The 56,717-nt window shown below is 68.1% G+C and carries 52 protein-coding genes and 2 tRNA genes (1 of these 54 running past the window's edge); 28 read left to right on the forward strand and 26 right to left on the reverse strand.

The features are described from left to right. Nucleotides 1-20: 20 nt before the first annotated feature. From LZ199_RS26510 to LZ199_RS26580, 15 genes are all read right to left on the reverse strand, one after another. Nucleotides 21-1,949 (reverse strand): hypothetical protein, encoded by a 1,929-nt coding sequence (locus LZ199_RS26510; protein ID WP_253996562.1) that lies wholly within the window; start codon nt 1,947-1,949, stop codon nt 21-23. 1,572 nt (nt 1,950-3,521) lie between these two features. Continuing rightward, a tRNA-Pro gene (locus LZ199_RS26515) sits at nt 3,522-3,598 on the reverse strand. Nucleotides 3,599-3,695: 97 nt separating this feature from the next. Then, nucleotides 3,696-4,085, reverse strand: coding sequence for an integration host factor subunit alpha (locus tag LZ199_RS26520; protein ID WP_141640623.1), 390 nt, complete (start codon nt 4,083-4,085; stop codon nt 3,696-3,698). A 99-nt stretch (nt 4,086-4,184) separates the two neighbouring features. Then, a complete protein-coding gene (pheT, locus tag LZ199_RS26525; protein WP_253996563.1) occupies nt 4,185-6,599 on the reverse strand; it encodes a phenylalanine--tRNA ligase subunit beta in 2,415 nt (804 codons plus the stop codon). A gap of 101 nt (nt 6,600-6,700) precedes the next feature. Further along, nucleotides 6,701-7,750, reverse strand: coding sequence for a phenylalanine--tRNA ligase subunit alpha (gene pheS, locus LZ199_RS26530; RefSeq protein ID WP_163867063.1), 1,050 nt, complete (start codon nt 7,748-7,750; stop codon nt 6,701-6,703). A gap of 160 nt (nt 7,751-7,910) precedes the next feature. Further along, nucleotides 7,911-8,258 (reverse strand): 50S ribosomal protein L20, encoded by a 348-nt coding sequence (rplT, locus tag LZ199_RS26535; RefSeq protein ID WP_253996564.1) that lies wholly within the window; start codon nt 8,256-8,258, stop codon nt 7,911-7,913. 95 nt (nt 8,259-8,353) lie between these two features. Next, on the reverse strand, nt 8,354-8,560 hold the full coding sequence (gene rpmI, locus LZ199_RS26540; protein ID WP_141640619.1) for a 50S ribosomal protein L35: 207 nt from the start codon (nt 8,558-8,560) through the stop codon (nt 8,354-8,356). 275 nt (nt 8,561-8,835) lie between these two features. Further along, nucleotides 8,836-10,764 carry a threonine--tRNA ligase gene (thrS, locus tag LZ199_RS26545; RefSeq protein WP_253996565.1) on the reverse strand — a complete coding sequence of 643 codons (1,929 nt, stop codon included), beginning with the start codon at nt 10,762-10,764 and terminating at the stop codon, nt 8,836-8,838. Between the two features lie 76 nt (nt 10,765-10,840). After that, nucleotides 10,841-10,912 (reverse strand) — tRNA-Val (locus tag LZ199_RS26550). A gap of 97 nt (nt 10,913-11,009) precedes the next feature. Then, the gene (locus tag LZ199_RS26555; RefSeq protein ID WP_253996566.1) at nt 11,010-11,696 is read right to left on the reverse strand and encodes a uracil-DNA glycosylase; all 687 of its coding nucleotides are present in this window, start codon (nt 11,694-11,696) and stop codon (nt 11,010-11,012) included. Further along, entirely contained in the window at nt 11,693-12,487 is a 795-nt protein-coding gene (locus tag LZ199_RS26560) for a hypothetical protein (protein ID WP_253996567.1), read from the reverse strand. The genes LZ199_RS26555 and LZ199_RS26560 overlap by 4 nt, the downstream gene beginning before the upstream one ends. Beyond that, nucleotides 12,484-13,662 carry an AI-2E family transporter gene (locus LZ199_RS26565; RefSeq protein WP_407667249.1) on the reverse strand — a complete coding sequence of 393 codons (1,179 nt, stop codon included), beginning with the start codon at nt 13,660-13,662 and terminating at the stop codon, nt 12,484-12,486. The genes LZ199_RS26560 and LZ199_RS26565 overlap by 4 nt, the downstream gene beginning before the upstream one ends. Nucleotides 13,663-13,929: 267 nt before the next feature. Beyond that, nucleotides 13,930-14,226 carry a PEGA domain-containing protein gene (locus LZ199_RS26570; RefSeq protein WP_253996568.1) on the reverse strand — a complete coding sequence of 99 codons (297 nt, stop codon included), beginning with the start codon at nt 14,224-14,226 and terminating at the stop codon, nt 13,930-13,932. 113 nt (nt 14,227-14,339) lie between these two features. Then, the gene (locus LZ199_RS26575; RefSeq protein ID WP_253996569.1) at nt 14,340-15,146 is read right to left on the reverse strand and encodes a hypothetical protein; all 807 of its coding nucleotides are present in this window, start codon (nt 15,144-15,146) and stop codon (nt 14,340-14,342) included. A 115-nt stretch (nt 15,147-15,261) separates the two neighbouring features. Beyond that, the gene (locus LZ199_RS26580; RefSeq protein ID WP_163867057.1) at nt 15,262-15,612 is read right to left on the reverse strand and encodes a PilZ domain-containing protein; all 351 of its coding nucleotides are present in this window, start codon (nt 15,610-15,612) and stop codon (nt 15,262-15,264) included. A gap of 164 nt (nt 15,613-15,776) precedes the next feature. Here LZ199_RS26580 and LZ199_RS26585 point away from each other — a divergent pair, with 164 nt between their 5' ends. Then, nucleotides 15,777-16,505 carry an FKBP-type peptidyl-prolyl cis-trans isomerase gene (locus LZ199_RS26585; protein WP_253996570.1) on the forward strand — a complete coding sequence of 243 codons (729 nt, stop codon included), beginning with the start codon at nt 15,777-15,779 and terminating at the stop codon, nt 16,503-16,505. 10 nt (nt 16,506-16,515) lie between these two features. Here the strand turns inward: LZ199_RS26585 and LZ199_RS26590 are convergent, their stop codons facing one another. From LZ199_RS26590 to LZ199_RS26605, 4 genes are all read right to left on the reverse strand, one after another. After that, nucleotides 16,516-17,466: a class I SAM-dependent methyltransferase gene (locus LZ199_RS26590; RefSeq protein ID WP_253996571.1), complete on the reverse strand. Its 951-nt coding sequence runs from the start codon at nt 17,464-17,466 to the stop codon at nt 16,516-16,518. Between the two features lie 29 nt (nt 17,467-17,495). Further along, entirely contained in the window at nt 17,496-19,655 is a 2,160-nt protein-coding gene (locus LZ199_RS26595) for a hypothetical protein (protein WP_253996572.1), read from the reverse strand. A gap of 37 nt (nt 19,656-19,692) precedes the next feature. Next, nucleotides 19,693-19,896: a cold-shock protein gene (locus LZ199_RS26600; protein WP_141640610.1), complete on the reverse strand. Its 204-nt coding sequence runs from the start codon at nt 19,894-19,896 to the stop codon at nt 19,693-19,695. Between the two features lie 117 nt (nt 19,897-20,013). Next, the gene (locus LZ199_RS26605; protein ID WP_253996573.1) at nt 20,014-21,846 is read right to left on the reverse strand and encodes a M2 family metallopeptidase; all 1,833 of its coding nucleotides are present in this window, start codon (nt 21,844-21,846) and stop codon (nt 20,014-20,016) included. A 135-nt stretch (nt 21,847-21,981) separates the two neighbouring features. Between LZ199_RS26605 and LZ199_RS26610 the strand changes: the two genes are divergently transcribed. The 9 genes from LZ199_RS26610 to LZ199_RS26650 all read left to right on the forward strand — a co-directional run bounded on the left by LZ199_RS26610 (nt 21,982) and on the right by LZ199_RS26650 (nt 32,879). After that, nucleotides 21,982-23,220: a hypothetical protein gene (locus LZ199_RS26610; RefSeq protein ID WP_253996574.1), complete on the forward strand. Its 1,239-nt coding sequence runs from the start codon at nt 21,982-21,984 to the stop codon at nt 23,218-23,220. A 6-nt stretch (nt 23,221-23,226) separates the two neighbouring features. After that, nucleotides 23,227-23,787 carry a DUF3105 domain-containing protein gene (locus LZ199_RS26615; RefSeq protein ID WP_407667250.1) on the forward strand — a complete coding sequence of 187 codons (561 nt, stop codon included), beginning with the start codon at nt 23,227-23,229 and terminating at the stop codon, nt 23,785-23,787. Nucleotides 23,788-23,955: 168 nt separating this feature from the next. After that, on the forward strand, nt 23,956-25,842 hold the full coding sequence (locus tag LZ199_RS26620; protein WP_253996576.1) for a carbohydrate binding domain-containing protein: 1,887 nt from the start codon (nt 23,956-23,958) through the stop codon (nt 25,840-25,842). 211 nt (nt 25,843-26,053) lie between these two features. After that, nucleotides 26,054-27,724, forward strand: a complete 1,671-nt coding sequence (locus LZ199_RS26625; RefSeq protein ID WP_253996577.1) for a DUF1800 domain-containing protein — start codon at nt 26,054-26,056, stop codon at nt 27,722-27,724. Between the two features lie 3 nt (nt 27,725-27,727). Continuing rightward, nucleotides 27,728-29,269, forward strand: coding sequence for a DUF1501 domain-containing protein (locus LZ199_RS26630; RefSeq protein WP_253996578.1), 1,542 nt, complete (start codon nt 27,728-27,730; stop codon nt 29,267-29,269). 236 nt (nt 29,270-29,505) lie between these two features. Further along, the gene (locus tag LZ199_RS26635) at nt 29,506-30,012 is read left to right on the forward strand and encodes a hypothetical protein (protein ID WP_253996579.1); all 507 of its coding nucleotides are present in this window, start codon (nt 29,506-29,508) and stop codon (nt 30,010-30,012) included. 329 nt (nt 30,013-30,341) lie between these two features. Beyond that, nucleotides 30,342-31,610, forward strand: coding sequence for a phage tail sheath C-terminal domain-containing protein (locus tag LZ199_RS26640; protein WP_253996580.1), 1,269 nt, complete (start codon nt 30,342-30,344; stop codon nt 31,608-31,610). A 15-nt stretch (nt 31,611-31,625) separates the two neighbouring features. Further along, nucleotides 31,626-32,015 (forward strand): hypothetical protein, encoded by a 390-nt coding sequence (locus LZ199_RS26645; protein WP_141640601.1) that lies wholly within the window; start codon nt 31,626-31,628, stop codon nt 32,013-32,015. A 3-nt stretch (nt 32,016-32,018) separates the two neighbouring features. Further along, nucleotides 32,019-32,879 carry a hypothetical protein gene (locus LZ199_RS26650; protein ID WP_253996581.1) on the forward strand — a complete coding sequence of 287 codons (861 nt, stop codon included), beginning with the start codon at nt 32,019-32,021 and terminating at the stop codon, nt 32,877-32,879. Between the two features lie 148 nt (nt 32,880-33,027). Here LZ199_RS26650 and LZ199_RS26655 read toward each other — a convergent pair whose 3' ends face one another. Beyond that, nucleotides 33,028-33,534, reverse strand: a complete 507-nt coding sequence (locus LZ199_RS26655) for a hypothetical protein (RefSeq protein WP_253996582.1) — start codon at nt 33,532-33,534, stop codon at nt 33,028-33,030. 373 nt (nt 33,535-33,907) lie between these two features. On the opposite strand from LZ199_RS26655, the gene LZ199_RS26660 reads away from it, so the two are divergent. Genes LZ199_RS26660 through LZ199_RS26725 form a run of 14 tightly spaced genes read left to right on the forward strand, consistent with a single transcriptional unit; the run spans nt 33,908 to nt 46,693 of the window. Next, nucleotides 33,908-34,570 carry a hypothetical protein gene (locus LZ199_RS26660; RefSeq protein ID WP_253996583.1) on the forward strand — a complete coding sequence of 221 codons (663 nt, stop codon included), beginning with the start codon at nt 33,908-33,910 and terminating at the stop codon, nt 34,568-34,570. A gap of 4 nt (nt 34,571-34,574) precedes the next feature. After that, complete coding sequence (locus LZ199_RS26665; protein WP_253996584.1) at nt 34,575-35,603, forward strand: hypothetical protein; 1,029 nt, start codon at nt 34,575-34,577, stop codon at nt 35,601-35,603. A gap of 1 nt (nt 35,604) precedes the next feature. After that, nucleotides 35,605-36,489, forward strand: coding sequence for a hypothetical protein (locus LZ199_RS26670; RefSeq protein ID WP_253996585.1), 885 nt, complete (start codon nt 35,605-35,607; stop codon nt 36,487-36,489). After that, nucleotides 36,486-37,040, forward strand: a complete 555-nt coding sequence (locus LZ199_RS26675; protein ID WP_253996586.1) for a hypothetical protein — start codon at nt 36,486-36,488, stop codon at nt 37,038-37,040. The genes LZ199_RS26670 and LZ199_RS26675 overlap by 4 nt, the downstream gene beginning before the upstream one ends. After that, nucleotides 37,037-37,669 carry a phage baseplate assembly protein V gene (locus tag LZ199_RS26680; RefSeq protein ID WP_163867038.1) on the forward strand — a complete coding sequence of 211 codons (633 nt, stop codon included), beginning with the start codon at nt 37,037-37,039 and terminating at the stop codon, nt 37,667-37,669. Before LZ199_RS26675 ends, LZ199_RS26680 begins: the two co-directional genes overlap by 4 nt. Before the next feature lie 2 nt (nt 37,670-37,671). Beyond that, complete coding sequence (locus tag LZ199_RS26685) at nt 37,672-38,322, forward strand: hypothetical protein (RefSeq protein ID WP_253996587.1); 651 nt, start codon at nt 37,672-37,674, stop codon at nt 38,320-38,322. Further along, nucleotides 38,322-38,732: a GPW/gp25 family protein gene (locus LZ199_RS26690; RefSeq protein WP_253996588.1), complete on the forward strand. Its 411-nt coding sequence runs from the start codon at nt 38,322-38,324 to the stop codon at nt 38,730-38,732. The genes LZ199_RS26685 and LZ199_RS26690 overlap by 1 nt, the downstream gene beginning before the upstream one ends. 48 nt (nt 38,733-38,780) lie before the next feature. Next, nucleotides 38,781-39,266, forward strand: coding sequence for a hypothetical protein (locus LZ199_RS26695; protein WP_253996589.1), 486 nt, complete (start codon nt 38,781-38,783; stop codon nt 39,264-39,266). Then, on the forward strand, nt 39,248-40,828 hold the full coding sequence (locus tag LZ199_RS26700; RefSeq protein WP_253996590.1) for a baseplate J/gp47 family protein: 1,581 nt from the start codon (nt 39,248-39,250) through the stop codon (nt 40,826-40,828). Before LZ199_RS26695 ends, LZ199_RS26700 begins: the two co-directional genes overlap by 19 nt. Further along, nucleotides 40,825-42,219 carry a hypothetical protein gene (locus LZ199_RS26705; protein WP_253996591.1) on the forward strand — a complete coding sequence of 465 codons (1,395 nt, stop codon included), beginning with the start codon at nt 40,825-40,827 and terminating at the stop codon, nt 42,217-42,219. The genes LZ199_RS26700 and LZ199_RS26705 overlap by 4 nt, the downstream gene beginning before the upstream one ends. Then, on the forward strand, nt 42,216-43,967 hold the full coding sequence (locus tag LZ199_RS26710) for a tail fiber domain-containing protein (protein WP_253996592.1): 1,752 nt from the start codon (nt 42,216-42,218) through the stop codon (nt 43,965-43,967). Before LZ199_RS26705 ends, LZ199_RS26710 begins: the two co-directional genes overlap by 4 nt. Beyond that, nucleotides 43,964-44,176, forward strand: a complete 213-nt coding sequence (locus LZ199_RS26715) for a hypothetical protein (protein ID WP_253996593.1) — start codon at nt 43,964-43,966, stop codon at nt 44,174-44,176. The genes LZ199_RS26710 and LZ199_RS26715 overlap by 4 nt, the downstream gene beginning before the upstream one ends. 27 nt (nt 44,177-44,203) lie before the next feature. After that, nucleotides 44,204-45,910, forward strand: a complete 1,707-nt coding sequence (locus LZ199_RS26720; RefSeq protein ID WP_253996594.1) for a hypothetical protein — start codon at nt 44,204-44,206, stop codon at nt 45,908-45,910. A 15-nt stretch (nt 45,911-45,925) separates the two neighbouring features. Beyond that, entirely contained in the window at nt 45,926-46,693 is a 768-nt protein-coding gene (locus LZ199_RS26725; protein WP_253996595.1) for a hypothetical protein, read from the forward strand. A gap of 58 nt (nt 46,694-46,751) precedes the next feature. Here the strand turns inward: LZ199_RS26725 and LZ199_RS26730 are convergent, their stop codons facing one another. Then, entirely contained in the window at nt 46,752-47,237 is a 486-nt protein-coding gene (locus LZ199_RS26730) for an outer membrane protein assembly factor BamB family protein (RefSeq protein ID WP_253996596.1), read from the reverse strand. Between the two features lie 84 nt (nt 47,238-47,321). Then, a complete protein-coding gene (locus LZ199_RS26735; protein WP_253996597.1) occupies nt 47,322-47,729 on the reverse strand; it encodes a DUF1801 domain-containing protein in 408 nt (135 codons plus the stop codon). Nucleotides 47,730-47,978: 249 nt separating this feature from the next. On the opposite strand from LZ199_RS26735, the gene LZ199_RS26740 reads away from it, so the two are divergent. Continuing rightward, nucleotides 47,979-48,434: a hypothetical protein gene (locus tag LZ199_RS26740; protein WP_253996598.1), complete on the forward strand. Its 456-nt coding sequence runs from the start codon at nt 47,979-47,981 to the stop codon at nt 48,432-48,434. A 135-nt stretch (nt 48,435-48,569) separates the two neighbouring features. Here the strand turns inward: LZ199_RS26740 and LZ199_RS26745 are convergent, their stop codons facing one another. Beyond that, on the reverse strand, nt 48,570-48,905 hold the full coding sequence (locus tag LZ199_RS26745; protein ID WP_253996599.1) for a hypothetical protein: 336 nt from the start codon (nt 48,903-48,905) through the stop codon (nt 48,570-48,572). Between the two features lie 362 nt (nt 48,906-49,267). On the opposite strand from LZ199_RS26745, the gene LZ199_RS26750 reads away from it, so the two are divergent. Then, nucleotides 49,268-50,458: a hypothetical protein gene (locus LZ199_RS26750; RefSeq protein ID WP_253996600.1), complete on the forward strand. Its 1,191-nt coding sequence runs from the start codon at nt 49,268-49,270 to the stop codon at nt 50,456-50,458. 49 nt (nt 50,459-50,507) lie between these two features. On the opposite strand, the gene LZ199_RS26755 is transcribed toward LZ199_RS26750, so the two are convergent. Next, the gene (locus tag LZ199_RS26755) at nt 50,508-51,863 is read right to left on the reverse strand and encodes an MFS transporter (protein ID WP_323389875.1); all 1,356 of its coding nucleotides are present in this window, start codon (nt 51,861-51,863) and stop codon (nt 50,508-50,510) included. Nucleotides 51,864-52,085: 222 nt separating this feature from the next. Further along, nucleotides 52,086-53,126, reverse strand: a complete 1,041-nt coding sequence (locus LZ199_RS26760; protein ID WP_253996601.1) for a pirin family protein — start codon at nt 53,124-53,126, stop codon at nt 52,086-52,088. A gap of 290 nt (nt 53,127-53,416) precedes the next feature. On the opposite strand from LZ199_RS26760, the gene LZ199_RS26765 reads away from it, so the two are divergent. Further along, the gene (locus tag LZ199_RS26765; protein WP_253996602.1) at nt 53,417-54,478 is read left to right on the forward strand and encodes a heparan-alpha-glucosaminide N-acetyltransferase domain-containing protein; all 1,062 of its coding nucleotides are present in this window, start codon (nt 53,417-53,419) and stop codon (nt 54,476-54,478) included. Here LZ199_RS26765 and LZ199_RS26770 read toward each other — a convergent pair. Beyond that, entirely contained in the window at nt 54,472-54,960 is a 489-nt protein-coding gene (locus tag LZ199_RS26770) for a VOC family protein (RefSeq protein ID WP_176437423.1), read from the reverse strand. The two genes, LZ199_RS26765 and LZ199_RS26770, sit on opposite strands and share 7 nt — an antisense overlap. Before the next feature lie 98 nt (nt 54,961-55,058). Between LZ199_RS26770 and LZ199_RS26775 the strand changes: the two genes are divergently transcribed. Further along, nucleotides 55,059-56,717: the 5' portion of a vWA domain-containing protein gene (locus tag LZ199_RS26775; protein ID WP_253996603.1), read on the forward strand. The gene runs 198 nt beyond the window's last position; 1,659 of the gene's 1,857 nt are visible here — the first part of the coding sequence; its start codon is at nt 55,059-55,061; the stop codon falls past the right edge of the window.

Consider the following 56,717-nt stretch of genomic DNA (forward strand, 5'->3'; position numbering starts at 1 on the left):
ACAGCCGGTCGAACGCCCCCTCATCCGCAGAGGGCAAATACCCGAATGGACCTCTTCCCACGCGACCGCCTCCTTGAATGCGGTCGCGGCAGTATGATCCTTCTCGCCCTTAACTGATCGGCATTGGCCTTAGCCGTCGGCTTAATGGCTATGCGTGCCCGTCCACCAGAAAAATCAGAGGCGCTCGCGCGCGTCACTAAACCCTCTGGGTCGCCTCCTACTGAGAGTTTGGCATGGATGTGACTGGTGATGTACCCGTCCGGAGCGTCACTCTCCAGGCGGATGAGTGCATGCCGGTCAAGGCGGACTGGGACGGGCCTCTGGGTGTTCGCTATCCGGATAAAAGAGGGGTGTTCCTGTGTTGGCAGTGGAGTCAGTGGATCGCGGCTGCCCGGCTTGGTGGGTCGGCGCCCTGGCTCGGTACCGCCCTTGACCTTAGCAGAAGTATCCGCGCCCACTTTGAATCGGTCCATCAGCTTTGCGAAGCGCTGCCGCATCTTCTCGCGTTCGGCATCCGAGTGTTTCGACAGGAGGCGTTCCTTTCGCTCCTCGTCAAGGCGCGTTAGCGTTTCATCCATAGCAAGTGCGGCTAGGATGCGCTCGCGCATCTCGTCATAAAAGGCTGACTGTTTCAGTCGATCGCGCGTCGAGGACAGCAACTCGCGTCGAGCCTGCGACGTCAGGTGATCAAGCTCGACCTGGACGATAAGAAATTTGGCAAGATACGGCAACCCAAGCCGATCAGTGGTAAATCGCCGCTCTTCGGTGCCATGGGTCTGCCCGTTGAAAGTAAAGATAATAGGTCGCCATTGGTCTACATATGCCGCAATGGGCACCTCCGAGGGCTTGTCTGGATTGGGTTTGATTACCCAGTAGTTCACTCGGACTGATGTTTCTTTTTCTTGGTGCTCAATTGCAACAGTAACGCTGTTGGTCCATTCGACCTTGTCGTTCTTGTCGTCCATCAGGCGGGTGTAGTTTCCCGCGATGGTTCGCCCATCGCGCTGTTTTTCCTGCTTCTGAAGCAGGGAAAGGCGGCGATCCTCAGCCCACACAGGGAGAACTGGGTCGAAGAGCGTGCTTTGAAGCAGCCACCACATGCTGCCCGTCGGCGCGGTCATCAACGCACTGTACTGATCAATATTTAGGCTATGGTGAACAACAGACGTGCCGGGTGCAAAGTCGAAGCCCTCGTCCGGAGGAAGACCGACAACTCGGTTATTTGGACCGACAAGGTATTCGAACCGTCCATTCTTGTTTTTTTCGGGGCTGAGTTCGTTGTAGCGAACGAAGGTGACCGCGACCTCGTCCTTATCACCTTCGTCCAGGAGTTTTGGATCCCTGCGACTTACGATCGTGGTGCCTTGGGGAGAGAACGCGAGGGCAGTGGAGCCGCCTTGCCCATAAGCCCCGGCCAAGTAGGGCTTCGAGACCTTATTAGTTTCGTTCAGGCTCAGAATCGTCAGCGGAATGAGCCGAGGGGTAAGCCCAATTCCGTGGTCGCGGATTTCGACCGTCGGACGCTTCTTCTGGTCAGAGTCAAAAAGGATGATCTCTACATTGTGGGCTAGCGATTGCCTAGTCACCGTACCCTTGGGATGATCCTTGCGCGGCTCCTTGGGGAGATTGACCACCCGACCGCCCTTCACTCCAAACCAAGCCTCGACTGCTTCACGTGGCGAGGCAGGCATGGCCTTGGATTTCGCTTTGGGCTGCCGTCGGAGTGCCTCGCGCTCGATAATAGCGTCGACGGCATTTGTCACTCGCTCTACGAAGGCATGACCGGGGTCAGAACCCATCGCGATCAGGCCATAGTTACCCTCGCGGTCGCCCACTGGCCGCCATTGGAAACCATGGTCTCTCGCCAAGTCCGCTACGAAGTCGTGCGCCTCGGACAGGTTTCGTGTCTGGGCCAAACGGCTGACAAGACTTCTAGCGTTCTTGTTCATTGCTTTGAAAACCCATGAAAACCAGCTTTCCTGGTTCGAACCCTTAAAGAGGCCGGTTGTGCGATGCTAGCCCATCTCTCCGATGCCTGCACCGCTGGAATGATCCGCACATCGTGAGCGGGAGCTGCAGGCTGCCGCATGGGCTAGGACAAGGGCAGGTTGAGGGACTCGGGACCTACCACGTTGCGGTCGGGGAGTTTGCCCGGATTTCGTGGCTCTGCGCTCGTACTTCGTATGGGTCCCCCTGCGGTAGCAGGCAGACGCAGCACTCTGCCAGCCGTGCGAATACACCCTGGGAATGGAAACATTACACCCACTGCATGGGGGTCGGGTGAACCGGGTAGCGCTCAACGGATTGGACTCGACCCAGGAAGCACGTTCAAGTCCCGAATCTTGTATAGTGTGCCGGAGGGGGTTCGAGGGAGGAAGGCTCTTTGGCGGCATCAACCAGCGGCAGTGTCTGGGGTTGATTGCGCAGGGACCTATTGAGTTAGTGGTGGTCGTTTCAGACTCCGGTAGTTTTCAGGGCAACAGCCGAGATGAGGCGCAGCGCGATGGCACGGCCAGGGAATACTCCCACGGAGCGGATGCGGCGCGTCACCTCGCCAGGGAGGCACTCCAGCCGTTGGTGCTACGCAGGCGCCTCCAGAGAGCCTTAGGAAGGCTTTTGATGGTCACCAGGAATCAGCGCTCCCCGGTGAGCATCACAAATAGGGCGATGCCTAGGAAACCCGGGAGCATTACTCTCCAGCAACCGCGCCTTCTCGGTCAGTAGCTCATCGTTTATCATCAGCTCGCCTATCATGGTGTTGAACCGAAGCACCTCGTCGCCCGCAGACGCCGGCTTATAGCTCTTGAGGGTCGCCTCGACCCCAGCCAGGAACGTCTCTCATCACTCGCTCAGCACCGCTGCGGTGACGCCGATCTCCCGCGAGGATGCGTCGAGTTCTTCGTCCTTGAGCAATCGGAGCACAGCCTCCTTCTTCCGCATGGCTGTGAACCGACCGGACTCTGACATCCTGTCCTGACGCCACTGATTCTCCACATCTTCGTCACGAGGGAGGGCGTATCCTCAGAGAGACGTCTCATGAAACCTCGGGAGGAAAACTTGTCCAAAATACTGCGCCGAAGACAGAGGATGGTAGGGCTGGTGGTGAAGGCCTAAAACGATGCCTGTCACGCAAGGCTGAGAGGGCTACACGTGAACTATGCGTCGCACCTCGCCCAACCCTGCCTCATGTAGGTTGAAACGCTAGTCCCGGCCATTGCCCCGCCTGATGTGCTTCCACGATCTGCGGCGCATTACGCCCCTCTGACTACTCAGGTGGGCATCCTACTAGCAACCTGCAGTGTAACCTTTGCAACCACCACTCGACCCAGGCAGCACTTGGTGGTCTCGGGTCAACTTAAAGTGGGGATCCGCGAAGGTCTCGGATAATTCGTGTTCGGGTCGCGGCGCTAAGTCCCGCAAGCCACAGGCTCCGAGATCTCCCAGATTGCCCCCAGTCCGGTACCCCAAAAGGTGAAGGCCCTGGACTCCTCAGCTTTCGCCAAGGACTCCAGGGCCTTCGATGGTCGGGGCGACAGGATTTGAACCTGCGACCACTTGCACCCCAAGCAAGTGCGCTACCAGGCTGCGCTACGCCCCGAAAACCGCGGTTGCTGCCGCCGTCGTGAAACGGTGCGCCCTTATGCCCCTACACAACGCCCAGGTCAAGCAGGAGCAGCAGGCCGCGGTGGGAAAACTCACCCTTCTGAATCTTCCATTCCCTCTTCGTCGAAGTCCTCGCCCCGGGCCTCGGCCGCGTCCGCCGCGGCCTCCTCACGGGCGTCGATCTCCGCGTGATCTTCCGGCGGGGCCTCCCCGTTGAGGGCGCTCTTCAACACCTGGCTCGGCCGGAAGGTCAGCACCCGACGGGCCGAGATTTCAATCTCCTTGCCCGTCTGCGGGTTGCGACCCACTCGCGCCTTCTTCTGGCGCACCTGGAAGTTGCCGAACCCGGAGACCTTGATCTTGTCCCCACGCTCCAGCGTCTCCTTGAGCGTGTCGAACACGAGCTCCACGATTTCGGCCGACTCCTTCTTCGAGAAGCCGACCTTCTCGTAGACGCCCTCGATGATGTCCGCCTTCGTCATGCGAATCCTCGGGATGCCCCCACCCTCAGCACGGTGAACGCCCAAATACTGTGGCAGCCTTCCCGAAGCCAAGTCAACCCTCTGACTTCATTCAGGAATTCAGGCACGCAGCGAAGCACCCAGGCGCTGGTTCACCTCGCTGATGATGCGCTGGTGCGCCTCCGTGACCTCCACGTCGGTCAACGTCCGCTCCGCCGAGCGGTACCGCAGCGCGTACGCCAGGTTCTTCTTCCCCTCGGGAATCGGCTTGCCCGTGTACACGTCGAACACCAGCGCGTCCTCCACCAGCGGACGCCCCACCTCCAGGATCACCTTCCGCACCGAGTCGTTCGCCAGCTCCACCGGCACCACCACCGCGAGGTCTCGAAGCACCGCGGGGAACTTCGGCAGCGAGTGGTACTCGGGCACCAGCCGAGCCGCCGAGTACAGCGGCTCCGTGTCCAGTTCGAACACGAACACGCCCTCGGGCAGCCCCAGCGCCTTCACCACGCGCGGGTGCAGCTCACCCACATGGCCAAGCACCGTGCCGTCCGCCAACTTCACCTCCGCGCTGGCACGCGGGTGGTACGCCGACGGCCCACCGGGCGACCAGGTGACTCCCTCCACCCGCAGCGCCCCCAGCACCGCCTCCACCGCGCCCTTCGCATCGTAGAAGTCCGCCCGGGCATCCTTCTGCGTCCAGCTCCGGCCCCCACCCCGCAGGCCCCACACCAGGCCCGCCACGCGGTTCACCTCGCGCGCCGCCGGACGAGTCCCCTGCCCTCCCTCCGCGTCGCGGAAGTAGGCCCGGCCCGTCTCGTAGAGGCACACCGACTCCACCTGGTGCCGGACACTGCGCGACAGGTTCTCCAGCAACCCGGGAATCAGGCTGGTGCGCATCACCGACTGCTCGACACTCAGCGGGTTGAGCAGCGCCACCGGCTGCTCCTTCAGGCCCAGCACCTCCAGGCTCTTCGGCGCGACGAACGAGTAGTTCACCACCTCGTCCAGCCCCGCCCCCGACATCGCCTGCCGCAGCCGCCGCTCCGCTTCGGAATGCGCCGGCTCCGGCGCCAGTGACGCCAGTCCGCGCGGCAGCTTCGCCGGGATGTTGTCGTAGCCGAAGACGCGAGCGACCTCCTCCAGCAGGTCCTCCTCGCGCTCCACGTCCACCCGCGCCCTGGGCACCGAGTACGTCGCCTGCCCCGCGCTCTCCGCCAGCTTCTGGAAGCCCAGCGCCTCCAGGATGCGCCGCACCTCCGCCTCGGGCACCGCCACGCCCAGCACCTTCTCCACCCGCGCGAAGCGCAGCGTCACCTGACGCGGCGGCTTCTCGGCCGGATAGAGGTCGATGAGCCCCGGCGCCACCGTGCCGCCCGCCAGCTCGATGAGCAGCTGCGCCGCGCGCTCGATGGCGGGGACCACCGCGTCCAGGTCCGCCCCACGCTCGAAGCGGTGAGAGGCCTCCGTGTGCAGCGCATGACGCTTCGCCGCCCGACGCACGCCCGAGCCCAGGAAGTTCGCCGACTCCAGCAACAGGCGCGTCGTCTTCTCCGTCACCTCGCTGTCCCCGCCACCCATGACGCCCGCGAGCGCCTGCGGCCGGTCCCGGTCACAGATGACCAGCTCCTCCTGGTCCAGCGTCCGCTCCTTGCCGTCCAGGGTGGTGAGCTTCTCGCCCTTCTTCGCCGCGCGGACGACGATCTCCTGCCCGCCGAGCTTGTCCAGGTCGAACGCGTGCAGCGGCTGCCCGAACTCCAGGTTCACGTAGTTGGTGATGTCCACCACGTTGTTGATGGCCCGGACACCACACGCCTTCAGCCGGTCCTGCATCCACTGCGGTGACGGCTTGATGGTGACGTTCTCCACCACGCGAGCCGCATAACGCGGGCAGCGCACCGAGTCCTCCACGCGGACCTTGGCGCTCTGGGACGCCGGCGTCCCCGACTCCGTCAGCTTCGGCTGGGGCACCTTCAGCGCCGCCCCCGTCACCACGCTCACCTCGCGCGCCACGCCCAGGTGACTGAGCGCGTCCGGACGGTTCGGCGTGACGTTGACCTCCAGGACCACGTCATCCAGCCCCAGCGCCTCGGCGATGGGCGTGCCCGGCTTCAGGTCGGGCGACAGGATGAGCAGACCGCTGGACTCCTCGCTCAGCCCCAGCTCCTTCGAGGAGCAGAGCATGCCGGAGCTGTCCACGCCTCGCAGCGCGGCCTGTTTGATCTCCATCCCGTTGGGCAGCTTCGTGCCCACCGTGGCCAGCGGCACCTTGTCGCCGACCTTGTAGTTCTTCGCGCCGCACACCACCTGCACCAGCGCGTCGCCCCCGGCGTCAATCTTCGTGACGGAGAGCTTGTCCGCGTTGGGGTGCTGCACGGACTCCTTGATCTGCGCCACCACCACGCCTCGGAGCCCCTCGCCCGGACGCTCCAGGCCTTCGATCTCCAGGCCCGCGGCGGTCAACTTGCGCGCCAGCTCGTCCACCGACGGCGGCAGCGCCACGTAGTCGCCAAGCCACTTCACCGAAATCTTCACAGGTCCACCCTCTTGCTCTCGGGACGAAGACAGGAGCGCGGCCGCGCCACCCCGCCAGGCGGGAGGCTCGAGCAGCCGCGCTCGAAGGACTCAGACTGGACTCAGAACTGCTCCAGGAACCGAGCGTCGTTCTCGAACATCATCCGCAGGTCGTCGATGCGGTAGCGCAGCATCGCGATGCGCTCCACGCCCATGCCGAACGCGTAGCCCGTCACCTCGCCCGGGTCATACCCCGCGGAGGTGAACACGTTGGGGTGCACCATCCCGCTGCCCAGCACCTCCAGCCAGCCCGTCTGCTTGCACACGCGGCAGCCCTTGCCGCCACACGAGGTGCAGGAGATGTCCACCTCGGCCGACGGCTCGGTGAACGGGAAGAACGACGGGCGGAAGCGCGTGCGCGTGTCCGAGCCGAAGAACGCCTTCACGAACGCGTCCAGCGAGCCCTTCAGCTCGGCGAAGGTCACGTCCTTGTCCACCAGCAGGCCCTCCACCTGGTGGAACATCGGCGTGTGGGTGATGTCCGAGTCGCGGCGGTACACCCGCCCCGGCATCACCGCGCGGATGGGCGGCTTGCGCTGCAGCATGTACCGCACCTGCACCGGCGACGTGTGCGTGCGCAGCAGCACGGAGCTGTCCGCCTTCTTCGCGTGCCCCAGGGACGGCTCGTCCACGTAGAACGTGTCCTGCATGTCCCGCGCGGGGTGGTCCTTCGGGAGGTTCAGCGCCTCGAAGTTGAAGTAGTCCAGCTCGATTTCCGGGCCCGCGGCCACGTCGAAGCCGAGCCGGGAGAACGTCCGGACGATGTCCTCCATCGTCCTCGACACCGGGTGCCGGCTGCCGGGCGCCACCGCGCGTCCAGGCAACGTCACGTCCAGCCCGGGCCCCTGGAGCTGGGCCTCCATCGCGGCGTCCTCGGCGCGCTGCGTGGCCTCGGCGAGCAGCTTCTCCAGCTCCGCCTTGACGGTGTTGGCCACCTCACCCAGCGCCCGTCGCTCCTCGGGGGGCAGCTTGCCCATGCCACCGAGGACTCCGGACAGCTCGCCCTTCTTGCCCAGGTAACGGACCCGAAGCGCTTCCACCGCGGGCAACTCGGACGCCCCCGCGATCTCCCGCCGAGCGGCCTCCGCCAACGCCTGCAACCTGTCCCGCATGGCCTTGTCGCCTCCGTTGCACGGCCCCAGGGCACACCGCCCTTCGGGGCAAAAAAAAGGGCCGCCCTGGAGAGGCAGCCCGTTTACTCACGCAGGCGGGCGGCCCGTGAAGGCCACCTCACCCGCTCTGTCGCTGGCCCTCAGGGAGGGCCGGCGTGAATCAGGCCGCCTTCGCGATGTTGGCGATGGCCGCGAAACCCGAGGGGTCCGTGATGGCCATGTCCGACAGCACCTTGCGGTCCAGGCTGATCTTCGCCTTCGCCAGGCCGGCGATCAGCTTCGAGTACGACAGGCCGACCGTGCGAGCCGCCGCGTTGATGCGGACGATCCACAGGCTGCGGAAGTTCCGCTTGCGCTGCATGCGGTCGCGGCTGGCGTAGTCCAGGGCGCGCTCAACCGCCTGGTTCGCCCGACGGAAGCAGTTCTTCCGGCGGCCACGGAAACCCTTGGCCAGCTTCAGGATCTTGTTGCGACGGCGACGAGCCTTTACACCCTTCTTGACGCGCATGTTTCACTCACTCCGGACTGCGTAGGTTGTCAGCCCCCGCGCGGTGCCGGCTTCACGCCGCTCCGCCAAGGGCCACGAGGTTGCCGAGCCGAGGCTCAGGCCCCGTAGGGGAACATTTCCTTGATGACCTTCTTCGCATCCATGTCGCGAAGATGGCTGGTGCCGCGGTTGCCGCGCTTCTGCTTCGGCGTCTTGGCGTGAGTGAAGAGGTGCTTGCCGTAGGCCTTGCCGTGCTTGACCTTGCCGCTCTTCTTCACCTGGAAGCGCTTCTTCGCGCCACTGCGGGTCTTCAACTTCGGCATCGTCCTGATTCCTTCCTTACAGCGTGCCGTCAGCGTCACGGCCTCTGGAGTTTTCACTCAAGGCCACGGCGGGAGCCGGCAGCCTCTACCACTATTTCTTTTCAACGGGAATGGCTACCGCCGACCGCATGCCCAGCCGTCGACCCACCGTCCCCGCGCCCCCTGCCCTCCCGGGACGGGTGCGACGATTCCTACAAAAAGTGCCCCAAGATACTTGGGCATGACTGGGAGTCAAGACCTGTCCGCAAGGCCCGGACCACCCCAGGTTCAACCCGCTACGGCAGGGCCGCCTCCTTGGCCAACAGCGCCTCGAAGTCGGTCAGCTTCATGCTCTTGAGGTCCTCGCCCCCGTACCGGCGCGGCGCCACGCCCTCGGCGGCGACCTCGTTGTCCCCCACCACCAGCGTGAAGGGGATCTTCTGCAGCTGCGCCTCGCGGATCTTCGCGTTGAGGGACAGGCCGCGGTCGTCGAAGTCCACCCGGAAGCCCTTGGCCCGCAGCGTGTCGCGCACCTTGAGGGCGTAGTCCGCCTGACGGTCCGCCACCACCACGATGACCGCCTGGATGGGCGACAGCCACGCCGGGAAGGCCCCCGCGAAGTGCTCGATGAGGATGGCCGTGAAGCGCTCGAAGGAGCCGAAGATGGCGCGGTGGAGGACCACGGGCCGGTGCTGAGCGTTGTCCTCGCCCACGTACGTCAGGTCGAAGCGCTCCGGGGCCAGGTAGTCCAACTGCATGGTGCCCAACTGCCACCGGCGACCGATGCTGTCGGACACCGCGAAGTCGATCTTCGGACCGTAGAAGGCGCCGTCGCCCGGGGCCAGTTCGTACTCCAGCCCCAGCGACTCGAGCGCCGTCTTGAGGCCCGCCTCGGCGCGATCCCACAGGGAGTCATCCCCCAGCCGCTGCTCCGGACGCGTGGACAGCTTCACCGCGTACGTCAGGCCCACCGCCTTGTAGACGTGGTCCAGCAGCTTCACGAAGCGCTTCACCTCGTCGGTGATCTGCGCCTCCGTGCAGTAGATGTGCGCGTCGTCCTGGGCGAACTGGCGCACGCGGGTGAGGCCGCCAAGCGAGCCCGCCGCCTCGTTGCGGTGCAGCACGTCCTGGGTGTGCAGGCGCAGCGGGAGGTCGCGGTAGCTGTGCTTCTTGAAGCCGTAGAACAGGTGGTGCGACGGGCAGTTCATCGGCTTGAGCGAGAAGTCATGCTCCCCCGTCTCGTTGTCGAGCACGAGGAACATGTTCTCCTTGTACTTGCCCCAGTGGCCGCTCGTCTCCCAGAGGCCCTTGTTGAACATCAAGGGCGTCTTGATCTCCACGTAGCCGTCATTCGCCGTGAGCCGGCGCATCCAGTCGGAGAGCGTCTGGTAGAACGTCGTGCCCTTCGGGGTCCAGAAGGCGGCGCCGGGCGCGTACGGGTGGAAGTGGAAGAGGTCCAGCTCCTTGCCCAGCTTGCGGTGGTCGCGCTTCTTCGACTCCTCGATGCGCGTCAGGTACTCCTGCAGCTGCTTCTTGTCGAAGAAGGCCGTGCCGTAGACGCGCTGGAGCATCGGGTTGCGATGGTCTCCGCGCCAGTAGGCTCCGCTGGAGGAGAGGATCTTGATAACGCCGATCTTCCCGGTGCTCGGGGCGTGGGGCCCCAGGCAGAAGTCCACCCAGTCGCCGTGGGTGTAGAGGGTGAGCGTCTTGGCGCCGCGCTCGGCGATGTCCTTGACGATCTCCACCTTGAACTTCTCGCCCTTCTCCTCGAAGAGGCGGATGGCGTCGTCCATGGAGATCTCGGTCCGGACGAACGCCATGTCCCGCTTCAGCTCCGCGTTCGCCTCGGCCTCGATCTTCTCCAGGTCGTCGGGCGTGAACGGCTTCTCGCGGAAGAAGTCGTAGTAGAAGCCCTCCTCCGTCGCGGGACCGATGGTCACCTGCGTGCCGGGGAAGAGCTTCTGGACGGCGCTGGCCACCACGTGGGCCGCGTCGTGCCGGATGAGCTCCAGCGACTCCGGGCTCTTGGGCGTGAAGATCTGCAGCTTCGCGTCCTCGTCGAGCTTCCGGGCCAGGTCCATGTCCTGACCGTTCACCCGGGCGAACAGCGCGGCCTTCGCCAGGCCGGCACCGATGCTCTCCCGAACGAAGTCCGCGATGGTGGTCCCCCGCGCGGCCTGCTTCTGACTGCCGTCGGGGAGGGTGACCGTGATCATGTCGGACATGCGATACCTCGGAAAAACCGCGGGCGGCAGGGCTCTTGAAAGCCGTGCCGCCCGCTGGAGATCACATCAACTGTGTTGGGTCGTAGTGGGATCGAACCACTGACCCCTACCGTGTCAAGGTAGTGCTCTACCGCTGAGCTAACGACCCGGTGCTGAGGTGGCGCGGGGAATAACAGCGGGCTCCCGCAGCTGTCAAGCAAACACGCGAACGCGCATCCGATCTTCCCCATTTTCTCTGCGTCGCCCTACGGATCCGTTCCGATCAGCGCTCGGACCCTCGCCATCACCGCGTCGAACATGGCCGGCGTCAGTCGCCCCGTCTGCGTGTTCTGCTGGCTCACGTGGTAGCAGCCCAGGAGGATCCGCCCGTCCGGGAGCGCCAGCTCCGCCCCATGGCCGAAGGCGGGACGCGGAGACGCGAACTTCATTCCGGTCCGCTCCAGTGACGCGAGCGCCGCGTTCCACCCGATGGCCCCCAGCGCGAGCAGCACCCGGGCAGGCAACAAGGCCATCTCCCGGTCCAGGAACGGCGCGCAGCGAGCCAGCTCCTCGGGCAGCGGCTTGTTGTCCGGAGGGGCGCAGCGGGCGGCCGCCACGATGAACGCGTCCTTCAGCGCCAGCCCATCGTCCCGGTGCTGACTGGTCCCCTGGTTCGCGAACCCCGCCCGGTGCAGCCCCGCGAAGAGGAAGTCCCCGGACCTGTCTCCGGTGAACATCCGCCCTGTCCGGTTGGCCCCATGCGCCGCCGGCGCCAACCCGACGATGACCAGCCTGGCCCGCGCATCGCCGAAGCCCGGAACCGGCCGACCCCAATAGGTCCACTCGCGGTATGCGCGGCGCTTCACCCGGGCGACTTCCTCGCGCCACTCCACCAGCCGGGGACAGCTCCGGCATCCGGCGATCTCCTGGTGCAGCTTCTCCAGCTTCGTCACCGCGCGCTCCCGCTCACCGCGGCCTCCAGCCGCTCGACCCAGGCCCGGGCATAACCCAGCGACTCCGCGTCCGCGCCTACTTCGATCTCCAGCTCCGTGGCCGGCTCCTGGACGAACAGCGACACGAGGGCGGCCTCCTCCAGCAGCTCCCTCACGCGGATCCGCCGGACGACACCCGCGGGCACCCTCCCCTTCGGGTCGGCCCAGACCAGGCCCCTCGACGTCGGAGAGCTCCAGCTCCAAGGGCCGCCACCGGGCGCGGGCCCATCCAGCGCAAGAGGCCCCATCAGCTTCGCGCCCGGGAGCTGCACGAACTCGCCCCAGCCCGCCAGCGTCGCCTCCTCCGGCTTGGGGAACCACGCCACCCGCGAGGGCCTCACGGCCGACACGCGACGGGCGAGGTCTCCGTCGAGCGGCCCGCGAATCTCCACCGCCACGGGCCTGGGCCCCAGCCGATGGTGCCACCCAGACCTGTCGAGTGTCGTCGCGTCCACCCAGAGCCCCACGCGGGGAGCCCGTCCGAGTTGCAGCGCATGGGCCGCGACGAGCGGCGGACGGACCTGAAGCCAGACCTCGGGGAAGCCCTTGAGCGCCTCCAGCGTCGAGTCGCGCGGCATGTTCGAGCGGGTGCTCAGCCACAGCACCGTCCCGCTGCCAGCGAGGGAGCGCAGGGTGTCCGCGTCCACCGACTCGTCCACCAACAGGTTCAGGCGATACCGGGACAGCGTGAGGCTGGCGGGGCCTGGAGCCTGCGCCAGCACCGCCGCCAGCAACACCGCCACGCCGATCACGGCGAGCGAGCCTCTCCCGTGTACATCGAGGTCCGCTGGTAGCGCTGCACCACCACGCTCAGCACGACCTTGAGGATGGCCGCCACCGGCACCGCCAGGAGGATGCCCACGAAGCCGAACAGCTCACCGAAGGCGAGAATCGCGATGATGACCGCCACCGGCGCCAGGCCCACCTTCTCGCCGACGATGCGCGGGGTGATGACGAAGCCCTCCAGCATCTGGCCGAAGATGAACGTGCCCGCCACGACGCCAAGCTGCCACGGCCCCTGCCACGACAACATCAACCCCACGAGCGACAGCAGGATGCCCAAGCCCGTGCCCAGGTACGGCACCATGTTGCCGAACCCGGCAATCACCCCGATGACGATGGCCATGTCGATGCGCCCCACCGACAAGCCCGCCGCGTAGATGACCGACAGCAGGGCCCCCACCGTCAACTGACCACGCACGAAGGCGGAGAGCACCTCGTCCACCTCGGCGAAGCGGCGCCCCACCAGCCCCACCGCGCGACGCGGGAGCAGGTCCTTCAGCCGCCCCATCAGCCGCGGGTAGTCCTGCAGGAAGAAGAAGGCCAGCACCGGCACCACCGCGAGCCCCAGCAGCGTCACCACGAACCGCGCCGTGTTGCCCGCGAAGGCCGCCAGCAGCCGCGCCGCGGCGGGACCCGCGCTCTGCACCAGGTCCGACGCCTGCTGTCCCAGCTCCGTGGTGCGCTGCCGCACCAGGTCCGGCACCGAGCGCCCCAGCAACGCCTCCAGGCGCGGCACCACCTGCGTGCTCGCGCGACTGAAGAAGTCGGGCAGCTTCAGCGCCTCGTCACGGAACACCGGGACGAGATAGAGCACCGCGCCCACCATCAGCAGCGTCCCCGCCGCGAAGACGAGCGTCGTCCCCCACGTCCGGTCCAACCCCCGTCGCTCCAGGGTCGTCACGATGGGATTGAAGATGTACGCCCCGGCCAGCGCCAGCAGCACCGGCACCGCCACGCCACCGAACACCGCCAGCAGCGCGAACACCAACCCCAGCGAGCCCACCATCACCGCCGACCACCACAGGTCGATGCGCCGGGCCTCGACCTCCGTCAGCTCGCCCTCCGGCACCGGAGCCACCGTGGGCACCACGACGGCCTCCGCCTTCACGGCGTGCAGCACGGGCTGCGCCGGCGCGCGACTCACGGCCGAAGGGCTGCTCTTCTTGTTGTTGTTGCGGCGTCCGATGACCCACTCCTCTTTTCCGCGATACGTCCGCGGCCTACGGCTCCATCAAGCCGTCATTGCACATCCCGAAAGCGCTTCCCTGAGTCCATCCCCGACCCGCCCTCACCCGAGGGCCACGCCGGTCCACGGACCATCATCGCCCAGGCTTTCGGGGAAACCACGACGGCCGCGCCGATGCAAGGGAGCCTGGCTGGACGCGCGGCAGCCGAGAGGCCGGACCCTACGTCACGGCGTCGTGTTTCCCCCGGGCACGCTCTCCGAGGAGCGGAGCTGGATGGTCAGCCTCGCCCGAGCACCACTGGGCTCGTAGTACGTCGTGTAGGGCCAGTACCCCCGCTTCTTCACTTCGATTTGATGCAGGCCCGAGCCCAACGTGAGCCCTCGGGGACTGCCCGAGTAGTCGCTGCACAGGCCCTGGAGCACACCGTCCAGGTACACCTCGGCGTCCTCGGGGTCGCAGCGCAGGGCCACGTCACCGCTCGTGCTCTGGGCGCCCGCCATCATCTCGCGCGCCCGAGCCATCGAGTCCGGCTCCTTCCGCCCCGAACACCCCAGCCACAACAGCAGGAACACGCCCGCGCCAGGCCTCGACCTCCATCCCACCCGCGAACCGCTCACCGTGCCGACCTTCCTCGCTACTGCGTGACGATGACGACCCGGCCCTCGGACAGGAAGCGCGTGTTGACCTCGCCCAGCGTCTTCACGTCATCCGAGCCGAGCACCAGGTCAGAGCCCTTCAGTCCGGTGGCCTTCACCACCATGGGCTTCTCGCCCACCAGCGCGGCCTTCTTCGCCGCATCCAGGCTGCTGAACCACGCGGCGACGCCGGTGGACTCGCGAATCTCACTCGCCAGCGCGCCCGCGCCATAGAGCGCCTTGCCCGCTGCGTCCAGGAGCCGGGGCGCGAGCACGGGCTTGAGCCCCAGCCCTCGCGCGTCCACCACCAGCCCCGTGTACTTCTTGGCGCCCTCGCTGTTGAAGACGATGGTCGAACCCGGCGCGGGCACCACCAGCGCGGACGTAATCGCCGCCAGCGGAACCTCCACGTCCAACTCCACGCCACTGTCCGAGAAGAAACGCTTGGCGACGACCTTGTGGGCGCGGACCGCCGCCTCCACGCGCTCGCGCACCTCGACTCGCACCATCTCGTCGCCAACGCTGCGCCCCGCGCTCAACTGCAGCGTGCGCACCTGCTCGAGGAGGTTCTTGGACGCTTCCTGCCTGGCGGAGCGCTCGGCGCCCAGGCGTGCCTGGCCCGGATTCGCCGCCTTCAGGTCGGGAGCACCCGCCCCGGTCGCCCGAAGCACCTGCCCCTCCCAATTCACACCCACACTGCCCACCGGACGGACTACCTCGACGGTGGGGGCGGGCTTCGCCGCCTTGCCCTGGCCGAACGCCGACAGAGGCACGGCCAACAACAACCCCCATAGCGATTGCCTCACGGAGCTCCTCCCGTCTCACCCGATACCTTGGGTAGTCCCAGGGCAGAATGGCTGCCCATTCAAGGAGCCCGCCTCCAAGGAAGTCAAGACAACCTCCCAGGAGCAACGCGTCGCGTCAGTTCTCGCTGCCCGGGCGGCCGTGACGGTCGACGTAGGCGTCGATCATCTTCCGGTGCCGCTCGGTGAGGAGGGTGAACTTCACGCCGGAGCGCTCGCCCTTTTTGGCGGTGGACAGCTCCACCCACTCGCGGACGACTTCACCTTCCGCGTAGATGATCTCCTCGGAGCCCGGGAGCTGGAACTGGAGGCCCACGCGCTTCGCCTCGTGCTGGGGTTCAATCAACCGCGCCAGACTCACCCCTTCCGGGCTGATGTCAGCGGCCCGCGACATGTACGGCACGCCGCCCATGTACTTGTTCAGGTAGATGTCGAGGGGCGCCCGCTTCGCCTTGCGCTTGTCGCTCATCGCTCCGTCTCCTTCGCTGCGTGCAACAGGTTGCTCCGGGGTTGAAGCAACCTGGATGCAGGGTAGAGGCACGTGCTGAACTCGCAAGAAAACGACCCACCACTCCGTGCTGGGCGTGGGCTCGCGGGACCTATATTCCAGTCCTCATGATGAAAGGTGGAAGCATGCGAACGATGTGGATGGCGACCCTCGCGCTGGTGCTCGGCACCACCGGAGCTCACGCCCAGGCTGGCGGCGCGGCGAAGAAGTCCGAGCCCACCACCGCGAAGGCTCCCGCGGCCCAGACTCCTCCCGACGACCTCTCCGAGGACGGGAAGACCATCTACGCCCTCGGCCTCAGCGTGGGGAAGGACCTCTCCCTCTTCGCCCTCTCGCCGGAGGAGGTGAAGATCCTCCAGCGCGGCGTCGCCGACGGCATGGCCGGCACGTCCACCTTCGAGCCGAAGGAGTACGCGCCCAAGATTCAGGCGTTCGCGAAGTCGCGCCAGGCCCAGGCGGGCAACGCGGCGCTGGAGCGCGCGGCCAAGGAGCCCGGCGCGGTGAAGCTGCCCACGGGCGTCATCTACCGTGAGACGGAAGCGGGCAACGGCAAGAGCCCCCGCATCACCGACACCGTGAAGGTCCACTACGAAGGACGGCTGGTGGATGGCTCCGTGTTCGACACGTCCGCCAAGCGCGGCATCCCCGTCGAGTTCCCCCTCAACGGCGTCATCGCCTGTTGGACCCAGGGCGTCGCGCGGATGAAGGTGGGCGGCAAGGCGAAGCTCACCTGCCCCGGCGCCACCGCGTACGGCGAGCGCCCTCCTCCGGGCTCGCGAATCCCTCCCAACGCCGTCCTCATCTTCGACGTGGAGCTGGTGGAGATCCCCGGCGATACGTCCAAGCAGCCGTAGGCAGCGCGGCTCACTTCACCCGACGAATCCAGAAGCTCCCGGGCCAGTCCACGGGAGCGCCCTGGTACGAAGGGAAGGCCTGACGCAGTCGCTCCGGCTGCGTCAGGTGCATGAAGCTGCTGCCCCAGAGCACCTCGAAGCTGTCGTTGAAGGACAGGAACGCCTGGAGCAGGTACTGCTCGGTCCAGAAGCGGCGGTGCTCCAGCACCCAGGACCTCGGATACTCCGCGGGCAGGAAGATGTCGTGGATGTGCACCACCACGCCCTTCTTCAGCCGGGGCAGGAGCTCCAGGAACTCCACCTGGACATCACTGCCCACCTTCAACACGTGGCTGGAGTCGATGAAGAGGATGTCGTCCGCCTCCAGCCTGGAGACCTCCGACAACGGGATGTCCTGCGCCTTCATGGGCTCAAGGCGCGTCAGCCCGGGGAAGCCCTCACGCAGCACGTCGCTGGGATAGGGCTCGAACGCCACCAGCTCACACGAGGGCGAGCCTTCTGACTCGTTCTTCCGGCACGCCTGTGCGGACAGCCGCGTGGACCAGCCCGAGCCAATCTCGAAGAGCCGGCGCGGTTTCAACTCCCGCACCAGGCAATACAGCAGCTCCGCGTCCACCGTCCCGAAGGCGCTGTTGTCCAGGTGGAACTCGTGCGGCACGCCCGTGGGGCCGCGCGGGAAGGCCGTGTACTCGTCGCGATACTTCGCGGAGATGCGCTCCAGCAGTTCGAGCTGACTCGAAGCGCGCAGGTCCACGCCCACCAGCTCCGAGCGCGCGCCCCAGAGCGACTCCGGCAGCGAGCCCGTGTCGGGGATGGGCTGATAGAAGTGGTTCGGCGTGACGTGGTAGCCGCTGCGCTCGAAGACCTGGAACAGCCGAGGGTCGTCGAGCAGCCCGAGCCTCCGGCCTCCGTTCACCAGTCCTTGGGCCAGCAGCTCCTTGAGTCGACGCTTGATGGGCATGGCGGCGCGCAGACTACCACCGCCGGGGCCTACGGCTTTGCCTTCAGCGCGGCCTCCGTGGCGCGCAGCAACGGCTCCGCGCTCACCGGCGCGCCCGTCGCATGCGTCATCCACACGTCCGGCGTCACCGAGCCATACGTCGCCATCCGCTCGAACTCCGCGCCCAGCGGGCCCTTGCGCGACAGGTGCTCTTCAATCTGGAACGCGATGAGGTGCCCCAGCGGATAGTCCGGCAGGTACAGCGGATAGCTGATCATGTGGCTGTAGACGGCGAGCAGCGTGGTGCCCTCGCCTCCCAGCACCGGCGCGAAGTAGCGGGCCCACACGTCGCGGGAGATGGACACCACCGCCTCGCGCAGCTCCGCCGCGGTGGCCTCCGGATGCGCGTACAGCCAATGCCACACACCCATGTCCACCATCGCGATGCCCGAGCGCTCCCACGTCTGCCAGAAGTCTCCGAGCACCCGCTCCCGCTCGCTGGCCGCATCCGGCTTGCCCAAGCCCAGCAGCTCCAAGTCCCTCGCCTGGAACACGAAGGCCAGCGCCTCCGTGAAGGCGTTGTTGGGCACGCCCGTGAGCAACGTATGGTCCACGCCGTAGAGGCCAAAGGCCTGCTCCACGTTGTGCCCCAGCTCGTGCACCGCGATGTTGTAGCCCTTGTAGCTCATGCCCTCCTTCTCGACGCGCGTGCGCAGCCGAGGGAAGTCTCCCCGGCGCATCGCCTGCTGGGCATGTCCCGCGCCTCGCGAGGCATCCACGCGGATGTGCTCCGCGAGCCAGTCCGCCTTCTGCGCGCTGAACCCCATGCCACGAAGGATGCGAGGCAGGTCCTTCGCGAACGACTCCGCGCTCGGGTAGCGCTTGCGCGTCAGCGCATCCAGCTCCGACTCCGGCCGCTGCGCCCCCGGCTTGAACCCCGCGTACCAGACATCCTGCGGCTCCAGCTTCCGGCCCAGCCGTGACTCCATCTCCTTCGCCACGCGCGGCACCAGCGGAGACTCCAGCACCTGCGTCAGCAGCGCCTTCACCCGCGCCTCGGGCAGCTCGCGCCCCAGCTCGAAGGCCCGGGCGATGCGCGTGGGCGCCACCGGCACGTATGCATCCGCCTTGCGCACGGCCTGGAAGATCGCGAGCAGCCGCGCATAGCGCACGTCCTGCTCACGCGTCGCGTCCGCCTTCGCTTCCTTCGACGGCGCGTCCGCCTCCACCGTGTCCGCCGGAGCCACCGTCACGACGTTGGTGTACGGGTTCCAGTCCAGCCTCGGGTTGTCGATGACAGCCGCCGGAATCGTCTGGGTGATGATGCGCTCCATCACCTGGACAATCATGCGCTGCTTCTCGCGCCCTCGCGGGTCCGCGTAGTCCGCCTTCAGCTCGTCGCGCAGGTTCCAATGACTGATGAGCCGCAGCCCCTTCGGGAAGAGCCGCTCGCCGCGCTCGTCCACCAGGTGGTGCATCCACACGTTGTACTCGGCGATGTAGAGGTTCGCCGCCGCCACCGCTTGTGAGGACTCCTGCTCAATCTCCGCGGGCACCCGCATGGCGAAGCGTCCGGCCAGCCGCGCCTCCGCCCACTGCCTGCGCGTCCACGTGGGGCCCTTCTCCGTGCGCTCCGCCAGCGTCGTCAGCGGGAAGTTGAGCAGCACCACGAAGGCGACCTTCGCGCGGAACAGGTCCTCGGCGACGTGCGCGGCCGGGTCATACGCGGCCACCAGCGGCTCCACCGGCAACAGCGGCCCCAGGTCCAGATCCGTGTACCACTGCGTCTCGCGGCCCAGCTCCAGCATGTGCCCATCCAGCTGCTCGAACAGCCGCTCCAGCCGGGCGAACGTCGCGTCCAACACCCGCGCGTCCGACACGAACTGCTCGCGCACGAAGGCGGCCAGGTCCCCGTCCTCCGCCCTCCATTGCAAGGCCACCTGCGCCACGCCCCGCTCGATGCGCGCGCGCGACGCCTCGCCATGCTTCGCCACCAGCTCCGCCTTCACGGCGGACACGTCGTACGCGGGCTTCATGGCGCGGGCCTCCACCGGGGCTTGGGCCGACGAGGACGACGGCTGGGTCGTGGCACAGCCCAATGCCAACACCAGGGGCCAGGAACAGACGGCGGAAACGAGACGCGGCTTCGGAGAGGACATGAGGGCTCCAGAAAGCACGAAGGGCCCGACCTTGGCAGGCCGGACCCTCATGATGCATCCAGGAAGTCGTTACAAACGACGCCAGGAATCAGCCAGCGCGGACGTTCTGCGCCTGCAGACCCTTCGGGCCACGGGCGACTTCGAACTCCACCTTCTGCCCCTCCTGAAGGGTGCGGAAGCCATCCATGTTGATGGCGGTGTGGTGGCAGAACACGTCCTCACCACCGCCGTCCTGGGTGATGAAGCCAAAGCCCTTCGCATCGTTGAACCACTTCACGGTACCAGTAGCCATTCGATCTCTTCTTCTTTCGTCACGGACGCGAAAATCCGCCGTCCGGTCCTACCGAGCGAACCCTAAAGGACCCGGGGAATCTAGACGTCCTTTCCCCGGGAAGTCCACTTCAGCGCGCTACCAGCCGCACTTCTGACCCTTGTTCTGGGCCTTCAACCACTGACGCAGCGGGCTGAAGTAATCCAGCAGTGGAGTCGCATCCATCTTGCGCGTTCCCGTCACCACCTGGAGCGCGTCCGGCCAGGGCTTGCTCGCGCCCAATTCCAGCATCGCCTGGAGCCGCTTTCCGGCCTCCTTGTTGCCATAGATGGAGCACTCGTGGAGGGGGCCCTTGTGACCCGCCGCCTCACACAGCGCCTTGTGGAACTGGAACTGGAGGATGCGGGCCAGGAAGTAGCGCGTGTACGGGACGTTCGCCGGCACGTGGTACTTGGCGCCCGGGTCGAAGTCCTGCTCGGAGCGCGCCACCGGCGCCGCCACGCCCTGGTACTTCTGCCGCAGCGTCCACCAGGACTTGTTGTAGTCCGCCGGCTTCACGCGGCCGGAGAAGACCTCCCAGCGCCACTGGTCCACCAGCAGGCCGAAGGGCAGGAACGCCACCTTCTCCAGCGCGTCCTTCATCTGGAGGTTGATGAGGTTCTTGTCGTTCTTCGCCACTTCCTTCAGCAGGCCAATCTGCTGGAGATAGGCGGGGGTGATCGACAGCGTCAGCGCGTCGCCAATCGCCTCGTGGAAGCCGTCGTTCGCGCCGGCCTGATACAGCACGGGCAGGTTGTAATAGTAGGTGTAGTAGTAGTTGTGACCCAGCTCATGGTGGATGGTGACGAGGTCCTCCTCCGTGGGCTTGATGCACATCTTGATGCGCAGGTCGTTCTCGTACGTCACGTCCCAGGCGCTGGCGTGGCAGACGACCTCGCGGTCCTTGGGCTTGGTGAACTGGGAGCGCTCGAAGAACGTCTCCGGCAGCGGCTTGAGTCCCAGCGAGGTGAAGAACTTCTCACCCAGGCGCACCATCTTCAGCGGCTCGTAGCCCTGCGTCTTCAGCGCGGAGTCCACGTCCAGGCTGGCCTGACCGGGGAACGGCTCCACCAGCGGATAGATGTTGTTCCACTCCTGCGCCCACATGTTGCCCAACAGGTGCGCCGGAATCGGCTTGCCCGAGGGCACCTTGTCCGCGCCGTACTGCTTGGCCAGCCGGCCGCGCACGTAGCAGTGCAGGTCGTCATACAGCGGCTTCACCTGGCCCCACAGGCGCTGGGCCTCCTTCTCGAACTCGGCGGGCTGCATGTCGTAGCCGGAGCGCCACAGCGTGCCCAGGTCGTTGAAGCCGATGTCCTTCGCGCCGTCGTTGGAGATGCTCACCAGCTGCTGGTAGAGCGGACGCATGGGCTTGGAGATGGAGTGCCAGCCCTGCCACGCATCCAGCAGCGCGTTGTAGTCGCGGCTCTCCGCCATGACGTCGGACAGCACCTCCAGGTCGCGGCACTCGCCCTTGCCGTCGGGGCCGCAGTACTTGCCCTTGCCGTAGATGCCCTCCAGCTTCGCGGCCGTCGTCGCCAGCTCCGCGCGCTTCTTGGCGTCCGAGGGCGCCGGCAGCGCCTGCGACACGCGCAACAGGTGCAGCATTCGCGCGGTGTCCGCGTCGAGCTTCAAGCCGTCGAAGCGGCGCGAGTCCTTGATGGCGCCGTTGACGTAGCCGAGCACCTCTTCGTTGACGTAGGCGGCGTTCCGCTCGGTGTCGTCGGTGATGTACGTGGACTTGATCCACTCGGCGGTGGCCTGCTTCGTCCACAGCCGCTTGAGGTCCGCGTTCACCTTCTCGGCGAACTGCTTCGCCTCCTCGGGCGTGGCCTTGGCGGCGGGCGCCTGGGCGAAACCGGGGACGGCGGTCAACACCATGGCCGCGAGGGCCGAACGCAACAACGACTGCGGAAGTCGGGTCCGTTTCATGGGGCGGACCGTAGAGGAACCGCCGGCCGATGACATCTAGGAAAGTAGGCCTGCGGCACTCGCGCTCCCGTCCCACCACGTCGGCGTCCTGAGACGTCTTCCAGGTGACGCAACGCGAAAACAGCCACCGCCCTCATGGCGATGCAACGACAGACGCTGACGCGAGCGTCGCGCCGGGAGAACCGCCCGCCCCCGTCGGGCCCGCTCGTGGAGCAGGCGAGGCCCCTGCCCTCTCCCTCCCGAGCGCAGGGGCCGCGTTACAGCATTGAAGGCATGCTGCTCGGACACACGAAGGACCTCCGCTGGCCCGCCTCCGAGGAAGCCTTGCGCGCGGCCCGCCACTTCCTGGAGCAGCAGCGCGCGAGGCGGGTGCTGGTCGCGCCGCACGCTGAGGTGGATGGGCTCGCCTCGGGTGTCCTCATGGCCCACGCCTTGAAGACCCTGGGGGCCACGGGCTCCCTCCGCGTGCCCGCGAAGGGAGAGCTTGCTCAGTCGCCGGGGTTCCTGGAACGCGTCCGCGCCGCTTCGCCCGAAGCCCTGGTCCTGCTCGACACGGGCAGCCGAGCAGCGCCCCTCCTGCCCTCGGTTCCCACGCTCGTCGTAGCGCCTCACCAGGCCGACCTGCCTCCTGCCGAGACCTGTCTCCTCACCGCACCCGGCCAGGACCCCAGCGTCAGCACCAGCCTGCTCACCTACGTGCTCGTGTCACCCCTCGTCGTACCTGGACCGCTGGAGTGGCTCGCGGTGCTCGGCACGGTGGGCGCGTTGGGCCCCGATGCGTCCGTGCCGTTCCTCAAGGACGCGCTGCGACGCGCGAACCGCAAGGCCGTGGTGGAGGCGGTGTCCCTGATGAACGCCGCGCGACGCTCCGCGCGCTTCGCCGCCCCTAGAGCGTTGGAGGTCCTCCTGCGCGCGAGGAACGCGAAGGATGTCGCCGAGGGACGCGTGCCCGGCGTGGACGAGCTGCGCGACTGCCGCCTGGAAGTGCGTCGGGAGGTCGAGCGCTGCGCGAAGACACCTCCGCGCATCGCGACGAGCGTGGCGCTCCTGCTGTTCAGCTCCGAGGCCCTGGTGCATCCCCTGGTGGCCGTGAGGTGGGCACAGCGCCTTCCCGAGCACCTGGTCATCGCGGCCAACACGGGCTACCTGCCCGGGCGCGTGGACTTCGCGCTGCGCAGCCAGGCGACCCACGAGCCGCTGGATTTCCTTCGCGAACTGGCGCCATCCGCGCTGGGAGAGGTGCTCGAAGCGGGCCACGCCCACGCCACGGGTGGGAGCTTGTCCCAGCCTGACTTCGTTCGCTTCGCGGAGGCCATTGGCCTGCCAGGGCTGCGCGCACAAGACGTGGAGCGCCGAGGCGCGTTCCCTGGCTGATGGGATATGACGAGGGCCGTGCCACTCAAACACGCCCTCGTGCTTCCTTCGCTCCTCGCGCTCGTGTCGCTGTCCGCGTGCGACTCCTCGGATGACCCGGAGCCTCGCGGCTGCGAGCAGTACAGCTTCCCGCTCTCCGCGCAGACGTCGTCCGGCCACCTGGCCGTCTGTGACAGCCCGGTCTGCGGCAACGGCGAGAATCCTCCGAACTCCGGCCCGCACTGCGGCAACGTCGCGCGCTGTGGAATCTACAGCGAGCCCGTGTCTCGCTGTCTCTACGTCCACAACCTGGAGCACGGGCACGCGGTGTTCCTCTACAACTGCCCCGACGGATGTCCCGACGAGGTGGCGAAGCTCGAAGCCGCCGCGGCCAGCGTGCCCACCGGCGCCAACGGCGTCCGTCGAGCCCTGGTGGCGCAGGACCCGCAGATGCCCCAGCGCGTGGCCGCGTTGCTGTGGCGACGCACGTACCTGGCGGACACCGTGGACCCGGAGGCCCTTCGCTGCCTCCTGGCTCACCAGGACTCGGACGCTCCCGAGCCTGGCCTTGCCTGCCCGGGCCCGTGAAACCCGGCGCATGACTCCTCGCTCGGGGCCCTGGCGCGGCTCCAGCAAGTTTCACTCAGGGCAGGTGACTCGAATGCGAGGGCTCGTCCTCCTGCAGGGAGGGCGGGCGTCCCGACGTTGGGTGCGGGCAATCGGTATGTCGGCTGCCAGCCATTTGTAGTCAGGGGCATGAAACCAACGCTCCGACGAAACCTCGCCCTGCTGGCCGTGGCGTGGATGACAGTCACCGTGTCACCCGCGCTCGCCCAATCACAACCGCCCGGCGTGAAGGGCCCTGTTCCCACGGGCATGCCCAATCGCCTCGCCGTGGGACTCTTCGAGGAGGCAGGCCAGAACTGGATGCGAGACAGCGGCGTCCCCTGGGACGTGCGCTACCGCTATTTCACCAAGGGCTGGGTGGACAACTGGGGCTGGGGACAGCCCGATGGCAGCTGGGGAAAGACCTTCCTCGATGAGTCCAGGACCCAGGGCTTCATCCCCGCGCCCGTGTTCTACCAGCTGTTCGCCGAGCCCGGAGGCGGTGAGAGCGAGTCACTCGCCAAGGTGCAGAACGCCACGACGATGAAGAGCTACTTCGGCGACCTGAAGGTCCTGCTCCAGCGCGCGAAGGAGTTCGGCCGGCCGGTGCTGCTCCTCGTGGAGCCGGACGCGGTGGGGCTCCTCCAGTTCTATACGAACTCCAACCCCAACGCGTATGCCGCCGTCGCGGCCACGGGCATGCCCGAGCTGGCGAGCCTCCCCAACACCGTCGCGGGCTGGGGCCTCGCCTTCCTCCAGCTCCGCAAGTCCGTGGGGGCCAACAACGTCATCCTCGGCATCCACATCTCCGCCTGGGCCAGCGGCAAGGACATCTCATGCTGCTCCGTCACCGACCCGCTCCAGCCAGAGGTGGACAAGGTCGTCAACTTCCTCAAGCCCCTGGGCCTCGGCGCCAACTCGACGGGCGCCACGTATGACGTGCTCGTCGGAGACCCGCTGGACAGGGACGCGGACTTCTACAAGCTGACGCGCGCCCAGGACGTCTGGTGGGACGCCAGCGACAACGCCTCCATCTCCTCGCGCTCCTTCAACCGCTACGCGCAATGGCTGACGTTGATGAACCAGACCTCCGGCAAGCGCTGGGTGCTCTGGCAGATTCCGCTCGGCAACTCCCAGCACCGCAACATCAACAACGACGGCAGCGCTCGCGCGGGCTACCGCGACAACCGCACCGAGTATTTCTTCGGCGCGAGCGGCGATGCCCACCGCCGCAAGTTCGCCAACACGGGCGTCATCGCGCTCCTCTTCGGCGCGGGCGCGGGCGGACAGAGTTCGTATCCGAATGACCTGGGCTCGGATGGACAGCCGTATCTCAAGACGCGCGCCTCGCCGTTCCTCCTCGCGGGCGGATTGACCCTGCCCGCCACGGGCACGACGCTTCCTGGCGGTGGAGGCGGCGGCACCGACGCGGGCACCGATGGCGGCACCGGTGGTGGCACCGACGCGGGTCCGGATGGAGGCCCCCGGGATGCTGGCGTGGATGGCGGCACTCGCGACGCAGGTGCCGACGCCGGCACTCGCGACGCCGGCTCGGGCGGCACCGACGCGGGGACTCCCGACGGCGGCGGTGGCACGACGCGCGGCTACGGCTTCGAGTCCGGCACCGAGGGCTGGTCGTCCTCGGGCGCCCCCGTCAAGGCCGCGACCTCCTCCACCGCGCGGGCCCATGAGGGGACGCGCTCCCTCGCGGTGCCCTTCAGCGGAACCGCGGGCACGGGCGTCGTCTCCGTCCGCACCGCCCCGGTTCCTCGTGCTGGCACCGTGACGTTCCGCGTCTGGATTCCCAGCGGTAGCGGCATCACCGCCCTCCAGCCCTTCGCGCTGGAAGGTGAGACAGGCGACTGGCGATACACCGGGAAGTGGACGGCGATGAGCAGCCTCAAGCCGGGGACTTGGAACACCGTAACGGTGACCCTGCCCTCCAACAGCACCACGCCGCTCTACCAGCTCGGCGTCGAGTTCACGACGAACAGCGGCTGGACGGGCACCGTCCACCTGGACGGCATCACCTGGTAGTCCTCGCGGGGCCGAGGAGCCGGGCCCGGTGGTGAGCTCCCCCACCGCGCGCTCGCTCCCGGCCCCGGTTGTCTTCCCTCTCCACTCGACCTCATCCATTCAGCCGTTCCGGAATTCGCACCGGGGAGCGCAACTATTTCCGGACTTCAGTGTTTCGACCCTTGGGGGAGTCTTTTCCCCCTTCGCGAACCAACTGAAGGAGCACCTCCGGATGATTCGACGCCTCACTCTGACCCTCGCCGTGTGCGTGGCCGCATGCGCACCCGACGAGGGCCCACCCACACCCCACACCCCCTCCCTCGACGCGCCAGGACAACAGGAGCAACGCGCCGAGCCACTCGAAACGCCCACCGAACCCAACGCCCTGCGATTCCTGGAGCAGGCGACCTTCGGCCCCCGGCAGTCCTTTGGCGCTCCGACGCCGCCCATCGACACCGTCGAGCACGTCATGGCGGTGGGCATCCGTCAGGCCATCACCGACCAGATCGCCGCGCCGCGCTCCACCTTCGACGGCCTGGCGACCCAGGACCTGGGCTCGCAGTTCTTCGTCCATGCCATCCATGGACAGGATCAGCTCCGGCTGCGGGTGGCCTTCGCGCTGAGCCAGATTCTCGTCGTCTCCCAGAATGGCATCCCGAATCTCATGTCCACGCCGGAGTCCGAGCCGCGCGTGGCGATGGCCAGCTATCTCAACCTCCTGTCCCAGCGCTCGTTCGGCAACTTCCGCCAGCTCCTGGAGGACGTGACGCTGCACCCCGCCATGGGCACGTACCTGGACATGGCCAACAACCGGGCCTTCAAGCCCAACGGCCAGCCCATCGAGCCCAACGAGAACTACGCGCGGGAGATGCTCCAGCTCTTCACGCTCGGCCTCCACAAGCTGAAGGAGGACGGCACCCCGCTGCTCGACAACCAGGGCCGGACGACGCCCACGTACACCGAGGCGCAGGTCCAGGCGTTCGCCCACACCCTCTCCGGGTGGACCTATGACGCCCCCACCTGCCCCGTCATCGGCCGCACGAACCCGCCGACATACGCGGCGCCGATGATGGACTGCGTGGTGAACCACGACAGGACGTCGAAGGAGCTGCTCCGAGGCGTGTGGACCACCCCCAACGGCACGCCTCGCCAGCACCTGAAGGAAGCGCTCGACAATGTCTTCGACGACCCGAGCCTGCCGCCGTTCGTCTGCAAGCAGCTCATCCAGCACCTGGTCACCAGCAACCCCAGCCCCGAGTACGTGCAGGACGTGGTCAACATCTTCAAGAACAACGGCAGCGGCGTCCGGGGAGACCTGCGAGCGGTGGTCCGCGGAATCCTCCAACACGACGAGGCCCGAGGCCCCGTGCCTCCCGCCGCGCAGCTCGCGACGTTCGGCCACCTGCGCTCGCCGACGCTCCACGTCACCACGCTCGTCCGGGGCCTGAAGGGAACACTCGACACGTCGGGCGGGCTGAACCCCGGAGAGCTCCTGAGCGGCTGGAGCGAGTCCATGGGCCAGTCCGTGCCCCGTCCGCCATCTGTCTTCAGCTACTACCCGCCCAACGCACCCGCCCCGGGCGGCGGAGGACTGCTCGGTCCCGAGTTCGCCATCCTGGACACGGCCACCATCACCGCGCGAGCCAACGTCACGCATGACCTGCTCTTCGGCGGCGCCACGGCCAGCGACGGCGTCCTCATCGACCTGGACATCCTGCCCGCCAACTCCAGCAGCCTGGTGCAATGGCTCAATCGCTACTGGCTGCACGGCACCATGTCCACGGAGCTGCAGGACATCGTCCTCAACGCCATCTCCCACCCGGATGCCGGCGACACCCAGCGCAGGAAGAAGCTCGCCGTCTACCTCACGTCTCTCGCCCCCGAATTCCAGATCCAGAGGTAGCCCATGAGCTTCTCACGACGACAATTCCTCCGTGGCACCTCGCTGGGCCTGGGATATCTGGCGGTCTCATCTCCCATGCCCGGCTGGCTGGGAAACGCCGCCGCCGCGACGCTGTCTGGCTATGCCGGCTACCGCGCGACGGTGTGTGTCTTCCTGCTGGGCGGCAATGACACCAACAACGTCCTCGTTCCCCGGGACAGCATCAACCACGGGCTGTACCTCGACGCGCGGGACACGCTCGGCATCCCCCTGAACGAACTGCGGCCCATCAACCCCGTGGGCATGGCTCCAGGCGCCTATGGGCTCCATCCCTCGCTGGAGAAGCTCCAGGCGCTGTTCGAGCAGGAGCGCGCGGCCTTCGTCTGCAACGTGGGGCCGCTCACCCTGCCCATGCGAAAGGTGAACTACGAGTTGGGCAACGTGCCCCGGCCCGACAACCTCTTCTCGCACAGCGACCAGCAGGACGCCTGGGCCAGCGGCATCTCCAACCCCTCCTCCGTGGACCTGCCTCCGGAGCTCGAGGGCAAGGCCACCGGCTGGGGCGGACGCACCGCCGACCGCCTCCACACGCTCAACCCCGGCGACTACCCGGAGGTGACGTCCTTCGGCGGCAAGGCCCTCTACACCACGGGCGCCGAGCGACAGGCGATGATGGTGTCGTCCTCGGGAATCCTCGAGATGAGGGGGACGAACGACGGGGCCTTCAACACCCTGCGCTCGGAGGCGCTCGCGGACGTGGTGGCCGTCCACAACAACGTCACGCTGGAGGCGTCCTATGGCGGCGTCTTCACCACCGCGCAGACGTTCTCCGCCGCGCGCGCCGCCGCGCGACAGGCCGCGTGGGAGGCGCTGCCGCTGGCGACGCAGCAGTACATCGAGAGCCGCTTCGCCCCGCCGCAGGGCACGTCGGGCTGGACGCTTCCCAAGCAGCTCTTTCAAGTGGTCAGGGACCTCATCGCCGGCGCGGCACCGTCCGCGAGCGGTGGGCTCGGCGTGCGCCGCCAGATGTTCTCCGTGGGGCTCGGCGGCTTCGACACGCACGTGGGCCAGGAGGCCACGCAGAACGCCTTGCTCCTCCAGGTCGACTTCGCGCTGAACGCCTTCCAGGAGGCGATGACCCGCCTGAAGACAGAGGGCCTCTTCGGCGCGAATCCTCCCCAGGCCACGCTCTTCACCATGAGCGACTTCGGACGGACGCTGGCTGAAAACTCAGACAAGGGCTCCGACCACGGCTGGGGCAGCCACGCCATCGTCCTGGGAGACCGTGTCCAGGGCCGCCGCCTCCACGGCACCTACCCCAACCTGGACCTGTCCGCCGGCGCCATGAACAACCTGGACTCCGTCGACGCCAAGGGCCGCTGGTTGCCTTCACTCTCCGTGGACCAATACGGCTTCACCCTGGCGTCGTGGCTGGGACTGGGGGGCCAGGCTGATCGCGACCACGCCTTCCCCAACCTGACCGGCTACGTCGCCGCGGCGACCTCCGGGGGCTTCCCCGCCGCCGCACGCTCCTACCGGATTCCGTTCCTCCTGTCGGACCCCTGAGCCGCGGTTCTCAGAGGGGCGCGGGATCACTTTCACCTTCATCGACCCCGCGCCCCTCGACCTCGTGCGTCACCCCACTCCGGTGTCAACAATGACAGCCCGAAAATGGTAGGGCCCTTCCGTTGTTTCGGGCCCTACCTGATAAACCCTTGAAACCGGTGTGTTCGCTAACATACTGTGCGCATGCGTTCATGTTTCGCATGGGCGCACTCATTTTCACTTGAGGGGGACATTCCATGGCAGCCGACGCAGCGACGAACGTTTCCGACGCCCTGGCCACGGTGGACAATATCGCCATCCAGGTCGAGCAGGCGTTGTACAAACTGTATCTGGCCGTGAGCGGTACGGGTTTCAAGTCCATCACCGACAAGATTGCCGTCATCTGGACGCCGGTACGCAACGTGCTGAGCTCGGTGCTCAAACAAGTCGAAGGGCTCATCAAGCCGCTGATGGACCCGCAGGTCGTCACCTCCATCAAGGACGTGCTTGAGGCGGGGCGAGACCTGGTGAACTCCACGTTGGACTTGCTGCCTGACTCCGCGCGGAACCTGGCGCTGACGGGACAGCGCTTCCTGAACATCATCGTCGACTTCGTGGGAGCGGGCGTCGAGCACATCGTCGCCATCGTCGACCTGCTGCTCAACGTGGGCAAGGCGATCATCGGCGAGGTCTCCACGCTGGCGGCCGCCACCATCGCCGCGCTGCGCAAGACGGGTGTGCAGATTCCCGCCACCAATCCCTGATTCAACCCCAGTCGTCTGTCACAGCTGCTGGTGTGTCGCGGGCGTCTTGGCTCGCCGCCAGTGTATTCAGCGTGTCGTCACGGCCCTGCGCACGCTTTTCTCAATCCATTGTCTATGAATAGGACCGTGCCCCGCCAGGGGTGGGCGTGAGCCCAGGTACGCGGTCCAGGGAACCTGCACCCGGAGCAGGGTTTTCCACCCCCTCGCATGCGAGGGTCGGGGAGCGTATGGCCACAGGTCTCATCATTCCTGGTGTCCAGGTCACGGTCGTCAAGGAAGTGTTGCCCCAACAGCTTGCACCGTCTGGGGTTCTTGGAATCACAGGCTTCTTGGAGTCAGCCAACGGCACGGTCGTCCGCGCCAGCAGCTGGTCTCGCTTCCTCGAGGTGGCCGGGCGCGCGAGCGCCTACAGCCTCCCGGAGGCGCGCCAGGCGTTGGACAATGGCGTCTCCGAGCTGGTGATTTCGCCCCTCCCCGCCACCGCGGGCGCCACCGCGTCGATCGCCGTCGCGGCCGACAACAGCAAGTATCCGCCGGGGCACGTGGGCGACAAGTTCGGCGCGACCTTCATGGCGCGAGCTCCGGGCCTGTGGGCCAACGGAATCACGCTGAAGGTCACCTACCGGAACAACATCGACCTGACGGTGTCGTTCGACGTGGAGGTCACCCACCCCGCCAGCGGTTCGGTGGAGGTGCTGCGCAACGTGAACTCGGCGTCGCTGACCTCGACGCTGGACACCTCGTCGTTCATCAAGGTGGACACCACGAAGGGCGTGGGCTGGCCCACCGCGGGTACGTACACGCTCGCCACGGGCAAGGACGCCACGCCGGACGACTACGCCACGGCGCTGGGCCGGCTGAAGGACCAGCCGGACGTGGACCTGGTGCTCGCGGCGGTGCAGGACTTCTCCGACCGGGCCAAGCTCACGCGCATCTACGGCGACGTCATCAGCCACTGCAACACGCTGAGCGGCGAGAGCAAGGGTCGACTCGGCTTCGGGCAGGTTCCGCCCGCCGGGACGCTGGTGGAGAACGCCCAGCTCGCCTCCAACCTGGTCAGTGACAGGTTCGTGCTCGTGGCGCCCCACGGCACGGTGGGCGCTGTCGCCGGCCTGGTGGGAAGCCTGGCGCCGCACCAGTCGCCCACGTTCAAGCGCGTCTCCGGCCTGAACGAGACGCTGGTGAGCGTGGAGGACCAGAAGGCGCTGTTGCGAGCCTTCACGGTCCCCGTCGTCACGGAGCGTGGCCGGGGCACCATCGTGGTGCGCGGGCTGACGACGGACGGCGACCAGATCAACGTCCGCCGCGTGGCGGACCGCGCGGTGCGCACGTTGAAGATGGTGGGTGACCTGTTCATCGGGTTGCTCAACAACGCCGACGGGCGCAGTGCCCTGAAGCAGAAGCTGGTGGAGGCGCTGGTGCAGATGCAGAAGGACGGCGCCATCGTCCCCTCCACCGACGGGAAGGATCCCGCCTTCAAGGTGGAGGTCTATTCCTCGCAGGCGGACTTCGCGCTCGGAATCGTCAGGGTCAACATGGCCGTCAGACCCGTGCGCGCCATTGATTACATCTACGCGACCATCACGGTCCAGGTCTGATGAGGGAACGCACCGATGCCAACGGTATTCTCAGCCAACCGTAGCAGCATCCTCGTCGACGGAGAGGCCGTGGACGGCCTCCAATCCATCGCATTCCGTGTGGTCACCGAGCGCGAGGACATCCGCGCCATCGGCTCCAACGAGCGCGTCGACGTCATCTTCGGCCTGCGCACCGTCATCGGTGAGCTGGTCATCCGCTCCGCGGCCGTGAAGCTGGACACCCTGCTCTCCGAGCGCGGCAAGTTCCAGCTCGTGGCGAACCTCAAGCGCACCGAGGGCACGGACGACACGCGCACCCTGTCCTTCGACGACTGCTTCGTCGAGGGCAAGTCGTTCCAGATGGACGCGCACGGCAGCGCCGCCACGACGTACGCCTTCACGGCGACGCGCATCCGCGAGGAGTAGGCCGTGAGGGAGGCGCCCGCCAGCTCACGCACGGAGTCCGGTGCGGCGCCGATCTCCCTGGAGATCGACGGCCGGACCTTCCACCTCCACCCCGGAGTCAGCTCCGGGGCGCTGGAGGTGGAGTGCTCCACCGGCGAGCGTCTCGCACTCCATCCTTGGAGCTTCGAGGCGCATCTGCGGGCGCTCGACCTCCACGCGCGGCTGGATGGCGCGGGCCTGGCCTTCGATACGGAGGGCTTCGCCTTCGATGTGCTGCGGAACTCGGGGGTGCCGGAGTCGCTCCACGCGGAGCTGGCACCGCTCGCGCTGTGGTGGGCCGTGGGTGGGGCGAAGGAGCCTTCGCCCGGGACGCCGCCACCGGGTTGGGTGCAGGCGGGTGACGTGATGGCCCGGCTGCGGCCCTGGACGTTCTCCGAGCGCTCCCGGGCGCTCGAGGACAGCCTGACCTCACAGCCGGATGGCTCGAAGGAGCTGAGCCTGGAGCGCTACCTGCGCTCGATGCTCTCCGTGTCCGTCGTGGAGCGGCTTCCCTCCACGCCGCTGGAGTCGCTGGATGGGGCGAGCACCGCCGCGCTGCTGGAGGCCGTGGTCGCGCTCAACGCGGGGGACGAGCGCGCTGAAGACCGCACCCTGCAGGCCTCCGACACGGAGTCCCGCGTCCTCGCGGAAGTGACGTTGAAACTCTGTCGTGCCCTGGGGTGGACGCCTTCCCAGGTGTGGGCCACTCCCGCCGCCGAGGTGGACCGGTTGCTCGCGATGTTGCAGCTCACGGAGCCCCGTGCTCCCACCCCGGCCCCGACTCCGAGGCCGAGGGGACTCTCCGACTTTCCCGACGCGGTGGTCATTCAGGTGGAGGACGACTGATGCGCACGACGTTCACCACCTCGGAGCTGACCTCGCGACTCGCCCGCCCGGCGTTTCGGGCACTCGAAGGTGTCGCTCGACAGCTCGGCGTCAAGCTGCCCGCTCAGGCGCGGGACGCTGACTCGCGTGAAGAGTCCTCTCACGCCGCTCAGGGACCTTCCGTGGAGGAGACGCGGGCCCCGGCTTCGCATGGCCATGCTGCCTCGGGGCTGCTCTCGCCGCTGGTTCGGCCTGGGTCTGTCGGTGCCTCCCTGGCTCCCGCCGACACCTCGCCCAGGTCCGTCTCGTCCTCGCCCATCCCCGTCACGCCGAGTTCCCCGCGCGCTTCCGAGGTCAGTGCGTCCGTGAGCCGTGCGCCCGAGGAGTGGGCCGCATCGCCTCGCGACCTGGCTGCGTCCAAGAGCCGCTCCGGGATGTCCTCGTCCGACGAACTGGCACGCTCCACGACGAGCATCGCGCCCCTCTCGGCCAGCGAAGTGACGCCTTCCACGAAGAGCATCGCCCCCCTCTCGACCAGCGAGGTGGCGCCTTCCTCGAAGAGCATCGGGCGGCCCTTGGCCAGCGACGAGGCTCCTTCCTGGAAGAGCATCGGACGGTCTTCGGCCAGCGACCCGCGCGACGCGGGACTGGTGCACGCGGCCGACACGAGCGCCACGAGCGCTCAAGCGCTCCATCCGACGTGGCCCGAGACGGGCGCGCGGCACGCGTCCTCGTTGCCCTCGGACTTCTCGGCGGGCGCCTCGCGACGTTCGGAGTCGCCGGAGAGGGTCGCGCCTGCTTCGAGTCACACCGCTGAAATGGCGCCCGCGCCGTCACCGAACAGCGCTCTCGTGGAACCTGTCTCCACGAGCAACGATGCGGCCTCCGGGCTCCGCGTCTCCGTCAAGTCCTCGGAGCCACGACCGCTTCAGAAAAAAGTCGTCCGACTGATGCGGCCGTTGCCGCCTCCCTCCGAGGCTCCGGCAACCGAGGGCGGCCCCGCGCATCAGCGTGTCAGTCCGCCTACCGCACGCCTCGCGGACGCTCACTTGAACGTCCCTCGCCACGACGCTCCGGAAGCCGTGCAGTGGGCGCGCTACGAGAACGTCACCTCGACGGGCGCCACGCCGCGGCTCCCCGAATCTCCGGCCGAAGCCACCGACGAGGCGCACACGAGCGTCGCGCCAGTGCTCCCCGTCCTGCGCGTGCTGTCCGCGACGCCGGCCGCGGTCCACGCACCTACCGCCGCCTCGACGACGCCCACCGCGGCTCGCGCTCCGTCCGAGGCCGTGACGACGACGCCCGTGGTGCGCCCCATCGCGCCCTCGGGTTCACGGCCCAAGGCCCGGCTCACCTTCACCCCGCCCGAGCCCGTGGCTCCCTCGTCGTCGCCCGAGCCGGAGCGCGCGGTGCCTCCTGCGTCGCTGGCCACGTCGCAGGTCGCGCGGCAGGTCAACCAGGGCGTGACGCCCGTGCTCGAACGAGCGCAGCAGCTCACGCACGCGTCCCTCACCATCGACCGTTCCTCACACTCCACGACGACTCCTCCCAGCGCGGACTCCGGCGCCAACGCGGCGGTCCGCAACACGTTCAACGTGAACGTGCAGGTGGGCACTGACACGGCGACGTCGGGCATGGACCGGCGCACGCTGGAAGACACGCTGGTGGACATCCTTCGCGAGACGGCACGCCGTCACGGACTGGAGGTCTGAGCCCATGGCCGGCATCGGATACTCCGTGACCATCGGCTCGCTCCGCGCCTCCAACAAGGCCCGCCAGGGGCAGGCCTTCATCCGCTCCATCACCAGCGAGCTGACCATGGACGGCGCGGGCGGCCGGTGCACCGTGGAGCTGGTGCCCTCCGACGCGGGCCTCCCCACGCCGGGCGACAAGACGACCATCGAAATGGATGGCGGCAACGGCGCCGTCACCGTCTTCACCGGCGTGGTGCTGGAAGCCCGAGGCTCCACGGATACGTCCCTCGTCCTGGGCGGAGACGCCCTGGCGAAGCTCGCGCGGCTGGACGTGTCGGGCGCCTATGAGCAGATGTCCGCCGGCTCCATCGTCCGCGAGCTGGTGAACAAGGCGGGCGGCACGCCGGGCACCATCGACGACGGCCCCACCTTCCCCAGCTACGTGCTCCACCGCGGCCCGCGCGCCCTGCGGCACATCCTCCGGCTCGCGGAGCAGAGCGGCTTCGACGTCTTCACGGACGGCCAGGGCAAGGTGCACTTCACGGCGCCCAAGCAGGGCGGCGCGGACCACACCTTCGTCTACGACTCGCAGGTGCTGCGCACGCAGGTGGCGAAGCCGCTGCCCGCCATCGACGGCTTCGAGGTCTGGGGCGAAGGCGCCGCCAGCTCCCAGGGCGAGAAGAAGGCGCACTGGCTGGTGGACGACCTGGCCTCCATCCATGGCAAGGCCGCGCTGGGCACCACCGGCAAGGTGCAGGCGGGCTCCACGGGCAAGAGCTCGCGCGAGGTGAAGGACGGCTCGGTCCGCGCTGGAGCGGATGCGTCCGCGCAAGCCAAGGCCCGCGTGGGCGCGCTGGCCGCCCGTCCGCTGCATGGCTTCATCGAAGTGCTGGGGGCGCCGGCCGTGAAGCCTGGCGACCTCGTGAAGGTGGACGACATCCCGGAGGGCCACCCCGTGGAGGCCCTGCTGTCCGGGAAGGTGCTCCGCGTCCGCTCGGTGCGTCACACCCTGAATGCCCTCACGGGCTTCACCACCCGGATGGAACTCTGACATGCCCGTCCGTATCGGAAAAATCGAGCTCATCGGGCTCACGCAGATCTACACCGAGGACGCGCGCAACCTCGTGCAGCAGCGCGTGCCCGGTCAATCCGGCAGCGTCTTCCAGGACCTGGGCCGCGAGCCCGTCACCGTCGTCATGGAAGGCCTGCTGCTCGGCGACGACCCGCAGGCCGCATTGGAGGAGCTGCGACAGGCGCAGATGAAGGCGACGCCGATGTCGTTCGCCTCGGACGCCATCGCCGGCGCGGACCTCACCGACGTGCTCATCGCGGACTTCCAGGTCCGTCAGCTCGCCGGCCACCAGAACCGCTTCAGCTTCTTCCTGCGCGTCAAGGAGTACGTCGAGCCCCCCGCCACCCAGGACGCGGGCGTCGGCGCGGTGAACGACGCGGTGGCGGACGATGCGCAGTCCTGGGCCAAGGGCTCCACGGACGCCGCGGGCGTGCTCCAGAACCCCGAGTCGCTGATGGACGCCGTCGGCGAGAACCCGGACCTGCTCAGCCACCTGTCGCCAGATGAGCTGGGCTCGGTGGTCAACGGCACCAAGGGCTCGCTGTCGGGCAAGAGCTTCGGGAGCCTGATGGGCGCGCTCGGCAAGGTGAACCCCGGCGCCATCATCGGCTTCGTGCAGTCGCTCAGTCAGGCCGGCAGCCTGGGCGAGTTCATCGAGAAGCTCGCCACCGAGGGCATCAACATCCTGGAGCAGATGACGGGCCTGGACCTGGGCGCCGCGCTCGACATCGTCAAGGGCATCGCTGGCGCCGGAGACTTCCTCGCGAAGCTCCAGGCCGTGGGCAAGGAGGCCGGCGCCCTGGGCTCGGCCATCGGAAGTTTCGATCCGCTCGGGCCCTTCAAGGACTTGGAGAACCTTCCGTGAGCACGACCGCCGATATCGTCGACAGCATCACCCGACTCGTCATCGCCGTGGACAACCTGCTCAAGACGGACACGGTGAACGCCATCGTCAGCCTGGTGCGCAGGTTCGGCATCGGCGCCCCCGTGAAGGTGGGCGTGGACGCGCTGGGCAGCGCGCTGGAGCTCATCATCGGGTGGATCGCCAAGCTGGAGCAGGTCGCGGCCATCCCCGACCTGCTGGAGCAACTGACTCCCGCGCTGGATGGCCTGAAGGCCATTGGCGACAAGTCCGAGCAGGAGATGCGCGACATGGGCATGGAGGCGCTCGCCCCGCTCGCCGGCGCGGCCCACGCGGCGCACCTGGTCCTCGAGAAGCTGCGCGCCGGCGCCGTCGTCATCCTCCAGGGCTATCTGCCCAAGCAGTCCCTCGCGTCCCTTCGCGAGTCCGTCATCGCCGTCAAGGCGACGCTCAAGGCGCTCGGTGAGGCGCTGCTCGCCGCGCCGCCGGCCACGACGCCCGCCCCCTCGCTGGGCGCTGGAACGATGCCGCTGCTCGCGGGAGGCCTGACGTGAGCGACCTGGTCACCATCATCCGCTCCATCATCCGGGACGAGCTGGCCTCGCTGCGCCTGGGCGACCTGGGCGTGGTGACGAGCGCCTTCCCGCACGCGGACGGCGACGCGAACAACCACGAGTGCCACGTGAAGCTGCGCGAGAGCGGCCTGGAGCTGCGCCGCGTCCCCATCGCCACGCCGCACATCGGCATGGTGAGCGCGCCGCACGCCGGAGACCTCGTCGTCATCACATATCTGAATGGCGACCCCAACCGCCCGGTCATCACCGGACGCCTGTACTCGGACAAGCTCAACCCGCCCATCCACGAGGCGGACGAGTGGCGCGTCGTCTCGCCTCCGAATGGCAAGACGTCCATCGCCATCGACCAGGAGCAGTCGGTGGTCATCACCGCCGGCGAGACGGTGGTGACGGTGAAGCAGGACGACGTCATCACCATCAAGGGCAAGACGGACCTGACGCTGGAGGTGGAAGGCAACGTGCAGCTCAAGTGCACGGACTGCACGGTGGACGCGTCCGGGAAGATCGACCTGGGCAAGGGAGGCAGTGGCGTCATCACCGAGATGAGCCACAAGTGCTACTTCACCGGCGCTCCGCTCAAGGGCTCCAAGGACGTGAAGGCCAAGTAACCATGCCTGCACCGAGCGGAAGCGAAATAGGCGCCCTGGCGAAGAGCGCGATGCAGTCCGCGAGCCTCCGGGGAGAGAACGCCCCGGACCTGGCCACCGCGCTCGGTGATGCCTGCGGTCAGGCCTTCACGCTCTTCGCCTCCATGGCCATGGTGACGCCGGGAATCCCCGCCGCCGCGCCACCGCCTCCGGGCGCGGGCAGCACCGCCGGGCCCGGGATGATGCTGCCTCCGCCCGCCGGGGGCCCCGGGGCGTCGCAGATAGAGCCCATCGCCAAGGGGCTGCTCGCGTCGAACAAGATCAACGGCGAGCAGCGCGACGCGCTGGCGAAGGCGATTGCGCAGACCGTGGAGCAGGCCCTCATCCTCTTCACCACGCAGGTGATGGTGGCGCCGGGAATCGCCATCGCGGGCTTCGTGACGTCGTCGCCCGGCAGCCTCATGGGCGCCGCTCCCGCCAAGCCCATGCTCCAGCCGATTGCGTTGGGCTTCCTGATGGCCGGTGGCATCCGGGGCGAGAACGCGCCGGACCTCGCGGGCGCCATGGCCGAGACGCTGTCCAACGCGCTCACGCAGATGATGACGCGCCTCAAGGTGTCCCCGGGCATTCCCAGCTCGCCCGGGGCGACGGCGGGCCCGGGGAGGTTGCTCTGATGGCGGACGAGCTCAAGACGGACCTGCGCCTGAAGTTCAGCGAATCAGGCGGAGTGGACCTGGACTGGTCCACCGACACCGGCGCGACGACGGTGAGCGGCAAGGACAACCTCATCCAGGCCCTGACGATGCGGCTCATCGTCTACCGGGGACACCTGGAGCAGCTGGGCCACCAGCGCTACGGCAGCCGCGTGGCGGACCTCATCGGCGAGCCGATGGACCGCGCCAATCTGGATCTGCTGCGCCGCTACGTGCGGCAGGCCATCAAGGAAGACCCTCGCGTGGACGAGGTGACGCAGCTGAGCGTCACGGCCCGGCCGGATGTGCCGGGCGCGGTGGATGTGCGAGCCCGCATCAAGGCCATCACCGGTGAAGCGGTGGAGTTGGGACTGGCGCTCGACCTGGGTTGAGCGCGGCGGCGTGGGCAACGGGTACGGACACGACTTCGGGAGAGCGTGATGAACGGCAAGGAAAAGCAGGGCATGAACGGAGTGCTGACCCTCGAGCTGCTCAACCTGGATGGCTCGCTGATGGAGCGCCGTCGGGTCCCCAACCTCATCACCACCGCGGGCAAGCGGTTGGTGGCCGAGCTGCTGATGGGTCGGGTCAACGGGCTGCCCGTCAACTGGTCCATCGTCGTGGGCACGGGCACCGCGGCGCCGTCCACGGATGACATCGCGCTGCAGGACCTGGCGGCCGAGGCCGTGGACCCGGCGCCCAGGGTGGAGGTCATCGACCAGGGCGACAACCCCAGCCTGGTGCGCGCCAAGGTGGCGGCCACCCTGCCCGCCCTCACCGATGCCACGGTGCAGCCGCTCACCGAGGCCGGCATCCAGGTCACCCTGGGGGAGAACACGAAGATCCTCTTCAACCGGGTCCGCTTCGAGGAGGTCAATCGCGGCTCCAACATGATCATGAACATGACGTGGGAGATCTCCTTTTGAGCCTCATCCCTCCCGAGACAACCACCTTCAGCGCCATCGTCGAACGGCTGCTGGAGAACATGGGGCCGGGAACGGACCCCAACGCCGGCGGCATGGCGCGAACCCTGGCCGAAGCCTATGCACGGGAGATGGCGACCTTCTACGCCATGATGGAGCTGGCCCACCGCTCCGGCTACCTCGACACGGCGGAAGGCGCCGCGCTGGACAACGTCGTCGCCGTGCTGGGCCTGAAGCGCGCACGCGCCGGACGCCTCACCGGAGAGGTGGAGCTCAGCCGCGCCGCTCCCGCGCCGGAGGACATCGGCATTCCCGCGGGACGTCAGTTGACGGGCCTGGCGGCGGACGGCAAGCCCCTCCCCCTCTTCGAGACGCTCGAGGACGCCACCCTGCGCAAGGGCGACACGCGGGTCCTCATCCCCGTGCAGGAGATCCAGGACGACTCGGGCTCCGCCGCCGGGTCGCCTCCCGTCGTCAATCCCTTCCGGCTGACGCTGATGCCCAGGCCCATCCTGGGCATCGAGGCCGTCACCAACCCCGCGCCCCTGCAGCGCGGCTCGGACGACGAGACGGACGAGAACCTGCGCGCTCGCGCACGCACCGCGCTGCGAGATGGTGAGAAGGGCACGGTGGAGTCCATCGCCGCCGCTGTGCGCCAGCAGGGCGTGCAGCAAGTCACGGTGCGTGAGCCCGCGGACGCGCCTCCCGGCGTCGTCGATGTCCTCGTCGGTGACACCGACTTCGAAGAGGACGTCGAGGGCGTGGCCCGCGTCGAGGCCGCCATCAAGAAGACGAAGGCCGCCGGCATCCACGTCCGCATCCGCTACGCGAAGACCATCTTCTTCCAGTTGGACTTCCAGGTGGAGCCCACCGACGCGGAGATGGACGAGGTGACGTTCGACCGGCTCCGCCGCGAGCTCCAGCAGACGCTCTCGCTCTACCTGCGTGAGCTGCCCGTGGGCGCGTCGGTGAGTCGCCGCAAGCTGGAGGCCCTCCTCTTCGGCAACCCCGCGGTGCGCCGCGTGAGTGAGCTGCAGGCGAACACGTTTGTCTGGGGCACCGACTCCGAGACCTCCCTCCAGAAGGTCCTCGTGCTCGAGTCGGGGAGCCGCCTGTACGGCGCCAACCGCGACTGGAAGATGGAGCCCCTGGAGGCCGCGCGCATCGACCTGGATCTGAAGCCGCCGCGCATCACCCGCCTGCGCGCGCCGACGTGGCGGCTGAGCCTGGTCGTCTCGCTGTCCAGTGGCGAGGCTCGCACGCCGGAGCAGGTGCGCGAGGCCCTGCGAGGCGCGCTGGACGTGTACGCGGCGCGGCTCTCCGAGGACGCGCAGATGGGTCGCGAGGCGAAGCTCACCTTCGACTCCTTGCAGCAGAGCCTGAGGTCCCAGGCGCGCATCGAGGCGCTGCTGGGCTGCGACGTCACCCTGGAGACCGGCCTCACCGTGTCCCTGGTCGTGGCGCAGACGCCCGTCAACACCTTGCCCGCTCAAGTCACCCAGCTCGCGGTGCGGGCCGACGTCCGGCTGCTGTTCAGCGGGGCAGAGCTGGTGGGTGTCGGATGAGCGCGGACCAACGCAGCCGTCGCATGGTGGGCTACCTCCCGCCCGTTCTGCAGTCTGGAACGAAGATCAACCTCTTCTTCTCCACGCTCGCCCGCGAGCTGGAGCAGATGGAGGGAGGCCTGACGCGGCTGATGCGTTCGCGCTGGCATGCGCTCGCGCGGGGCTTCCCCGTCGGGGACTCACTGGAGGCCAAGGAGGGCTCGGAGCTGGGGCGGCTCGCCGCGCTCTACGGCTTGCTGCCTCGCCAGGGAGAGTCCTCCGAATACCTCCGTCAGCGAGTCGCCACGGTGGTGGAGCTGCACCGCACCGGCATGGCCTCCGCGCCCGCGCTGCTCCGGCTGGTGTCCCTGGTCTACATGGCACGGCAGCCTCCGGAGATCTTCTGGGAGGGAGACCTGGCGGTCGGCCTCTTCTCCGTGCCGCGCATGGACGGCACCTGGCGGACCATCCGCGTCGAGCTGGAGGACAACCCGGCAACGCCGTCGAGCGCGAGCTTCCGCAACGTGAGCGGTGGCCAGCGGGTGCTCGCCGCCAATGGAGGGCTGAAGGTCGCATCGCCGGCCATCTCCCTCAAGGCGACGGAGCGGGAGATCGCCGTGCCCATCCTCCGCCACGAGCAGGCCGGGCTCGACCTCATCTTCCTGGGCAGGGTGCCCCTCGGCTCCACGCTGCTCCTGCGGCATGAGCGACCGGCCTTCATCGACGGGAGCCCCGTGGCGAATCCCGTCATCCGGGCCCACCCCACCCGCTTCTCCAGCCTGGAGGACCCGGGCGTCCTCACCCGCTTCGACACCCCCGACGCCCGCTTCTCCGTGTTCGAGAACAACCAGCGCGTCCCGGACCTGGTGCTGGGCGAGAACCACTGGCGCTACGACACGTTGGACCGGAACCAGGTCGCCTCCTATCTGACCAGCTGGTCCACCGAGGAGCGCGATGCCGCCATGGCACACGCCCTGCCTCAACGGAACACGCCGCGCGCGGACCTGCGCCTGGACTGGACGGAGATAACGCCCGCGACCTGCACGCTGCGCATCCCCATCGACCATGTTCCACCGCATCTCCAGGTCCCCAACGAGGACCAGGTGGTGCCCGGGCTGCCCGGACTCGTGAAGGAGCTCGCGGCGGCACTGGAGTACGGCCGCTGCGCCGGAGTGCGCACGCGCATCGAGTTCACGCTCCCCCTGCCGTCCGAGACGCTCGTCCTGAGCGAGGGGCCCCTCCGGATGGAGGTCACCACGTCCTTCGCCGAGACGTTGGAGTCGAAGGATGCGCTCACCTCGTTCGGTTCCAGCATCGAGCTTCACGAACAGTTCCCCGAACCCCAGGAGAAGCTCGCCTGGGACGGCGTCTTCTCCGCGACCCGCTTCGATACCTCGAGGTTCCAGTCATGAGTGAGCCCTTCTACCCCGCGAAGTCCGGTGACCCCATCCTGGCGGACACCTGGAACAACATGCAGATCAAGACGCGCGACGAGATTCGCGCGCACACCCACCGCGGCGCCGACGACGGCCGGCAACTGGATGGCGACAGCATCTCCGCTACCTCCTGGCTGAAGGTGAGCCGGGTGGACGCGGCGGTATCGCTGTCCGTGGGGGGCGTGGACCTGGCCAGCAAGCTGAGCACCCTGGACACCCAGAAGCTGGCCCTCGCCGGTGGCAGCCTCACGGGCCCCCTGTCGGTGAATGCCAACGTCGGCATCGGAGTGGCGGCGGGGACCAAGCGGCTGCTCGTGGTGGCGCCGGGGAGCGGCAACCAGAACGCGCCCCTGGAGCTGCGCAGCGGTGGTGACACGGGCTGGGGCATTGGCGCCGTCATCCGGACCACCGGCGGCACGGAGGGCGCGGGGCTGGTGCTGAGGAGCCGCGCCAAGAGCTGGCAGCTCCGCGGTGAGCAGGGCGCCACCGCCACCGGCCTTCAAATCACCGAGGACGGAGGCGACGCGGACACGGGCTCGGGCCTGGGCACGCCGCGCATCCACATCAAGTCCGGCGGCAGCGTGGGCCTCAACACGACGGACCCGCAGGGCGCGCTGGACATCCGCCTCACGGGGGCCGCCGCCGGGTTCGACAGGTTCGTGGTGAACACGACGACGGACTGGGGCAGCGGCGCGGCGCAGGTGACCATCGGCGCCGGCGGTGGCACGGGCCTGATGATCAACAACCCCCACGTCATCTGGCACAAGACGGAGAACCGCGCGTCCATCCGCTACGGCTTGAGCGGCGGCGTCGCCACGGGCCTGTTCTGGGACGTGGGCGCCCGCGTGGGCAATGCGTTCTCCTTCAGCGTGAACGGCACCCAGACGATGTGGATGGGCGCGGACGGCAGCGTCGGCATCGGCACCGTGACGCCGGGCGCGCGGCTGGACATCCAGGGCGGCGGCCTGCGCGTCAGCGGCGCCATCATGCCCTCCATCGGCAACGCTCCGGGCAATGGCATCCAGTTCCCCGAGGACGCGTGGGGCGGCACGGGTGACGCGGCCTTCATCCGCTACTACCGCGTGCCCAACCCGCTGCCGGGTGAGGAGGAGAACGGCCGGCTGGTCATCGCCTGCACGAACGAGCCGGGCGACTCCATCATCTTCAACCAGGCCGGCGCGGAGCGGATGACGCTCGTCAATGGCTTCGTCGGCGTCGGGACGCCCCGTCCGTCCACGCCGCTGCACATCCTCCAGCAGGCGTCCAACTCGGGTCTGCGCATCCAGGAGAACACCTCCGGCCGCTTCATGGACATCTGCTTCGAGGGCCAGGGCACGTTCCACCTGTTCCACAGCAACGGCAACGGCCAGTGGATGCAGCAGGACGGAATCTGGCGTGGCCCGTCCGACGCGTCGCTCAAGGACAACATCACGTCCCTCCAGGACATCCTCCCGCGCGTGCTGGCGCTGCGGCCGGTGAGCTTCAACTGGAAGAACACCGGTGACCTCAACCTGGGCCTGGTGGCGCAGGAGGTGGAGACGGTGTTCCCGGAGCTGGTCAGCGAGCTGAAGCTGGAGTCCGCGGGCGGCAAGGTCATCAAGGGGCTGGCCCACCAGGCCTTCAGCGTGCTCGCCATCGCGGCCCTCAAGGAACTCAAGCAGCAGTACGACGAACGATTGGCGGCGCTCGAACAGCGTCTCCAGAACCAGGAGCTGAAGTCATGATGGATGCGATTGAAAAGCGCCTCGCGGAACTCCGGGCCGAGCACGAAGCAGGACAGAAGATGATGGCGGAGCTGGAGGCGAAGCGCTCGAACCTGGTGCAGACGATGCTTCGAATCGAAGGCGCCATGCAGGTGCTCCAGGAGCTGCTGCCCGCGAAGGCCGAGGGCGGCGCCGCCACCGTGACGGACATCAAGGAAGCCGCTCGCTGATTCCTCGCACGACGTCAGGACTTCCCCATGAGTGATACGCGCGTCGGTGCCACGCTGACCTATACCGGGACGGCCACGCCTCCCACGGCCGCACAGGTTCCGGTGGACACCGCCGGCCTCGTCGTCGCCCTGGACGTGCCGGCGGGCGTGGTGCTGGTGCGCGCGGCACTCACCGTCCGCGCGCCGTCGGACGACGTGACGGTGAACCTGGCGCCCACCGCCACGCTGGCCACCAGTGGCGGGCAGACGGTCCTGGACCCCGGGCAGCCCATCACCTGGCTCAGCCTGGACTGGGGGGCGCGGCGTCCCCTGTCCTCGGTGGATGTGCGGCTGCCGGCGTCACCCACGCAGGCGGAGAAGAAGGGGCGACTGAGCGTCGCGGAGGGGGGCGCCTGGTATCCCCCGACGCCGTCGGACACGGTGTCGGTGAACGCCGTGGCGCCGCTGCCGGGCATCCTCGCCAGCCGCTTGCTGGTGGAGTTCGTGGAGGCGAGCAGCACGCCCCCTCCCGTGGGTACGCCGAAGACGCTGGCGGCGACCCAGGTGGCGAGCATCGCCCTGCGCGCGCCCGCGCGGCCTCCTGACCTCACGGCGACCGTGGGCGTGGGCGCGGGCTCGCTGTTCTTCCACCATGCGCTGCCGCTGCTGCCCCGACAGGAGCTGGTGCTGGAGGATGCGTTGAGTGATGCGCTTCAGCGCGCATGGCCGGTGGACCTCAAGTCCGGCGCGGTGGCGGTGGCGCTGCGCTCGTCGGGGCTGGGCATGTTCGACCGCGTCCAGCTCGCCCTGGACACGCTGGAGGTCATCCAGCGCTGGAGCGACGGCGCGGAGAGCCAGGCGCTGGCGGTGGACACGGACAGCCTCGTCTCCGCGCGCGTCACCGTGCCCAGGGACCGCGCGCTCTCCGAGGTGCGCTTCCACGTGCGACATCAACTGCGCGACGAGGACCTTCCCCTCGCGCCGCGTCCGCCCTCGCTGCCCGCGCTGTCCCACCACTGCGGCTCCGGGTACTCCGCCGCGCAGGCCTTCCGCTCGACGCGCGCCATGGGCCCGCTCGCGGCCTTGGATCTCCACCTGCGTCCGCTGAGCCGGCGCGTGGTGGGCACCCTCGCCTTCCACGCGGATGTGCATGACCGGCCCGACGATGCGCCCCTGGCCGGCGCCTCCATCCCCCTGTTGCTGGAGGAGGAGGGCTCGCCACCGTGGGCCGCGCGCTGGGTGGCGTTCACGCCTGGCAAGCCGCTCGCGCTTGGAACGGGCCCGTGGTGGGTCGTCCTCACGGTGGACGAAGGGGATGTCCTCTGGAGCCTCACGGACCATGCGGAGACCGCCCCCGCGCCGGGCACGTTGACGCCTGGCACCGCGCTGCATCGCACGGAGGCCATGGGCCCCTGGCTGCCTCGGGAGCCTGGTCTTCCGGGAGCGGAAGAGGACGGGGAGGCACTCTGGGCCTGTGCGCGGCCACGCCTGCGTCCTCTCACCGCCGCGCCACCGCCACCGCCGCGCCTGCAGCTCCGCTGGGGCACGAAGGTGCTGGAGGTGACGGCGGGCAGTGACGGCACCGTCGCGCTGGATGCCAAGGCCCTGGCGTCGCTCACGCCGCCTGGAGGCAGCACGGGGAGTCCGCCGCCGCTGGAGGTCCTGGTCCAGTCGCGCGTGGCCGGCGACATCACCCTCTCCGCGCTCCAGGTGGTCATCCCCCGGCGGGACACCTACGCGCTCTTCCCGAGATAGCGAGCCCCCTACCCCATGCTCCTCGCCATCGAGTCCTACTTCCACGATGCCCTGCGCCCCGCCGTCCCCGAGACGGTGGAGGTCTCAACGGGGCCGTCTCGAGGGCCCGCCGCCGACGCGGAGGCGCTCGTCGAGGTCTATGCCTCTCGACTGAAGCTGGCGCTGCCCGAAGGTGATGACCTGACGGCGCAGCGGCAGCCGTCCTACTTCGCCCAGGTGCACCGCTGGGCGGGCAACGGGACGACGAAGGACTTCACGCTCCCGGCGAATGCGCGCGGACAGGTGGTCGAGGTGGAGTCACCCCCCGGGCACCCGCTGCGCCGGGGAGATGACTACGCGGTCGATGCGAGCACGCTGCGTCTCTATCGCGCTCCCGCCGTGGCCAACGAGGCCGTGGTCGCCTTCCTGAGAGGAGACCGCGCCGAGGGCTTCCTGGAGCGTCGCCGGTGCGAGCTGTCGCTCTCCATCCGCGCCTGGGTGAAGGCCCCGGGCAACGCCGCGCCGCTGCTCTCGCGCGCCCTGGCCGCGGCCCTGGCTGCCTCCGCGGACATGGGGAACCTGGAGGACGAAGACACGTATCCCGAGGAGTCAGGCGTGAGGATGCGCCTGCTCCAGCCCGCGGCGAGTCTGATGGACATCCAGCGCGCCATGGAGCCCGTGGGTGAGGCGCTCTTCAGCCGCGCCCAGGCGAACTTCATCGTCCGGGGCGAGCTGGAGCAGCTCATCTCCCTGGGGGCGCCGGAGCTGGAAGGCCTCATCCTCGAGGTGCGGCGGGAGACATAGAGGTCGAAGCGGGATGCGCGCGCCTTGACCACAGGCGGGTCAAGGCGCTGAGCGCGGTTCAGGTCAAAAGCCGTCCCCGCCCACCCTGGACAGCCATTTGGAGTTGGAGCGAGTACACGCCCCCATCCCCATGTTCGCTGCTTCGCGTCCACTGGGGCTGGCCTGTATCCGCCGCGAACGCCGCGAGGACCTCGTGGTAGGAGACGATGACCTGCCCTGCCTCCACCAGTACCACCGCGCCCGTGAAGGCCGGTGCATGGGCCGCCGCCACGCGCTGAGTCCAAAGCGGGTGTCCGCTCTCATGGTCAAGCGCGTGGACATCGAGGAAGACGCGCTTCTTCAACACACCCTCTGAGCCGGCCGCGAACACGAACACCCGCCCGTCATGCACCTCTACGTGTGTTGGGCGCGGGCGCACACCTGGGATTGACTTGCCAGGAACAGAGAAGGTCCACGTGGTGCCGCCACTCGTGCGGTCATAGGCGGCGACCAGGCCATTGAAAGCAGTGACGAGCAGAGCACTTGGCTGGGGCAGTGCGTTCATCCCTCCACCGTTACCACAGAATAAATCTTCTGAGCCTCGTGCCGCTCGTCGAACTCCTGTGCGGATTGCGTCCTTGCCCGGAGGTCACTCCACCTGTCGAATCCACTGACGCACGAGCGACTCGAGCGCCTTGCGCTGGCCTCGCACGGACTCGAGCGTGACGAGGCAGCGATCTTTCGCGAGCCATCGGCAGAGCCCTTCCGGGTCGTCGAGCTCGACGCCAGTCTTCGCGCTCTGCTTCACCTTCGCGCCGGTGTGGAAGACGAGCTGCACGCGGTCCTCGGAGCGAAGGTGCACCGCCGCGAAGAACTCGGTGGTGCGGAAGCTCGCGGTGTTCCACTTCACCGCCTCGGTGATGGAGGGGTCGACACCGAGGATGAGCTTCCGGACCTGGTCGATGTCCTCGCGCAGCGGATGCGCTCGCCCGTCGAGGAGCGCGGTGACCTCCGTCGAGCAGTCTTGCGTGGACTTCACAGCGCGCTTCGCGGCCATCTCGCGTGTCTCCTCTCCGACGGTTGAATCACGGCGCCGACCCTTCATCGCCGGACGGGCCCTGTCGAGCAATCACCTCGGAAACGGCCGTATCGGTCAGATGTCGTACCGGAAGAAAGGTGGGCGAAACTCCTCCATCCCACCTCCGATAAACCCTTTGTACGCAGCAATTCCAACCACGGAGAGACACCATGGGCCGAATCAACGGACCGAAGACGGGCGCTGTTGTCATAGTCGTTGGACAGGACGATGAACGCAGTCGCGCCCGAGGCCAATGCCGCCAAGAGCGTGGGCAACAAGAACCCGGCGCCCGCGCCGGTGAAGACGCCACAGCAGGTGCTGGAAAAGGTGGGCAGCCTGTCTGGCACGGCGGGCAACATCGTCAGCGTGGCGGACACCTTCGAGAGCGGTGGCCGCGCGGTGGCGAAGCTGGCGGGCGGCGTGGTGCCCACCTCGATGCCGACCACGTTCGTCGGCAAGACACTGGGCCGGTTCGTGCCTGGGCTGAACATCGCCAACGCGGTGGCCTCCGCCTCCAACGCGCACGGCGTGTTCAGCAACCCGGCGTCCACACCGGCGCAGAAGACCCGCGCCGCCATCGACGCCTCCTCGGCATTCGTCGCGGCCCTGCCCGTGCCCTTCGTCGCGCAGGGCGCCGCGGTGGTCAACACCGTCAACAGCCTGCTCACCCCAGCGTCAAAGTAGACATGAGCCAGGGGCTCCCTTCAGGGGGAGCGCCGGGCCTCATGGACAACCTCAGCGCTTGTGTTGTTTTGGATTGCGATGGGAGCTGACGACGGCGGGGCCGAGCGTTTCCATGGCGCGCGGGCCCGCTGCCCGTCAGGGGCAGTAGGTGCAGTAGAAGAAATCGGAGTGAGAGGCGTACGGCCCATCCCCTCCTGGACCAAAACACTCCGTGGTGCAGTCGTCGTTCGTATAGCAGGAGGCCACCCACCCCTCCTCGCTGTAGGGGAGCGAGTTGTAATAGGAGCTGTACCGGGGGCGGTAGAGCTGCACACAGGCCTGGGCGGACACCTCGCCAGCGGTGCCATCCCTGGGCGCTCCTTCCAAGACGGCCGGAGGGGCGGACTCGTCCGACGGCAGTTGGGGCTCCGCGCCACACGCCATCAGGAAGCCCGCGGCCAGCACGGCGAGACCACTCAGGGTGCGCTTCATGGTGTCACTCCTTCCACAAGGGGAGCCTGAATGAGAGCACATTCCCTCTCGGGCCTCGGTGTGGGAATGCGCCCTCCCCCTTCGACCCGTGGCGTCACACCCGTCCGGACAGCCATGTCCTTGTGAATTTCCCGTAGGCATGTGGCGACTGGAATTTGAAGAACGGATGCGACTTCGCCAGACACGCCCCGTTCAATCCTGGTGCGGCGGACTACTTGTCATTTGAAGGTCATCTCGCGCCCCTTCGACACCGGTCGAAATTGAGTCGCATCAGATTCACGATTGCAAGTACTCCCAGGCCCTCCGGGATTCCCCGGCTGGCGGCACGCGTGAGTGCCTGACTGACAATCATGGGAGAGAACATGGCGTCCCGTCTCGGTGATGCGTCTGTGAAGGGTTTGCGTTGGGGTGCGGTGGTGCTCGCGGGGCTGGTGGGCTGTGGGCCCACCACGACGAAGGAGCCCGCGACGAATCAGGAGGAAGTGCGCTCCATCGAGGAGCAGGCCAAATCCCTGACGCCTCCCCCGGGCTGTACCGAAATCACCACGGGAGAGCTGGCCAGCGGCGTGGAGCTGACGCCGGTGATGTACGCGCCGCAGCCGACGTACCGGGGCACCTTCAACAGCCTGGGCGACCCGGCCGTGACGGACCTGGCGCGCATCCGGCTGGATGTGAATACAGCCCCGGGGCTGTATGACCTGGCCGTGGGCGGGGGCAACACCTTCACGTGTGATCGCTGCGTCATCGCCAACCAGGACGTCGGCGCGCCGACGACGAAGCTCTTCGTCGCCGACTCCGGGACGATGCTCGTGGCGCTGAAGGTGTCACCCGAGCAGACGATTGGAGCGCTGGCGAACATGGTGCTCCGAGAGTCCGTGGACGCCCCGCCCCTCAACGCGCCGTACTGGGGCAGCGCCGTGGTGCCGGGCGGCGAGTGCAAGTGGCTCCGCTTCGCGACGTGGAACACCGTGCGCTCCGGAGGGTGCGATCCGCGCGAGGGCTCGCTGACGGCGAACCTGCCCGACACCACCTGCGTGCCCACCAACTCCGTCGCCAGCGACGGCACGCTGGAGCGCGCGCTGGGCACCAAGACGCATGGCCAGGCGTGCACCACCACCCCGGCCGCGAGCGAGTACGAGCTGGACTCAACGGACTGCGAGCAGGGCTTCACCTGCACGGACCTGCTCTCCGCCAGCGCCCAGTGCCTCAAGACGTGTGACTTCATGGCGGCGAACCCGGGCTGCCCCTCGGGCACCATCTGCGGCGTCTACGGCCTGTGCATCGAGCCGTCCGTGCTCCAGCCGCTCGGCTTCGACTTCGACCCCGCTCAGATTGGCGAGCAGTGCAGCGTGGGCTACGCCGAGTTCTGCGGCACCGAGGGCGCGCGCGGCGCGTGCCTGGACCTGGCCCGCACGGGCACGGCCACCTGCTACGCCTACGAGCGCGCTCGCAGCAACTGCGGCCCCGGCGAGGAGCTGGGCTACATGAGCTACGGCCGCGCCGGTGGCGGGTACGACCGCTCCTACGGCTTCTGCTACCACGACGGCCTGTAACAGCAGCACCCTCGCGGCCCGGGGCCCACCAGCCCGGGCAGCGGCGTTTTCAGCGCGCCGCGCGTCCACCGATGCGCGAGCCCGCGTCCTCGGGCAACCGGCTGAACAGGGGCCCCGCCAGCGAAGACACCACGCCCACCGCGAGGAACGGCAACAGGAAGCGGTCCGGGGTCAGCGGCAGGTCCCCACTGCCTCGCGCCAGGTGCAGCATGAGCGCGCCCAGGCTGATGCCCACGCTCAGCGCCATCTGCTGAGTCACCACCGCCACCGTGGAGGCCTGGCTCATCTTCTCCCGGGGGATGTCCGCATAGGCCACGGCGTTGATGGCGGTGAACTGCAGCGAGCGCACGAAGCCGCTGACCATCAGCGTGGCGACGATGAGCGGAATGGGCGTGGAGTTGCGGAAGAGCGCCGGCAGCGCCGTCAGCACCGCCGCCGCCAGGTTGGAGCCCACCAGCGTCGTCCGGAAGCCCAGCCGCTTGATGACCCACGGCGCCACGGGCTTGCAGGACATGGCCCCCAGCCCCGTGCCAATCGTCACCAGGCCCGCTTCGAACGGCCCCCACCCCAGGCCCACCTGGAGCATCAAGGGCAGGAGGAACGGCGTCGCGCCCAACCCCATCCGCACCAGCCCGCCGCCCGCCGTGCTGGCCCTGAACGTCGACAGCTTCAAGAGCCGCAGGTCCAACACCGGCTTCTTCATCCGCAGCGCGTGCGACACGTAGAGCGCAATCGAGCCCGCGGCCACCAGCGCCATGCCCATCTGGATGTGGACGGGCACCAGCCCCACGCCCAGCGTCTCCGCCGCGCCAATCGTCAGGGTGATGGCCACCGCGGCGATGGCATACCCCCGCCAGTCGAACGGGCCCGGGTGCGGCTGGGGCAGCTCCGGCACGTAGCGCGACACCGCGAGCATGCCCAAGAGGCCCACGGGGACGTTGATGAAGAAGATCCACGGCCAGTCCGCCACGCCGAGGATGAGGCCCGCCAACGGAGGCCCGATGAGCGGCCCCACCAGCGCGGGCATCGTGAACCAGCTCAGCGCCGACACCAGCTTGTCCCGGGGCGCCGAGCCCACCACGATGAGCCGCCCCACCGGCGTCATCAGCGCGCCCCCCAGGCCCTGGAGCGTGCGGAAGGCGACGAGTTGGGGCAGTGAGCGGGAGAAGCCGCACAGCACGGAGGCGATGAGGAACACGCCCATCGCCAGCATGAAGACGCGGCGGGGACCGAAGCGGTCGGCAATCCAGCCACTCGCGGGCGCGAGCACCGCCAGCGCCAGGATGTAGGACGTCAGCGCGAGCTTGAGGTGGATGGGGTCCGTGCCGAAGGCCACGGACAGCGTCGGCAGCGCGGTGGACAGCGCGGTGGAGTCGACGAACTCCATGAACAGCGCGCTCGCCACGGCGATCGACGCGAGCCGGGAGCCTCTGGTGGCGGACGCGGGCGGCGAGCCAGGTGGAGAGGAGCCAGGGGAGTCGGACACCTCTCTTCTATGCACATGTGGCGCAGCGCCTGTCACGCTCGACGACACTCCGTCCGGGGGCCCCCCTGCTCCCGAAGGAGCCAGGGAGGCGGGCATCGGACCCTGGCTCGCCGGGGGGACGGCCAGGGCGCGAGGGACTCGTCAGGCCGGTCGCTCCAGCTTCCCATCCGCGTGGCGAGCGAAGCGCCCTTCCTCCCGGGGATGCACCGGGTCGTCGCTCTTCCAGGGCCAGCCGCCGAAGCCCGTGCGCTGGTAGTCGCTGAACGCCTGCTGAATCTCCTGGCGGGAGTTCATGACGAAGGGGCCGTGCTGCACCACCGGCTCGGCGATGGGCCGCCCCTGGAGCATGAGCAGCTCCGTCTCGTCGGGGCCGTTCTCCAGCACCGCGTCCACGTCCGGGCGGAGCTGCACGACATGCGAGGCGGGGATGGCGCGCCCTCCGACCTTCAGCGCGGAGCCCTTGAAGAAGTACAGGAAGCGATTGCTCCCGCGCGCGGCGGCGGGCAGCGTCCAGCGCGCGCCCGGGGCCAGCTTCAGCGTCCAGATGGCCACGTCCGTGTCCGCCCGCGCGGCCCAGGACTTGGGAGGCGGCGGTGGGGCCTTCACGTCGCCCAGCGTTCCGGCGACGAGGGTGACTTCGGTGGTGCGCCCCGCATCGTCCCGCGCGACGTGCCGGGGGATGACGTGGTTCCACAGCATGGAGAAGTGCGGCGTCACCAGCTTGTCGACGCTCGGCAGGTTGAGCCAGATTTGAAACAGCTCCACCGGGTTGGGCTGGTCCTTCTTCAGGAGCGGGAACATCTCCGAGTGGAGCACGCCGCTGCCCGCCGTGAGCCACTGCACGTCCCCGCCGCCGAAGCGCGCCGCCGCGCCCAGCGAGTCCGAGTGGTCCAACAGCCCGCTGCGGACGATGGTCACCGTCTCGAAGCCCCGGTGCGGGTGCTGCGGGAAGCCGGGGACGACGGTGCCGTGATACATGTTCCAGCCGTCCCGGCCGTCGAAGTCCTGGCCGAGCTGGCGACCCGCGAGCGACACGGTGGGCCCCATCCGCTCGTTGCCCGTCGGGTAGGCGTCCACGTGGTGCACGCAGAACAGGAAGGGGTCTGGCGTGGGCCAGGGCATCCCCCTGAGCGGGCTCAGGGCCATGACGGCGGGTTGCTCACTTCCCTGCTGCTGACTCATCCCCTGCTCCTCTGACTTTCCGCTGCTCCTCGAGCAGCTCGCGGCCGACGTGGCCCCCGCCACCGCGAGCACCTTCAGCGCCGCTCTCCGACTGACCTCATCACCCAAGGGCCACCTCACGCATGACGCCGGCTCCAGGCTGTAATCCTCGCATGGACGGGGCGCATCCTTTCATGCCCAGGGGCCCGCCAGCCCGCTCATCCCTCCTCCCCATACACGCGGGCCCGGACTTGCCGTAGGGTGCGCCCGCCTTGAGCCCCTCTCCGTCCCTCCCCGTCTCCCAAGAGCGAGTGCGCGCCATCGACTGGCTGCGCGGCATCGCCGTGCTGTTCATGGTCCAGACGCACGCGCTGGCGCTGCTCACCCCGGAGCTGCGCAAGAGCGTCTGGGTGGGCCGCCTGCTCAAGGTGGACGGGCTGGTCGCCCCCGCGTTCATCTTCTCCGCGGGCTTCGCGCTCGCGCTCGTCATGGTGCGCAGCGCCGCCAGCGGACGCCTGCGCGAGCGCGTGCCCAAGAACTTCCGCCGCACCTGCGAGGTCCTCCTCGTCGCATCCCTGGTCAACTGGGCGTGGTTCCCCCTGCTGAGCGAGCCGAAGTGGCTCTTCCGCATGGACATCCTCCAGTGCGTGGGCCTGTGCCTGCTGCTCATGCTGCCCGTGGTCGCCGCGCTGGCCACGAGGCCTCGTGGGCTCGCGGGGCTGAGCCTGACACTGGCCTTCGTCGTCTTCGCCGTGGCGCCCCTGGGTGAGCACGTGCCCGAGCCCTGGGCCACGCTCACCAACAAGTCCTCCTTCGCGCCCTTCCCCCTGCTGCCGTGGATGGGCTTCGCGTGGCTGGGCGCGTTCGCCGGAAGCCTCGCGGGCGCGTGGGGCCGGCGTCCGCTGGCCGTGGCGCTGCTCATGCTCGTCACCGTGGGCGCCATCGCCGCGGCGTCGGGTGACTTCCTCTTCCAGCTCTACCCGCACCACCGCTTCTTCGTCTCCAACCCGTCGAACTCGGCGGCCCGCTTCGCGTGGGTCTGCGCCGTGCTGCTGGGGCTGATGGCGCTGGAGGCCCGGGTGGCGGGGGACCATGCGCCCTCGCGGCTGCGGCGGTTCATCGAGGTCTTCGGGACGTCGTCGCTCTCCGCCTACTTCTTCCACGAGATGCTGCTGTTCTACCGGATTGGGGGCGTCTTCTCGTTCCAGCGCTTCTGGGGAGACCGCAGCGGCTGGGGCCAGTACTGGCTGCTCACCGCGGCGCTCATCGTCGCCACGTGGCTGTTGTGCCTGGCGTGGGACCGGCTGGAGCACCTCGCGCGGACGGCGCTCCAGCGCCTGGGCAGGAGGCAGCGCCCGGCCGTCTCTCAGTGAGCGTCGGTGGAGAGGCGCTCGAACGCGGAGATGACCTCCGGCGGGGCCTGGACCAGCTCAATCAGCACGCCCTCGCCACCGTAGGGGAACTGCTCGTTGCCCTTGGGGTGCACGAAGCAGATGTCGAAGCCCGCGGCGCCCTTGCGGATGCCCCCGGGCGCGAAGCGCAGGCCCTGCGCCTCCAGCCACTTCACCGCGACGGGCAGGTCATCCACCCACAGGCCCACGTGGTTGAGGGGCGTCTCGTGGACCCGGGGCTTGCCCTCCGGATTGACGGGCTGCATCAGGTCCACCTCCACCTTGAAGGGCCCCGCGCCGGCGGTGACGATGTCCTCGTCCACGTTCTCCCGCTCGCTGCGGTACGTGCCGTGAGGCGTCAGGCCCAGCAGGTCCACCCAGAGCTTGCGGAGCGGGGCCTTGTCGGCGCCGCCGATGGCGATCTGCTGGATGCCCAGGATTCGGAAGGGTCTCGAGGTCTGCATGGACCTGGAACCTACCGGGAAAAATCGCGGGAATAGACCCATTTGTCAGGTCGTGCGTTTCGATGCGGCGCCTGTTGATTCCGTCCCCCGGAGAACACATGTCCCAGACCTTCCTGAAGCGCCGTTTGACCCAGTGGGGAAGTGCCCTGCTCGTCGCCTGTGTCCTGCCGGCCTGCTCCTCCTCGGCTCCGACCGAGAAGCAGGGACTGACGACCGCCGAAGCGCGCCCCGCCACGCAGGCCGCCGTCCGGCCGTCCCCGCCTCCGAGCGCCGCGCCCCAGGACTTCGCCGCGGACGAGGGGGGCGACGCCAGGGCGAAGACCGAGTCCGAGCCGTCCCGTGACGACCGGGCCCTGAAGGCGCCGCGAGGAATCGAAGCGGAGCTGCGTGAGGCGCCCGCCCCCGAGCCGATGATGGCCGTGGCTGGCCCCTCCAGCATGAAGGGAGGCGGCGCGGTGGCCGGTGGCGTCGTCGGCAGGGTGCAGGAGGGGGAGATGGCCAGGCGGGCCCCGACGATGAGCCCCAAGAAGATCGCCGCCATCCCCACGGAGAAGGACGTGGACGGGTCCGACACCGGTGGCCCGCAGCAGGGCAACACCTTCGAGGCCTGGAAGCCCAACACCTTCACCGAGACGAGCAAGGACCCGCTGTCCACGTTCGCCGCGGACGTCGACACCGCGTCGTACACGGTGGCCCGCCGCTACCTCCAGAACGGCAACCTGCCGCCCTCCTCCGCCGTGCGCGTCGAGGAGTTCGTCAACTACTTCAAGTACCGCTACACCCCGCCGGAGACGGGCGCCTTCACGGTGCACCTGGAGGCCGCGCCGTCGCCCTTCGACTCCAAGCGCCACTTCGTGCGCGTGGGCGTGCAGGGCAAGGTCGTCTCGCGCTCGCAGCGCAAGCCGGCGCACCTGGTGTTCCTCGTCGACACCAGCGGCTCCATGGCGTCGCAGGACAAGCTTCCGCTCGCCAAGGAGGCCATCAAGATCGCCGTGAAGAACCTCAACGAGAACGACACGGTGGCCATCGTCACCTACGCGGGCTCCACGCGTGAGGTGCTGACGCCGACGCCGGCCACGGACGTGAAGACCATCCACGCCGCGCTGGACACGCTCCAGTCCGGTGGTGGCACCGCGATGGGCACCGGCATGGAGCTGGCCTACAAGCACGCGGTGAAGAAGGCCTCCGGCAAGGTCGTCTCCCGCGTCATCGTCCTCACCGACGGCGACGCCAACATCGGCCCCACGCTGAGCCCGCAGGCCATGCTGGAGAGCATCCACAAGTACGTGGCCGAGGGCGTCACCCTCACCGCCGTGGGCTTCGGCATGGGCAACTACCGCGACGACATGATGGAGAAGCTCGCGGACAAGGGTAACGGCAACTGCTTCTACGTGGACAGCTACAAGGAGGCGAAGAAGGTCTTCGAGACGCAGCTCACCGGCACGCTGGAGGTCATCGCCAAGGACGTGAAGCTCCAGGTGGAGTTCAACCCCGCCGCCGTGCGCCGCTACCGGCTGATGGGCTACGAGAACCGGGACGTGGCGGACAACGACTTCCGCAACGACAAGGTGGACGCGGGTGAGATTGGCGCGGGCCACAACGTCACCGCGCTGTACGAGGTGGAGCTGGTGAAGGACTCGAAGGAGTCGCTCGCTACCGTGCGAGTGCGCGCCAAGGCGCCCAACGGCACCGAGGCCGCCGAGCAGTCCTTCCCCTTCGAGCGCTCGCTGCTGCGCGCTTCGGTGGAGGCCTCCTCG

Source organism: Myxococcus qinghaiensis, from assembly GCF_024198215.1.
GTDB classification, from domain to species: domain Bacteria; phylum Myxococcota; class Myxococcia; order Myxococcales; family Myxococcaceae; genus Myxococcus; species Myxococcus qinghaiensis.

Bases quoted from the DNA above. Each gene is read 5' to 3' on its own strand.
- LZ199_RS26510 (WP_253996562.1), bottom strand. From the start codon at position 1,949: ATGAACAAGAACGCTAGAAGTCTTGTCAGCCGTTTGGCCCAGACACGA.
- LZ199_RS26520 (WP_141640623.1), bottom strand. From the start codon at position 4,085: ATGACGAAGGCGGACATCATCGAGGGCGTCTACGAGAAGGTCGGCTTC.
- pheS (WP_163867063.1), bottom strand. From the start codon at position 7,750: ATGCGGGACAGGTTGCAGGCGTTGGCGGAGGCCGCTCGGCGGGAGATC.
- rplT (WP_253996564.1), bottom strand. From the start codon at position 8,258: ATGCGCGTCAAGAAGGGTGTAAAGGCTCGTCGCCGTCGCAACAAGATC.
- rpmI (WP_141640619.1), bottom strand. From the start codon at position 8,560: ATGCCGAAGTTGAAGACCCGCAGTGGCGCGAAGAAGCGCTTCCAGGTG.
- thrS (WP_253996565.1), bottom strand. From the start codon at position 10,764: ATGTCCGACATGATCACGGTCACCCTCCCCGACGGCAGTCAGAAGCAG.
- LZ199_RS26570 (WP_253996568.1), bottom strand. From the start codon at position 14,226: ATGGCTCGGGCGCGCGAGATGATGGCGGGCGCCCAGAGCACGAGCGGT.
- LZ199_RS26580 (WP_163867057.1), bottom strand. From the start codon at position 15,612: ATGAGCGACAAGCGCAAGGCGAAGCGGGCGCCCCTCGACATCTACCTG.
- LZ199_RS26585 (WP_253996570.1), top strand. From the start codon at position 15,777: ATGCGAACGATGTGGATGGCGACCCTCGCGCTGGTGCTCGGCACCACC.
- LZ199_RS26590 (WP_253996571.1), bottom strand. From the start codon at position 17,466: ATGCCCATCAAGCGTCGACTCAAGGAGCTGCTGGCCCAAGGACTGGTG.
- LZ199_RS26595 (WP_253996572.1), bottom strand. From the start codon at position 19,655: ATGAGGGTCCGGCCTGCCAAGGTCGGGCCCTTCGTGCTTTCTGGAGCC.
- LZ199_RS26600 (WP_141640610.1), bottom strand. From the start codon at position 19,896: ATGGCTACTGGTACCGTGAAGTGGTTCAACGATGCGAAGGGCTTTGGC.
- LZ199_RS26605 (WP_253996573.1), bottom strand. From the start codon at position 21,846: ATGAAACGGACCCGACTTCCGCAGTCGTTGTTGCGTTCGGCCCTCGCG.
- LZ199_RS26610 (WP_253996574.1), top strand. From the start codon at position 21,982: ATGGCGATGCAACGACAGACGCTGACGCGAGCGTCGCGCCGGGAGAAC.
- LZ199_RS26615 (WP_407667250.1), top strand. From the start codon at position 23,227: ATGACGAGGGCCGTGCCACTCAAACACGCCCTCGTGCTTCCTTCGCTC.
- LZ199_RS26620 (WP_253996576.1), top strand. From the start codon at position 23,956: ATGAAACCAACGCTCCGACGAAACCTCGCCCTGCTGGCCGTGGCGTGG.
- LZ199_RS26625 (WP_253996577.1), top strand. From the start codon at position 26,054: ATGATTCGACGCCTCACTCTGACCCTCGCCGTGTGCGTGGCCGCATGC.
- LZ199_RS26630 (WP_253996578.1), top strand. From the start codon at position 27,728: ATGAGCTTCTCACGACGACAATTCCTCCGTGGCACCTCGCTGGGCCTG.
- LZ199_RS26635 (WP_253996579.1), top strand. From the start codon at position 29,506: ATGGCAGCCGACGCAGCGACGAACGTTTCCGACGCCCTGGCCACGGTG.
- LZ199_RS26645 (WP_141640601.1), top strand. From the start codon at position 31,626: ATGCCAACGGTATTCTCAGCCAACCGTAGCAGCATCCTCGTCGACGGA.
- LZ199_RS26665 (WP_253996584.1), top strand. From the start codon at position 34,575: ATGGCCGGCATCGGATACTCCGTGACCATCGGCTCGCTCCGCGCCTCC.
- LZ199_RS26670 (WP_253996585.1), top strand. From the start codon at position 35,605: ATGCCCGTCCGTATCGGAAAAATCGAGCTCATCGGGCTCACGCAGATC.
- LZ199_RS26685 (WP_253996587.1), top strand. From the start codon at position 37,672: ATGCCTGCACCGAGCGGAAGCGAAATAGGCGCCCTGGCGAAGAGCGCG.
- LZ199_RS26690 (WP_253996588.1), top strand. From the start codon at position 38,322: ATGGCGGACGAGCTCAAGACGGACCTGCGCCTGAAGTTCAGCGAATCA.
- LZ199_RS26695 (WP_253996589.1), top strand. From the start codon at position 38,781: ATGAACGGCAAGGAAAAGCAGGGCATGAACGGAGTGCTGACCCTCGAG.
- LZ199_RS26705 (WP_253996591.1), top strand. From the start codon at position 40,825: ATGAGCGCGGACCAACGCAGCCGTCGCATGGTGGGCTACCTCCCGCCC.
- LZ199_RS26710 (WP_253996592.1), top strand. From the start codon at position 42,216: ATGAGTGAGCCCTTCTACCCCGCGAAGTCCGGTGACCCCATCCTGGCG.
- LZ199_RS26715 (WP_253996593.1), top strand. From the start codon at position 43,964: ATGATGGATGCGATTGAAAAGCGCCTCGCGGAACTCCGGGCCGAGCAC.
- LZ199_RS26720 (WP_253996594.1), top strand. From the start codon at position 44,204: ATGAGTGATACGCGCGTCGGTGCCACGCTGACCTATACCGGGACGGCC.
- LZ199_RS26725 (WP_253996595.1), top strand. From the start codon at position 45,926: ATGCTCCTCGCCATCGAGTCCTACTTCCACGATGCCCTGCGCCCCGCC.
- LZ199_RS26730 (WP_253996596.1), bottom strand. From the start codon at position 47,237: ATGAACGCACTGCCCCAGCCAAGTGCTCTGCTCGTCACTGCTTTCAAT.
- LZ199_RS26735 (WP_253996597.1), bottom strand. From the start codon at position 47,729: ATGGCCGCGAAGCGCGCTGTGAAGTCCACGCAAGACTGCTCGACGGAG.
- LZ199_RS26740 (WP_253996598.1), top strand. From the start codon at position 47,979: ATGAACGCAGTCGCGCCCGAGGCCAATGCCGCCAAGAGCGTGGGCAAC.
- LZ199_RS26745 (WP_253996599.1), bottom strand. From the start codon at position 48,905: ATGAAGCGCACCCTGAGTGGTCTCGCCGTGCTGGCCGCGGGCTTCCTG.
- LZ199_RS26750 (WP_253996600.1), top strand. From the start codon at position 49,268: ATGGCGTCCCGTCTCGGTGATGCGTCTGTGAAGGGTTTGCGTTGGGGT.
- LZ199_RS26760 (WP_253996601.1), bottom strand. From the start codon at position 53,126: ATGAGTCAGCAGCAGGGAAGTGAGCAACCCGCCGTCATGGCCCTGAGC.
- LZ199_RS26770 (WP_176437423.1), bottom strand. From the start codon at position 54,960: ATGCAGACCTCGAGACCCTTCCGAATCCTGGGCATCCAGCAGATCGCC.